The sequence below is a fragment of the Pseudomonas sp. P4795 genome (assembly GCF_048822895.1).
Classification (GTDB): domain Bacteria; phylum Pseudomonadota; class Gammaproteobacteria; order Pseudomonadales; family Pseudomonadaceae; genus Aquipseudomonas.
Map to the genome: position 1 here is coordinate 565,037 of NZ_JBMFBT010000004.1, position 57,671 is coordinate 622,707.

Sequence of the window (57,671 nt, forward strand, 5' to 3'; positions counted from 1 at the left end):
GCGCCAGCCGCAAGCGACAATCTGGGGTTTACCGAAGAATCAGGTCAATCACCGCATCTACGTCACCGACGCCAAGGGCCGCGTGGTGCTGGATTCCAGTGGCGTTGCGGTCGGTCAGGACTATTCGAAGTGGAACGACGTCTACCTGACTTTGCGTGGCGAGTACGGCGCACGTTCCAGTCGCAGCGATCCGGATGATCCGAACTCCTCGGTAATGCACGTCGGCGCGCCGATTCGTGACAACGGCCAGATCATCGGCGTGGTGACGGTGGCCAAACCCAACAGCTCGCTGCAACCCTACGTCGATCGCACCGAGCGGCGTTTGCTGGCGTATGGCGCCGGGCTGATCGGCCTCGGTTTGTTGTTCGGCGCGTTGCTCTCATGGTGGCTGAGCCGGGCGCTGCACCGGTTGACCGGTTATGCCCAAGCGGTCAGCGAAGGTCGCCGGGTTGAAGTGCCGCACTATCGCGGCGGGGAACTGGAGCAGCTCGCGACAGCAGTGCAGCACATGCGCACGCAGCTCGAAGGCAAGGCTTACGTCGAGCGCTACGTGCACACGCTGACCCACGAACTGAAAAGTCCGCTGGCGGCGATTCGCGGCGCGGCAGAGCTGTTGCACAGTGAAATGCCGCTTGCTCAGCGCCAGCGCTTTGTCGGCAACATCGACAGCGAAAGTGTGCGAATGCAGCTATTGATCGAACGGCTGCTGGATCTGGCGCACGTCGAGCAGCGTCAGGGTCTGGAAGAACGGGTCGCGGTGCCGTTGGGCGTTCTGGTTGATGAGCTGTTGCAGGCGCAGATGGCGCGGATTGCTGGCAAGCAGCTACGCATCGAACACGAGATTGCAGGTGATCTGCTGCTGATTGGCGAACCTTTTCTGTTGCGGCAGGCCTTGGGCAATCTGCTGGACAATGCGCTGGATTTCACCCCGCCACAGGGCTTGATGCGCTTCAGCGCCGAGCGGGTTGGGGAACAGGTCGAGTTTCGCTTGTTCAATGCAGCGGCGCCGATTCCTGAGTACGCATTGCCGCGTCTCAGCGAGCGCTTCTACTCGCTGCCGCGTCCCGACAGTGGGCGTAAAAGCACCGGCCTTGGGCTTAACTTCGTCGAAGAAGTGGTCAAGTTGCATGGCGGAGCGCTGCGGATCGAAAACGTGCAGGGCGGTGTGCAGGTGAGTTTGCGCTTGCCCTGATGCGCCTCAATCCGGCGCCGTCGCCACTTCGGTTTCGCGTTGCCTTTTGCGATGCGCCCATTGCAATGCCGGGCGTTCTACCCAGCGCCAAGAGGCAGTGGCCAGCACAATCACGATCAGCGCCGACGCGATCATCGACGGCCAGAATGCCAGCGCGGTCTTGTTGATCACCAGTTGCTGCACTGGAAATGCGTACAGATAAATGCCGTAGGAGATATCGAAGCGGCCGCGAATGGTGTGATCGACGTACAACAGACCGAGGGCCAACGTGGCCAGGCAGATTCCCAGCGTGACCATCACCGCCGCCAACGGAGTTCCTATCGCCGCCACGATCAAGCCACCTGATCCCGCCAGCATCAGCAGCAGCCGGCGCGCAGAGCCAAGATATTGCTTATGGAAAGCCAGTAGCGAGCCTGCGAAAAACGCGATGCCCGCGCAGCCATACACCGCCAGTTTCGGCGCGAGTGGATGGGTTACACCGTTGCCCAATACAAAGGTTGCCATACAAAACAGCGCAAGCAATGCGCTGGGCATCAGCGCTCGTCGGTAAATACCGATTGCGCCAGCCAACAGCAAGTAAAACGCGAACTCGATTTTCAGCGTCCAGAGACTGCCGTTGAAGGATTCGCTGAAGATGAAGTCGCTGGTGATCTGCGCAATGTCCGCTCGCCCGAATACCGATATACGCAGGAAATCGACCAGCGCGGCGGAGTACGTCAGGTAACCTTCTGCGAACAGTCCACCGGCGACGAAGGTCATGATGAAGGCGCAGGCAATCAACGCTGGGAATATCCGTGCAACGCGTTTGCTCAGATAGTCGGTGAAGCTGCTGGCATTGAGGAAGCTGCGTGTGATCAGCAGGCCGGAAATCGAGAAGAAGGCGATGACGGCGATGCCACCCAAGGAGTTGTAGCCGGCAATGCCCGGCTCTTCGAAGCCCGAGAGCACGAAGTGATGGCTGACCAGGACCATCAGCGCGGCCACATGCCTGATCAAGTCGAATGAGTTGTTTCGCAATCGGGTAGTCCTTGGTTCAAGTTTCGTCCACAGAGCAGCGGCGGTTCTGCCGATGCTTGCCGGAAAAAGCCTTTTACAGGTATTTCCACGCAAAGCCCACACAACCTCCATAACAAAACCATACAGCGCTCGCAGACTCGCCCCATTCCAACCAGGGAGCGTTCTGATGAACCGAAATCTGACAATAAAACTCGGGGCAATTGCCCTGCTGATCCTGCTGTTGCTGGTGCCGTTGCTGATGATCGACGGCGTGATCGATGATCGCCAGCAACTGCGCGACGGCGTGCTTGAAGACATTGCCCGCAGCTCCAGCTACAGCCAGCAACTCAGCGGGCCGGTGATGGTGGTGCCGTATCGCAAAGTGGTGCGTACCTGGAAAACCAAAGAGAAAAGCGACGAGCGTTATCAGGAAATCGGCGAAGAACGCGGGCGATTGTACTTCCTGCCGGAGCGCTTTGAACTCGACGGCAAGGTACAGACTGAACTGCGTGCTCGGGGTATTTATGAGGCGCGGCTGTTCCACGCCGACACTCGCATCAACGGGCATTTCTCGCTGCCGGCGCAACTGGGCATCAAGGAAGATTTTGCCGATTACCAGTTCGACGCGCCGTTTCTGGCGGTCAGCATCAGCGACATTCGCGGCATCGAAAATGCGCTGAAACTGGAAGTTGAAGGTCAGCGTCTGGACTTCGTGCCCGGCACGCAAGTGGCGTGGCTCGGCGAAGGTGTGCGGGTGATGCTGCCGGCGCTGGATACCAGCAAAGCAACCGAATTGCCGTTCGGTTTCGATCTGCGTCTGCAAGGCACCGGCTCGTTGCAGGTGTTGCCGGTGGGCAAGACCAGCAGCGTCAACCTTGAAGCCAATTGGCCGCACCCAAGTTTTGTCGGCAACTTCCTGCCGGCCAAGCGTGAGATTACCGATCAGGGTTTCAGCGCCAATTGGCAGACCTCGTTCTTCTCCACCAACCTGCAAGAAGCGATGAACCGCTGCGTGGCGGGGGACTGTGATGCGTTCAACGGCCGTAGCTTTGGTGTGAGCTTCATCGATCCGGTGGATCAGTATCTGAAGAGCGACCGCGCCATCAAGTACGCGTTGCTGTTCATCGTCCTGACGTTCGCCGGTTTCTTCCTCTTTGAGGTGCTGAAAAGCCTCGCGGTGCACCCGGTGCAATATGCGCTGGTGGGTGTGGCGCTGGCGTTCTTCTATCTGTTGCTGTTGTCGCTGTCGGAACACATCGGTTTCGGCCCGGCGTATGTGTTGTCGGCCAGTGGTTGCGTAATGTTGATCGGGTTTTATGTCTGCCACGTGCTGCACAGCGTGCGCCACGGCTTGAGTTTTTCCGCGGGGCTGGCGGCGTTGTATGGTCTGCTCTACGGCTTGTTGAGTGCCGAGGATTACGCGCTGTTGATGGGCTCGCTGCTGCTGTTTGGTCTGCTCGGTGTGTTCATGGTGCTGACACGCAAACTTGACTGGTACGGGATCGGGCAGAAGCCGGGCGAGCAGTTGGAGTTTGATATTGGAGCGGTGCAATGAGCCGGGTAGGGCTGCGCGAGGATCGGCGGGAGATTGAGGTGTTGGTGACGCTGATGTTTTCAGTGTTACCAGCGCAACCGAGTTGGTGCCATCGCCAGCAGGCTGGCTCCCACAGGGAGACGCGTTCCAATGTGGGAGCCGGCTTGCCAGCGATGCGGCCCGAACAGCCGACCTAGACCTTGGGCATTGTCGCAATCATCGAAGGCCGCTGGCTCACTTCAAAGAACCAGTTGGCCAGATTCGGGTTGGCTTCGCGCCAGCCCAGATCCGGAAAGCGCAGATCGAGGTAACCCAGCGCACAGGCAACGCTGATTGCCGCCACATCGAAATGGCTGGTCAGTTCGGCAATCGCATCGCGCTCAAGCAGCGCGAGGCCGCGGCGGATCTTCTCGCGCTGGGCTTCCAGCCATTCGTCCCAGTGCTTTTCCGGGGCGCGCAGGACTTGTTCATAACGCACCATGACGGAGGCGTCCATGATCCCGTCGGCCATTGAGGCCAGGGTCAGACGCCGCCAGCGCGCCGAGCCTTCGCGCGGTATCAGCGGATTGCCGACATGCTGGTGGTCGAGGTAATCGAGGATGACCCGGCTGTCATGGATGACATTGCCGTCGGCCAGGCGCAGGGCCGGGATCTTGCCCAGCGGATTGTCCTGATTCAGCGCCGCATCCGGGCTGACCGGGCTGAGCATGCAGTCTTGCAGGGCAACGCGATCCTGCTGGCCGGTCTCGTGCAACATCACCACGACTTTGCGCACGAATGGCGAGAGAGTGTTGTGAAACAGGGTCATGCTGGGGGCGGACATCGGCATTCCTCGGCAGTCATCAAAGTGCTGGGGCTTAGCCTAGTCAGAAGCTGCATGGCTGGCGAGGGATTTGATGCTGTGCCAAACACTGTAGGAGCTGCGGCACGCTGCGATCTTCAAGATCAAGATCAAAAGATCGCAGCGTGCCGCAGCTCCTACACGTTCATCTGCGTGGCAGGAAACCGCGTATTGCCAGGAAGGCCGGAACGCCGAGACCGACCCAACTCAAACCATCCCAGATCCCGTCGCCCAACAGCGCCGCAAACAACCCGGCTGCACTCAACAGCGCAATCACCAGTGGCGTACTGAAAACTTTCCAGAAATTCGACTGACGCGGCTTCATGCACGCGCCTCCGCTGTTTCCACAATCGTTTTCGCGGCTCTGCGCCGCACCACCCACAAATACACACCACTGCCCAGAACAATGATCGTCAGCACATCCAGCGTGGCCCAGAGGATTTTCATCGGCATGCCGCCGTAGTCACCGAAATGCAGCGGTTGCGACATGCCCATCGCGTCCATGTACCACGGCCGCTCCGCCACCGCGGTGACCTTGAGCGTGCTGGCGTCGATCAGCACCGGCGTGAGCAAGTGCGAGGTCAGATGCGTGCCGCCCTTCATGAACACCGAGTAATGGTGCTCGCTGGAAAACCGTGTGCCGGGGAAGGCGATAAAGTCCGGCTTCATGCCGGGTGCGACTTCGCTGGCGATTTCCAACACACGAGTGGCCGGGGCCAGATGGGTCAATGGCGGTACATCGCGGTAGGGCGCAATCAAGGTATTCAACGCATCGTTGCGCCACGCTGCGATCAACAAATCGGCGCAGGCGCTGATCACCCCTGTCACGCCAACCACCAACGCCCAAGTCAACGTCACTACACCAATCAGGTTATGCAGGTCGAGCCAGCGCAGGCGGGTGGATTTGTCCTGGCGCACGGTACCGAATTTCAAGCGGCGCATGAACGGCAGGTACAGCACCGTCCCCGACACAATCGCGATCACAAACAGCAAACCCATGAACGCCAGCATCAACTTGCCCGGCAGCCCGGCGAACATGTCCACGTGCAGGCGCAGGATGAACAGCATCAGCCCGCCATTGGCCGAAGGCATTTCCAGCGCTTCACCGGTACGCGCATCGAGCATGAACGTGTGCGAGGAGTTCGGTTCGGTGCCGGCGGTTTTCGCCATGATCGTCAGGACGGCGTTCGGCTCATCGTCTTCGAAGCCGAAATACTGCACGACGTCGCCGGGGCGATATTTTTCCGCTGCCTCGACCAGTTGCGCCAGATTCAGATGCGGCGTATCGGCCGGCATCTCGCGCAACTCCGGCGCATCACCGAGCAGATGTTCGATCTCGTGATGGAAGATCAGCGGCAGACCGGTCAGTGCCAGCATCAGCAAAAACACGGTGCAGATCAGGCTGGTCCAGGTGTGGATGAACGACCAGCGACGGATTGTTTTACTTTTCATTTCATGACCTTCAAAAACACCAAAGCCGTCCACGAAGGACGGCCAGGTGACGGTGCGTATTTCAGCTCAGTCGCTTACCACTTGTAAGTGGCGCTGGCGACGACACTGCGCGTGTCGCCGTAGTAGCAGTAGAAGCTGTCGCAGGTGGAAATGTATTCCTTGTCCAGCAGGTTGGTGGCGTTGAGTGCCAGCGACGCGCCTTTGAGGCTGTTGTCCAGACGACCGAGGTCGTAATGCACGGCGGCGTCGAACACGGTGTAAGCGTCAGCCTTGCCCAGCCAGGTGTTGGCCTTGTCACCGTAGGTGTTGCCGGTGTAACGCGCGCCAGCGCCGATACCGAAGCCGTCGAGCACGCCGTTATGCCAGGTGTAATCGGCCCACAGCGAGGCTTGTTGATTGGGCATCAGTTGCAGGCGATTGCCTTTGTCGGTGCCTTTCTGCACTTCGGACTTGGCCAGGGTGTAGGCGGCAATGATCTTCAGGTTGTCGGTGACGTCGGACACCGCTTCCAGTTCCAGACCTTTGACTTTGACTTCGCCGGTCTGGCTGGTGATCGACACGCCGTTGACGAAGTTACTGACCGAGACGTTTTTCTGGGTCAGGTCATACACCGCAGCGCTCAGCAATGTTTTGCTGCCAGGTGGCTGGTACTTGATGCCCAATTCCCACTGCTTGCCTTCGGTTGGCTTGAGCGAGCCTGTGGAAGTGGCGTCAGCGCCGGTGGTTGGTTGGAACGACTCGGCGTACGACAGGTACGGCACGAAACCCGAGTCGAACACGTAGCTGAGCGCCGCGTTGCCGCTGAACGCCTTGTCGCGCTGGGTGTTGGTTGCATCGCCCTTGTTGATGAATTGAGTGCTGGTGTGCACCCAGTCTTCCCGCCCGCCGAGGGTCAGACGCCATTGGTCGAGAGCCATCTGGTCCTGCACATACAGGCCAGTCTGGAAGGTCTTCTGGTTGTAATCGTAGAACGCGGTCGAGCGCGCCGGGCGCACGATTGGCTGGCCGTAGATCGGGTTGATCACGTTGGTGGTCAGGCCGTCGCCGAAGATCGAGGTGTAGTTGGTGTTGCTGCGCTGGTGGTCCAGCCCCAGCAGCAAGGTGTGACGAATATCGCCGGTGGCGAAGTCGGCCTGGAAGTGGTTATCCACCGCGAACTGGCTGATGTCTTCGTCGACGCTGGTGCTGGTGCGACCGACGTTGCCCTGGTCATCCACCTGGGTGAATGGATAGGAGCCTGGCGTCAGCGACTGGAATGACAGATCCGACTTGGTGTAACGCAGGTTCTGCTTGAACTGCCACGTATCGTTTAAACGATGTTCGAACGCATAGCCCAGCGCGTAGTAAGTACGGTCGTAGTATTCCCAGTCCGGATCGCCGAGGTTTTTGTGGTGAGAAACCTTGCCGAACGGCATGTCGATCTTGGTGCCCTGCACCGGCAGAAACTGGCTGGTGATGCCGGTATCGTCGCGGGTGAACTGGCTGAGCAGGGTGAATTTGGTGTCTTCGTCAATGTTCCAGGTCAGGCTAGGCGCGATGTTGTAGCGCTTGTTGTCGACGTGGTCGACCTGAGTGCCGCTGTCGCGCACTACGCCGCTGATACCGTAGAGAAACTGCCCGGCATCGTCGATCTTGCCGGTGCTGGCGAAGTTGATCTGGCGGTGGTTGTCGCTGCCGTATTGCAGCTGGATTTCACTGCTCTGCGCATCACTTGGGCGACGGCTGACCATGTCCAGCAAGCCGCCCGGCGGGGTCTGGCCGTACACCGACGAGGCCGGGCCACGCAGCAGGGCGAGGCGGTCGAGGTTCCAGGTTTCCTGTTTCGGGTTGGCGTACACGCCTTTGGGCAGTGGCAAACCGTCGAGAAATTGAGTCGGTTCGAAGCCGCGCACGCGTAGCCAGTCGGCGCGAGTATCGCTGCCGTAGCTGCTGGCGGTGATGCCCGGCATGTAGCGCACGGCGTCATCGAGGCTGTGCACGCCACGGTCTTCCATTTGCTGGCGGGTGGCGACCGAAATCGAACGCGGTGCTTCGACCAGCGCGGTGTCAGTCTTGCTGCCGGCGGCAGTGCGCGTCGCGGTGTAGCCTTCGACCGGACTCCACGCGGTTTCAATGTTTTCTACGCCGATCACCGAGGTTTCCGGCAGCGCCATGACACCGTCCGGCACGGCGACCAGGGTGTAAGTCCCGGCACTGCTTTGTTCCAGTTGCAGACCCGTGCCACGCAGGGCCGCGCGCAGAGCACCGGCAGCATCGTATTGGCCGTTGACCGCCGCCGAAGTCTTGCCGGCGGCCAGCGCCGGGTTCAGCGACAGCGCGAGGCCGCCCTGACTGGCGATCTGGTTCAACGTGGTGGACAGGGGCGCCGCCGGCAGGTTGTAAGCGCGCACGCTCGACGCCTGTTCAGCGGCGATCAGTTGGCTGCTGACCAGCGGGGTGCTGAAGGCAATGGCGACCGCCAGCAAACTGGGGCGCAACAAGGTGTCTAGCGAACGGGACATACGGCGGCTCCTGAATGGAAATATTTCTCAATTGCCTGTGTGCCGAACGAGAATCAAAAAGTGATAGGGCTGGATGAAAATAATTTCTATTAACGTGCCGGGTCGGCTTTGGCCACGGTCACCCACCACGGCGTGTGCTGTTCGATCTGCACCGGCAGAGTCGGGAGCAGGGCGCTCAACGCTTTGTCGGTGTCGTGCAGCGGAAAGCTGCCGGTGATGCGCAGATCGGCCACTTCCGGGGCGATTCCCAGGTGCCCGCGACGGTAGCGGCCGAGTTCGTGCACCAAGTCTTCCAGTCGTGCGTTGTCCACCACGAGCATGCCGCGGGTCCAGGCATCGGCCCCGGGAGTGAGGGCGACGACAGATTCCAGACCGTTGCTGCGGATCAGTACTTGCTGGCCTTCGCGCAGGATTTGCTCGTGCGGATTGGCTTGCGGATGCGCGGCCACTGCCGACTGCAACACGCTCAGGCGCGTGCCGGCGTCTTCGCGTTTGACCAGGAATCGCGTACCCAGCGCGCGCATGCTGCCTTCGGCGGTTTCGACGATGAATGGCCGGGCATCGCCATGAGCGGTTTCGATGAGGATTTCACCTTCCTGCAACACGATCAGCCGTTGCTTGTCATCGAATCGCACGTCCACGGCGCTGTGGGTATTGAGGTTGAGTACGGTGCCGTCGGGCAGGCGTAGAGTGCGCTGCTCGCCAGTGGCGGTGCGCTGGTCGGCGAGCCAGTAATCCAGCGGCAGATAACGATCTCCGGCAAACAACGCCAGACCGATCACCGCGACCACACTGGCGACACCGTTGCCAATGGCCCGCACCCGCCGCCGAATACCTTCGCGCGATTGCAGCAATGCACTGCGCGCCGGGCCGTTGGCCACGCTGAAGCGTTGATCGAGCATGCCCAACTGACGCCAGGCGCGGGCATGTTCTTCATGCGCCGCGTGCCACTTGGCAAACTCCTCGCGCTCTAGCGGACTGCTCGAATCGAGGGTCAGCTGCCAGGCAATCGCTGCGTCCAGCACATGCGCCGGAACCGGTCTGGAGCTGGCCGGGGTCATGTCGGCTCGCCGTACAGGGCGATGTAGCACTGACGAATGCCTTGCGCCAGATACTGGCGCACGCGCGGCACTGACACGCCGAGCTTATCGGCGATCTCGGCATGGCTCAGGCCGTCGAGACGGTTATAAAGGAAAGCCGCGCGGGCCTTGGTCGACAGTTTGCCGAGCATACGGTCGATGGCTTTGAGGTCCTCGAGGATCAATTGCTGTTGTTCCACCGACGGCTGCTCGCCTTCGGGGATCAGCATCAGTTCGGTGAGATAAGCCTGTTCCAGCGCGGCGCGGCGGAAGTAATCGAACAGCAGACCTTTGGCGATCGCCACCAGAAAGGCCCGTGGTTCGCGCGGGGTGAGCAGTTGATCGCGGCCGAGCAGGCGCACGAAGGTGTCTTGGCTCAGGTCTTCGGCACGTTGCGGGCACGCCACGTTGCGCCGCAACCAACCCAGCAGCCAGCCGCGATGGTCGCGATAAAGCGCACCGACGAGCTCACTGTGGGGGCTTGGGACTGACGACACCAGACGCACCGATTGGGAAATGTTAACCAACGAGAATTGTTCGCGATTCTGGCAGAGGTGGGAATGGTTAGCAATTGGCCACTGGTCGGGTGGTGCCCGAAGGCGGACCCTCACCCCAGCCCTCTCCCTCCGGGAGAGGGGGCCGACCGAGGTGTCTTGCGCTATACATCGACCTGAAAGGCCGAGGCGATTATGGATTCGGTAAAGAACGTTCAGGTCGACGTATTTCTGAAGCATCCCCCAATCGGCTCCCTCTACCTCTGGGCGGTCCGACGTTTCGGGAGGGTTGGGGTGAGGGTTTCTTTTGACCTAAAACGAAGGTGCCTCCCGCCGGCGTTTCCACTGGCTCAACCGCTGCTGCAACGCCAGCGGACTGAAAATCTGCTGCTGCCGAGCCCGATTAAACAGAATCAAAGCCAGTTCAGCCGTCGCCAGCGCATCCGCACTCGCGTTATGCCGCTCGAACACCTCCAGCCTGAACCACTCAATCCACTCATCCAGCCCTGCCTCACGAATCTGCGCCTGCGGACAAACCAGTGGGGCAATATCCGCCACATCGAGAAACACCTGCTGCAACTTGTGTCCCAGATGCTCCTTCACCGCGCGCCCAAGCATGTGCTGATCAAACGGCGCATGAAACGCCAGCACCGGGCTGTCGCCAATAAACTCCAGCAACTCAACCAGCGCCTCTGCCGGTTCGCTCCCGGCAGCAATTGCATTCGGCCCCAACCCGTGGATCAACACGCTCGGGCTGAGCTTCAACTCATGACATTGCAAAGTCCGTTCAAACTGCTGACTGAAATCAATCGCACCGTCCTCGATCACCACCGCGCCAATCGACAGCACCCGATCCTTGTTCAGGTTCAACCCGGTGGTTTCCAGATCCAGCACCACCCAGCGCTGTTCGCGCAGACTGCAATCACTCAAGCCGCTGATCACTGGCAATTGCGTCAGTCGTTTTTGCAGGTCTTGCGCCACCACCGGGCCGGCCGGGCGCAGCCAGGAAAACAGGCTCACAGTTGATACCGCAAAGTAAGGCTGCTCTGCAGGCGTTGGGCCTGACGCAAAGATTCGCGCAGGATGCGTCGGTCCAGATGATTGAGGCTGTCGGGATCGACGCGGTTCGAGTACGGCAGGTTTTCCCGAGTCTGCAATTGATGTTGCTGCATACGCGTCTGCTGGATGAAGTGGTAAGCCTCTTCATACGCCGCGCCGTCGAGTTTTTCGATGACCTGTTTATCCACCAGTTGGCGGAAGCGTTCGAGGGTGTTGTTGGCGTCGATGCCGTTCGCCAGTGCGAGCAAGCGTGCGCCGTCGACAAACGGCGTCAGACCCTGCGTCTTCAGATCCATGGTGGCTTTATCGCCGTTCTTGCGCGTCAACACGAACTCGCGGAAACGCCCAACCGGCGGGCGATTGCGCAGCGCATTGTCGGCCATCATGCGTTGGAACAGGCGGTTGTCGCCGACCTGATCGAGAATGCCACGCCGCAGTTGCGCGCAGCCTTGCTCGTCACCCCAGACCACGCGCAGGTCGAAATAGATGCTCGAGGCCAGCAGGTTCTCCGGCGTCGCCTCGCGGATAAACGCCGAAAAACGTCGCGCCCATTCCGCGCGCGACAGACACAGCTCGGGGTTGCCGGCCATGACATTGCCCTTGCACAGGGTGAAGCCGCACTGCGCCAGGCTCTGGTTGATCTGCTGGGCAATCGGCAGCAGCTTGCCGCGTATCTCGGCCGCATGCGCCGCGTCCCGCGCTTCAAACAGAATACCGTTGTCCTGATCGGTGTGCAGCGTTTGCTCGCGCCGGCCTTCGCTGCCGAAAACCAACCAACTGAATGCCACGCCGGGGTCGCCTTTTTCCGCGAGGGTCAGTTCGATCACGCGGCACACGGTGTGGTCGTTGAGCAGGGTGATGATATGGGTGATCTGCGTCGAAGACGCGCCGTGCGCGAGCATGCGCTCGACCAGTTGGCCGATTTCACCGCGCAGGGCTACCAATTGTTCAAGCCGTTGCGCACTGCGAATGGTCCGTGCCAGATGCACCAGGTCAATCCGTTGCAGCGAGAACAGATCCCGCTCGGAGACCACACCGCACAGGCGTTGGTCCTTGACCAGACACACATGCGCGATGTGCCGCTCGGTCATGGCAATCGCCGCATCGAACGCGCTGTGATCCGGTGTCAGGTAGAACGGCGCATGGGTCATGTGGCGTTCAATCGGCTGGTTGAAATCGCCAACGCCTTCAGCCACCACATGCCGCAAATCGCGCAGAGTGAATATCCCCAGCGGCGCTTTATTTTCATCCACTGCGACAATGCTGCCGACCTGCTGCTCGTGCATCAGCTTCACCGCTTCACGCAGCGGCGTATCCGGGCTGCACGTCACGGGATGACGCATGGCCAATTCGCCGAGACGGGTGTTCAGCGAGTATTGAGTGCCGAGGGTTTCCACGGCTTTCTGCTGAACTTGCTGATTGACCTGATCGAGCAGGCTGCTGACCCCGCGCAAGGCGAAGTCGCGAAAGCTGTTGGACAGCGCGAACAGTTTGATGAACGCCAGTTTGTTCAGTTGCAGGCAGAAGGTGTCTTCACCGGCCAGATGCTCAGTCCGAGTCGCACGTTCGCCAAGCAATGCAGCGAGCGGAAAGCATTCGCCGGTGGTGATCTCGAAAGTGGTTTCGTTTCCGCCCTTGGCGGTGTGCGGACGTTCGCCGACCACCCGGCCCTGTTTGACGATATAGAAGTGCTCGACCGGGCCGTCGCCGGGTTTGATGATGCTCTCGCCCTGGCCGTAGAAGCGCATCTGGCATTGCTCCACCAGATAGGCGAGGTGGGCATGTTCCATCTGATTGAACGGCGGGAAGCGCTGAAGGAATTGCAAAGTGCCCTGAATGTTCTGCAATACCGCGGTTTTCCCTGCCTGGGTGAAGGCGTCCGCTTTACTCATAACCATTACCGCAGTCTTTTTCGAATTATTGTTGTCCGATCGTTGCAGCCATGGTCGGCCCCATCGAGCGGGGTGCCCATTGGACGTAAGTCTAGGTCGGGGGTACCGCCGAGTAGTTTTCGGAGATGCCCTACGCGCGCAGTCGGAAATTCTCCAGTTCAGCCCCTTGGAAAATTATCCGACGAAGTGCACATTGAAGCTCTGCTTAGCGATGTCTGACCACTGTGCTAGGGGATTGAATTGGTTATTTAGAGAACGCCATGTCCGACCACGATATTTTGAGCGACGCCGAGCGTGCTGCGCTCAGCGCCGTCATGCTGGAGCCCGACCTGCCGCCGCAGCGGGTCCTGATTGTCGATGATGACAAGGACGCTCGCGAGTTGCTGGCGGAGATTCTGGCGTTGGACGGTATTCGCTGCATGACGGCAGCCAGTGGCGAGACCGCGCTCAAGATGTTGGCCGAGAAGCCTTCAATCGGTTTGGTGATCACTGATTTGCGCATGGGCAATATTGGTGGGCTGGAGTTGGTTCGTGAAGTGCGTGAGTCGGTGCGAGCGGCGCTGCCGATCATCATTGTCTCGGGCGATGCGGATGTGAAGGATGCGATCGCGGCGATGCATTTGAGTGTGGTGGATTTTATGTTGAAGCCGATTGATACGGTGAAGTTGCTCGAGTTGGTCAAGCATGAGTTGGGCATCGAACCCTGAAATTGAAGATCAAAAGATCGCAGCCTTCGGCAGCTCCTACATGGGATCACCTGTAGGAGCTGCCGAAGGCTGCGATCTTTTGATTGTGCTTCTCCACAAAAAAGCCCTGATCCGCAAGGTCAGGGCTTTTTCGTGTCCGGCATCAGCGCAAGTTACAAGCCGTTGGCAGCCTTGAACTCACGACGCCGACGATGCAACACCGGCTCGGTATAACCGTTCGGTTGTTTGGTGCCTTCAACCACCAGTTCGACCGCCGCCTGGAAGGCAATGTTGCTGTCGAAGTTCGGTGCCAGCGGACGGTACAGCGGATCGTTGGCATTCTGCCTATCGACCACCGGCGCCATGCGCTTGAGGCTTTCCATCACTTGCGCTTCGGTCACAATGCCGTGGCGCAGCCAGTTGGCGATGTGCTGGCTGGAGATCCGCAGCGTCGCACGGTCTTCCATCAGGCCGATGTCATTGATGTCCGGCACTTTCGAGCAACCGACGCCCTGGTCGATCCAGCGCACCACGTAACCGAGAATGCCCTGGGCGTTGTTGTCCAGTTCGTGCTTGATCTGCTCTGGCGTCCAGTTCGGGTTGACCGCCAACGGGATGGTCAGGATGTCATCGACCGATGCGCGCGCACGTTTGGCCAGTTCGGCCTGACGCGCGAATACGTCAACCTTGTGGTAATGCAGCGCGTGCAGCGCGGCGGCGGTCGGCGATGGAACCCAGGCGGTGTTGGCGCCGGCCAATGGATGCGCGATTTTCTGTTCAAGCATCGCGGCCATCAGATCGGGCATGGCCCACATGCCTTTACCGATTTGTGCACGACCTTGCAGGCCGGTACTCAGACCGATATCGACGTTCCAGTTCTCATAGGCGCCGATCCATTTCTCAGCCTTCATGTCAGCCTTGCGCACCATCGGCCCGGCTTCCATGGAGGTGTGGATTTCGTCGCCGGTGCGGTCGAGGAAACCGGTGTTGATGAACACCACGCGCTCGCTGGCGGCCTGGATGCACGCCTTGAGGTTGACCGTGGTGCGGCGCTCCTCGTCCATGATCCCGACTTTCAGGGTGTTGCGCTTGAGGCCGAGCACGTCTTCGATGCGGCCGAACAACTCGTTGGTGAACGCCGCTTCTTCCGGGCCGTGCATTTTCGGTTTGACGATATAGACCGAGCCGGTACGGGTGTTCTTGCGCGAGGTGTTGCCGTTGAGGTTGTGCATGGCCGCGAGGCAAGTGATCAGACCGTCGAGGATGCCTTCCGGCACTTCGTTGCCGTGCTTGTCGAGGATCGCGTCGATGGTCATCAGATGGCCAACGTTGCGCACGAACAACAACGAACGGCCGTGCAGGGTCACTTCACTGCCATCGACGGCGGTATAAGTGCGGTCCGGGTTCATGGTGCGGGTGAAAGTCTGGCCGCCCTTGGAAACGGATTCCGCCAGATCGCCCTTCATCAGGCCGAGCCAGTTGCGGTAGATCACCACTTTGTCGTCGGCATCGACGGCGGCCACGGAGTCTTCGCAGTCCATGATGGTGGTCAGCGCCGCTTCCATCAGGATGTCTTTGACGCCGGCAGCGTCGGTCTGGCCGACCGGGGTGCTGGCGTCGATCTGGATTTCGAAATGCAGGCCGTTGTTTTTCAGCAGGATCGCAATCGGGGCATTTACGTCGCCCTGGAAACCGATCAACTGAGCGTCGTTGCGCAGGCCGCTGTTGCTGCCGCCCTTAAGGGTTACAACCAGTTTGCCGTCAGCGATTTTGTAAGCGGTGGAATCAACGTGCGAGCCGGCAGCCAATGGCGCGGCTTCGTCGAGGAAGGCACGGGCGAAAGCGATGACTTTGTCGCCGCGAACCTTGTTGTAGCCTTTGCCCTTTTCCGCGCCACCGTCTTCGCTGATCGCGTCGGTGCCGTAGAGCGCGTCGTACAACGAACCCCAGCGGGCATTCGAAGCATTCAGGGCGAAGCGTGCATTCATTACCGGTACGACCAGTTGCGGGCCGGCGGTGCGGGCGATTTCGTCATCGACGTTTTTCGTGGTTGCCTGGAAATCAGCCGCTTCTGGCAGCAGATAACCGATCTCTTGCAGGAAGGCTTTGTAGGCCGCGGCGTCGTGTGGCTGACCGGCACGGGATTGGTGCCAGCCGTCGACCCGTGCCTGGAAGTCATCGCGTTTGGCGAGTAGGGCTTTGTTCTTTGGCGCCAGGTCGTGAATGACCTTGTCGGCACCTTCCCAGAATTTCTCGGCGGTGAGGCCGGTACCGGGAATGGCTTCGTTGTTCACGAAGTCGAACAGGACTTTGGCGACCTGCAGGCCACCGACTTGAACGTGTTCAGTCATTGCTTGCCTCACTCTGCTCAGCTGTTGCGCTTTTCAGCTCTTCAATTTTGACAATGAAGCCTCTGGCCATTTAAACCACAAACCCCTCGACCAGTGCATGCCATTGCTGGCGGCTGGGCTAGGTCCAATCAACGGCTTGAGGGCCTTCTGACGGGGCTTTCAGGGTTGCGAATGTGCCTTGGGCAGACATCGATCCGGCGTTATGTAGTGCTTGCTGCGGCATACTACATGATGAGTTGCGGTTGTGAAAATCAGACTAATAACGTCGTTCTGCGACCCCATGACGCATTGCGGTCACGGCGCGGAACGGGATGTTCTCAAAAAACCAATGGATTGTTCCAGTTAAATATAAAAAGTTGTACACGATTCGTGATTTCACGCGTCTGCGGCCGCGCGCCGAACGCTTGCCTATACTCATCCTTCTATAACAAAAGTCATGACAAGAGGGCTGCGCCATGGATCATCTCGTACTCACGGTCTTCGCTCCGGACAAGCCGGGGCAGGTCGAGCGCATCGCCCAATGCATCGCCGAACATGGCGGCAACTGGCTGGAGAGTCGCATGTCGCGGATGGCCGGGCAGTTCGCCGGGATTCTTCGAGTCGGCGTACCGGCGGAGGCTTACGACGAATTAGTCGATGCCTTACAAGCGCTGTCGGCGCATGGCATCCGCGTGCTGATTGCCGAGAGCGGCATCGAACAATCCTGCACCTGGAAACCGATCGCCATGGAGTTGGTGGGCAATGACCGTCCGGGGATCGTGCGCGATATCACCCGGCTGCTGAGTGAGCAGGGCGTCAATCTCGAACGATTGGTCACCGAAGTGCGCCCTGCGCCGATGAGCAGCGAGCCGCTGTTCCACGCCGAGGCGATTCTGGCGGTGCCGCTGACGCTGTCGCTGGACGTGCTGCAAGCGCGCCTGGAAACCCTGGCTGATGATCTGATGGTGGAATTGGTGCTGCGCACCGAGGTTTAGCAAGGATCAGGTTATCCAGTTTTAACGTGCACCTGCCTGTGGATAACCTGTAGAGACCAGTCGCCAGGCCACGTCCGCCGTGGCCTGGCGAGGATTGATCAAAAAACCGCCAGCATTCAACGACTTGCGCACAATCGCCGGGGATCACGCTGTGGATAACCTTGGGGTGAAACGCTGCAGGCCAGGAATAACGTGGCCTACAATGGTTTGTGCGTTTTTTGATCAGCTGCGGCGGCGCAAACTTATCCACGCATCGACGCTGTACACCGCGAGACCGGCCCAGATAAAGATGAATGCGACCAGTGTGCTGGACGACAAATGCTCATCGAACAGCAGCACGGCTTGCAGCAGTACCAAAGTCGGTGCCAGGTATTGCAGGAAGCCGATGGTGGTGTAGGGCAAGTGCCGCGTTGCGGCGTTGAAGCACACCAGCGGCACGAGAGTCACCGGGCCAGCGGCGACCAGCCACCACGCTTCGGAGGTGGTCCAGAATTCAGCCTGCGCACTGGTGGCACTCGGGTTGAACAGTAACCACGCCACGGCAATCGGCACCAACATCCAGGTTTCGACGACTAACCCGGGCAACGCCTTGACCGGCGCCTGCTTGCGGATCAAACCGTAGAAACCAAACGTCAGCGCCAGCACCAGCGACACCCACGGCAGACTGCCGACCTGCCACACTTGCTGCGCCACGCCGACCGCCGCCAGGCCTACCGCGATCCACTGCATCCGGCGCAGGCGTTCGCCGAGGATCAACATCCCCAGCAACACGTTGACCAGCGGATTGATGTAGTAACCGAGGCTCGCTTCGAGCATGCGCCCGTTGTTCACCGACCAGACGTAAGTCAGCCAGTTGGCCGCAATCAAGGTGCCGCTCAGCGCAAGAACAGCCAGACGTTGCGGGTTCTCTCGCAGCTCTCTCCACCAGCCCGGATGCTTCCACACCATCAGCAACAGCGCGCCAAACAGTGCCGACCAGAGTACGCGGTGGATGATGATTTCTACCGCCGGCACTTCGGCGATGGCTTTGAAATAGAGCGGGAACAGGCCCCAGATGATGTAGGCACTCAGGCCCAGAATGTACCCGCGACGCGGGTTGGCGGCTTGCATGCAGAATCCTTGCTTAGGCAGCTAACAAAGCAGCGATTGTAAGGAGGTTGTATAGATGTGTCGTGTCAGAAAACAAAAAGATCGCAGCCTGCGGCAGCTCCTACGGTTTCAATGTAGGAGTTGCCGCAGGCTGCGATCTTTTGATCTTGAAAATTAAAACAGTTTCAGCGGTTCTTCATTGAGCGCCGAAAGCTGCTCACGCAACGCCAGCACCTGATCGCCCCAATAGCGTTCGGTCCCAAACCACGGAAAGCTGTGCGGGAACGCCGGGTCATCCCAACGGCGCGCCAGCCATGCGCTGTAGTGCATCAGCCGCAGCGCACGCAGCGGCTCGATCAACGCCAGTTCACGCGGATCGAAATCGTGAAATTCGTTGTAGCCGTCCATCAACTCCGACAGCTGCCCGAGGCATTCCTGACGGTCACCGGCGAGCATCATCCAGATGTCCTGCACGGCAGGGCCCATCCGGCAGTCGTCGAGGTCGACGATGTGGAACATCTCGTCGCGGCACATCATGTTGCCGGGGTGGCAATCGCCGTGCATGCGGATGTTCTGGTGCGGGGTGTTGGCGTAGACGTCTTCAACGCGCTTGAGCAGATCGCGGGCAACCGACTCGTAAGCCGGCAGCAGGCTCTTGGGGATGAAATTGCCTTCGAGCAACGTGTTCAGTGAGGCATGCCCGAAATTCTGCACGGCGAGCGCTTCGCGGTGTTCGAACGGGCGGGTCGCGCCGACCGCGTGAATGCGCCCGAGCAACTGGCCGAGGCGATACAACTGATCGAGATTGCCCGGCTCCGGCGCGCGGCCACCGCGACGCGGAAACAGGGTGAAACGAAAACCGGCGTGCTCGTGCAGGGTTTCACCGTTGTGAATCAGTGGCGCCACCACCGGAATGTCGACGTCGGCCAGTTCGAAGGTGAACTTGTGTTCTTCCAGAATGGCGTCGGTGGTCCAGCGCTGCGGACGATAGAACTTGGCGATCAGCGGTTCGGAGTCTTCGATGCCGACCTGGTAGACGCGGTTTTCGTAGCTGTTGAGCGCCAGAATGCGTGCGTCACTCAGGAAGCCGATGCTTTCAACGGCATCGAGCACGAGATCTGGGGTAAGGGTTTCAAACGGATGGGCCATGCTGACTCCTGCGCGCAGCAGGCTGCCGCGTCCGGCCCGGCATGGTAGCGCAGATGGCAGGCAGTTAGGGGGTTCGTGTCTGTGCTGACGCTATCGCTGGCAAGCCAGCTCCCACAGGTTTCTCCGCTAGTTTGAAATTAGCGCAAGACCTTGTGGGAGCTGGCTTGCCAGCGATGAGGACCGGTCAGGCGCCGACGATCCCGCCATCCTCACGGGAAATCGCCATCACCGAAGAGCGCGGCTTGCCATTCGGCAGATGCTCAGGAAAGGTCGATCCACCGTTTTCCCCCGGATGCTGAATCCCGACAAACAGCGTCTTGTAATCCGGCGAAAAGCTGATCCCGGTGACTTCACAACCCACCGGCCCGACCATGAACCGGCGAATCTCACCAGTCGCAGGATCCGCGCAAAGCATCTGATTGTTGCCCATTCCGGCAAAGTCCCCGGCATTGCTCGAATCGCCGTCAGTCAGAATCCACAAGCGCCCGGCCTTGTCGAAGCCCAAACCATCCGGGCTGTTGAACATATTCTGCGGGGTGATGTTCTTCGAGCCACCCTTCGGCGTTCCGGCATGCACGCCCGGGTTACCCGCGACCACGAACAGATCCCAGGCAAACGTCTTCGACGCGTGATCGTCGCGGTCAGTGCGCCAGCGCAGGATCTGCCCGTAGACGTTTTTCTCGCGCGGGTTCGGGCCACCGACCGGCTGGCCGTCTTCGCCGCGCTTGGCGTTGTTGGTCAGGGTGCAATAAACCTGGCCGTCCTTCGGGCTGACCACGATCCACTCCGGGCGGTCCATGCGCGTGGCGCCCACCACACTGGCGGCGAGGCGCGCATGGATCAGCACTTCGCCCTGATCGGCGAAACCGCTGCTGGCGTCGATGCCGTTCTTGCCGTGGGTCAGTTCGATCCACTGGCCCTGGCCTTTCGGGTGATCGGGGTTGCTGTCGCCATTGTCGAACTTGGCCACGTACAGCGTGCCATGGTCGAGCAGATCGCGATTGGCCTTGGCGTTGCGGTGGTTGATGCGGTCGCGGCTGATGAACTTGTAGATGAACTCGCCACGCTCGTCGTCGCCCATGTACACCACGGCGCGACCGTCATCGGTCTCGGCCAGTGCGGCGTTTTCATGTTTGAAGCGGCCCAGCGCGGTGCGTTTGACCGGGGTCGATTGCGGATCGAACGGGTCGATCTCGACCACCCAGCCGTGACGGTTGAGTTCGTTGGGGTTCTTGGCCATGTCGAAACGCGGATCGTGAGGGTGCCAGTTGATCTCGCGGCTGGCGACCGAGACGCCGTAGCGTTTCTGCGCCGCGTCGAATTGCTGCTGGGCGTTGCTGCTGCCGAAGCAATCGGTGAAATTCTCTTCGCACGTCAGATAAGTGCCCCACGGCGTCTTGCCGTTGGCGCAGTTCTGGAACGTGCCGAGGACTTTCTTGCCGTGTTTGTCGGCGCTGGTTTTCATCAGATCGTGGCCAGCGGCCGGGCCACTGATGCGCAGCGGCGAGTTACCGTGGATGCGGCGGTTGTAGCGCGAGCCCTGCACGAATTGCCACTGGCCATTCCTGCGCTGCACTTCGATCACCGACACGCCTTCACAGGCCAGTGCCTTGCGCACATCTTCGGCCGACTGCGGCATGCCGCCGTGCGGGTAGAGGTAGCGATAGTTGGTGTATTCGTTGTTGATCGCCATCAACGCGCGGTTTTTTTCGCCGGGGAATTCGAACAGGCTCATGCCGTCGTTGTTGTCGCCGAACTGCACTTCCTGTGCGGTCGCGGTGCCGTTGCCGCTCGGGTCGAACGCCGGGCCGTTCTTTTGCAGCGGTTGGCCCCAGCTGATCAGCACCGAAGATTTGTAGCCCTTGGGCAACGTGATGGTGTCAGTGGTGGCGGCGGCGATGCTGTCGAAACCCAGCAGACGGCTGTTGCCGGCGCTGACGCTGGCGGCCAGTACGCTACGGCTCAACAGGTTGCCACCAAGGAACATTGCGGCACCGCACAACGCGCCAGCGCTGATGAAACCGCGACGGCTGAGGCCGACCATTTTTTCCAGGTCAGTCGATTGGTTTTCTTCTAATAGGCTCACATCAGGCTCCCTGCATGGTTTTGGGTGCCACCTTAATGCGCGACGATGACGCTTTCGTTGCAGTGCGGTCAGAGCGGTGTGCCGAGCAGCACGTTGGAGGGTGAGAACTGCACCTGCACCGGTTGTTCGAGGGTCAGCCCGCGCGTACGCAAATCCTGTAGTTCGGCGAGTGCGCAGAGGGTCTGCCCGTTCGGTAGGGCGATACGCACTTCGCTGGGGCCGTCCTCGGCGTCGAGGATCGCTTCGATGCGCCCGATCAGCAGATTGTGGCCAGCCGTGGGCTCCTCAGATACAGCGAGCAACTCCAGCCAGCCAGCCTTGATCAGCGCGACCACTTCGATGCCCGCTTGCAGCTCCAGATGCACGGTGCTGTCGTGAGTGATCTGCGCATCAATGCACAGGCCCTCGGCCAGTTCCAGACGGATCAGATCGTTACGGCCCTGAGTTTCAATCGCCACGACTTTGCCGTGCAGTTGATTGCGTGCGCTGGTTCTGAGCATCAACCGTCCGAGCAAATCGAGGTCGCTGGCATCTTCAGCGGCTTCCAGCACCTGCGCCTGCAAGGCTTGCAGTTTCTGGTACAGGCGCAGCACGCGTTCGCCCTCAGCCGACAATCTGGCGCCACCGCCACCTTTGCCGCCGACCACCCGTTCCACCAACGGTTTTTGCGCGAGATTGTTCAGCTCATCAATGGCATCCCACGCAGCCTTGTAACTCAGACCGGCGCTTTTTGCGGCGCGAGTGATCGAGCCCTGTTCGGCGATGTGTTGCAGCAGGGCGATGCGCTGCGGGCGGCGGACGATGTGCTGGGACAATAAGGTGGGCAGGGACATGGTGGGTGCTTTGAACTCGGTTGATGGGGGAGGAAGTTGGCCGCTTGCGACGCTTGAGTCAAGTCAGGCCAATTCACCGGGTTTGGGCGTGCGCGCCAGGCAATAGACGTCGACCCGCGCGGCACCTGCAGCGCGCAACAGGCGCGCGAGTGCTTGCGCAGTGGCGCCGGTGGTCAGTACGTCGTCGACCAAGGCGAAATGTCGACCCTGCACATTGGCGTCGGGCGTCAGGGTGAAGGCATTGCGCAGATTGAATTTGCGCGCCTTGGCGTTGAGATCTTGTTGAGCGCTGGTGTCGTGAATGCGCCGCAGAATGGTTTCGTCGCAGGGCAGATCGAGCTGTTGCCCGAGCCAGCGCGCGAGCAACGCTGCTTGATTGAAACCACGTTGGCGCAGACGCTTGGTGGCCAATGGCACCGGCAGTAATGCATCCGGACGCGGTAAATCTTCTTCGAAGCGATGTTGCAGGAATTGCCCGAGAACGTCGGCGAGCAGGCGGCCAAACGGCCATTTTGCGTTGTGCTTGAAGCGCGTGATCAGACTGTCCACGGGAAAGCCATACATCCACGGCACAGCGACTTGCTCGAATGCTGGCGGATCTTTCAGGCAGCCGCCACAGGTCAGGCCGGACCCGGGCAGCGGCAGGGCGCAAGTGATGCATTGATCGCCAAGCCAGGGCAGGTCGGTTTCGCAGGCCATGCAGATTGGCGTATGCGCCTCTGCAGGTTCATCGCAAAGCAAACATTGTTGTGTGTTTTTTAAACAGATGTAAACCTGTCCTGTGTGGTGTGGTTGACAGCGCATGACTCTTCCTTAAATATGCCGAACATCCGTGTCGTGCTTGTGGTTATTCCTTATCCACCTGCACTTGCCAAGCATAACCAAGGAATCGCCCATGAGCGCCAGCACCTCTGCCACCCTGCGTCACGACTGGTCTTTGGCTGAAGTCAAAGCCCTTTTCGTACAGCCATTCAACGACTTGCTGTTCCAGGCCCAGACCGTGCACCGCGCGCACTTCGACGCCAACCGCGTGCAAGTCTCGACGCTGCTGTCGATCAAAACCGGCGCCTGCCCGGAAGATTGCAAATATTGTCCGCAGTCCGGTCACTACAACACCGGGCTGGAAAAAGAAAAACTGATGGAAGTGCAGAAAGTCCTCGAGGAGGCTGCGCGCGCCAAGGCCATCGGTTCGACGCGTTTCTGCATGGGCGCGGCGTGGAAACATCCTTCGGCCAAAGACATGCCGTACGTGCTGAAAATGGTCGAAGGCGTGAAAGCCCTGGGTCTGGAAACCTGCATGACCCTCGGCCGCCTCGATCAGGATCAGACCGAAGCGCTGGCCAAGGCCGGTCTTGATTACTACAACCACAACCTCGACACGTCGCCGGAGTTCTACGGCAGCATCATCACCACTCGTACTTACAGCGAGCGCCTGCAAACGCTGGCCTACGTACGTGAGTCGGGGATGAAAATCTGCTCCGGTGGCATTCTTGGCATGGGCGAGTCGCTGGATGACCGCGCCAATCTGCTGATCCAGTTGGCCAACCTGCCGGAGCATCCGGAATCGGTGCCGATCAACATGCTGGTGAAAGTTGCCGGCACGCCGTTGGAAAATGCCGAGGACGTCGATCCGTTTGACTTCATCCGCATGCTCGCCGTGGCCCGCATTCTCATGCCGCAGTCCCACGTGCGCCTGTCCGCTGGCCGCGAAGCGATGAACGAACAAATGCAGGCCTTGGCGTTCTTCGCCGGTGCCAACTCGATTTTCTACGGCGACAAACTGCTGACCACCGCCAACCCGCAGGCTGACAAGGACATGCAACTGTTTGCGCGTCTGGGCATCCAGCCGGAAGCGCGCGAAGAGCATGCGGACGAAGTGCATCAGGCCGCCATCGAGCAAGCGCTGGTGGAGCAGAAGAGCAGCGAGCAGTTCTATAACGCTGCGGTCTGAGGCCAGCATGTCTTTCGATCTCGCCGCACGCCTGGCTGCACGTCGTGCGGATAATCTTTATCGCCAGCGACCGCTGCTTGAAAGCCCGCAAGGGCCGGAAGTGGTGGTCGATAGTCAGCCTTTATTGGCGTTCTGCAACAACGATTACCTCGGCCTGGCCAATCACCCGCAAGTGATCGAAGCCTGGCGCGCCGGGGCTTCGAAGTGGGGCGTAGGTGGTGGCGCGTCGCATCTGGTGATCGGCCACAGTGGCCCGCATCACGAGCTGGAAGAAGCCTTGGCTGATCTCACCGGACGGCCGCGTGCGCTGCTGTTTACTACCGGATACATGGCCAACCTCGGCGCGGTCACGGCGCTGGTCGGGCAGGGCGATACGGTGCTGGAAGATCGCCTGAATCACGCTTCGTTGCTGGATGCCGGTTTGCTATCGGGAGCGCGTTTCAATCGTTATCTGCACAACGACGCCGAGAGTCTGGCCAAGCGTCTGGAGAAAGCTACTGGCAACACGCTGGTGGTCACCGACGGCGTGTTCAGCATGGACGGCGACCTTGCCGATTTGCCAGCGCTGGCCCGCGCAGCCAAGGCCAAAGGCGCGTGGTTGATGGTCGATGACGCGCATGGCTTCGGCCCGTTGGGGGCGAACGGCGGCGGTATCGTCGAGCATTTCGGCTTGAGTCAGGACGATGTGCCGGTGCTGGTCGGCACCCTCGGCAAAGCTTTTGGCACGGCCGGTGCGTTTGTCGCCGGCAGTGAAGAACTGATCGAAAGCCTGATCCAGTTCGCCCGCCCATACATCTACACCACCAGTCAGCCACCGGCACTGGCCTGTGCGACGCTGAAAAGCCTGGAGCTGCTGCGCACTGAACATTGGCGCCGTGAGCATTTGCAGGTTTTGATCCGCCAGTTCCGCCAGGGTGCCGAGCAGATCGGCCTGGAGTTGATGGACAGCTTCACGCCGATCCAGCCGATCATGATTGGCGATGCCGGGCGCGCCATGCGTCTGTCGCAGATGTTGCGTGAGCGTGGATTGATGGTCACGGCGATTCGTCCACCGACGGTTCCGGCTGGCAGCGCACGCCTGCGTGTGACCCTGACCGCTGCCCACAGCGAGGCGCAGGTGCAGCTATTGTTGAATGGACTGGCCGATTGTTTTGCCCTGCTCAAATCGGAGCTCGACCATGCGTGATCGTCTGATTCTGCTGCCCGGCTGGGGCCTCGGGGTTTCGCCGCTGGAACCGCTGGCGGCTGCGTTGCGCGGGCTCGACGAGCATCTGAATGTCGAGATCGAGCCGTTGCCGGAGCTCGAGCCCAGTGATCTGTCGGATTGGCTTGATGAACTCGACGAGCGCATCCCGCAGGACGTGTGGCTCGGTGGCTGGTCGTTGGGCGGCATGCTCGCATCCGAACTGGCGGCGCGTCGTGGCGAGCGCTGCTGCGGTGTGCTGACGCTGGCGAGCAATCCTTCGTTTGTCGCCCATGAGCAATGGCCGAGTGCGATGGCGGGGGAGACGTTTGACGCGTTTCTCGCCAGTTGCCAGGCCGATCCGAAGATGACTCTCAAGCGTTTTTCCCTGCTGTGCGCGCAAGGTGCTGCGGACTCGCGTGGGTTGTCGCGGCTGCTGCTCGGCGCGGCGCCGAATACCTCGTCGAGTGCGTTGATGGCCGGGCTGGAATTGCTCGCGCAAATCGACACGCGCGAAGCATTGCAGGGGTTTCGCGGGCCGCAACTGCATCTGTTCGGCGGGCTGGATGGACTGGTGCCGGCCGAGGCGGCGGGTAAGTTGTTCGCGTTTATTGCTGATATCGAGGTCGGTCTGATCGAACAGGCCAGCCATGCGTTTCTTCTGGAAGACCCGCATGGAGTGGCGGGTGCGATCCAGGCTTTTCTACATGAGAGTGGTAATGACTGATTTGTCTCTTGCTGCGCTGCCCGGCGCCTTGCCTGACAAGCGTCAGGTGGCGGCGTCGTTTTCCCGTGCGGCGGCCAGTTACGACAGCGTCGCCGAGTTGCAGCGGGATGTCGGTGGGCAATTGCTCAATCGCTTGCCGGTGGATTTTGTCCCGTCGCGTTGGCTGGATCTGGGCTGCGGCACCGGGTATTTCACTCGCGCTTTGGCCGAGCGTTTCTTCGGCGATCAAGGCCTGGCGCTGGACATCGCCGAAGGCATGCTCAATCACGCGCGGCCGTTGGGTGGCGCGACACATTTTATAGCCGGCGATGCCGAGCATTTGCCGTTGCAGGATGCGACCTGCGATCTGATCTTCTCCAGCCTCGCGGTGCAGTGGTGTGCGGACTTTGAATCGGTGCTCAGCGAAGCCTTTCGCGTGCTGAAGCCAGGGGGGATTTTCGCGTTTGCTAGTCTCTGTACAGGAACGCTGTACGAATTGCGCGATAGCTGGCGTCAGGTCGATGGCATGGTGCATGTAAACCGTTTCCGCGAGTTTGCCCGTTATGAGCAATTGTGCGCGGCCAGTGGCTTGCGCACAGTGAGTCTGGAGAATCAGCCGCATGTGCTGCATTACCCGGACGTGCGCAACCTGACGCATGAGTTGAAGGCGTTGGGCGCGCACAATCTCAATCCGGGGCGGCCGGGCGGGTTGACCGGGCGGGCGCGGATTCTCGGGCTGGTCGAGGCTTACGAGCAGTTCCGCCAGCCAGCTGGATTGCCGGCGACTTATCAAGTGGTCTACGCCGTGTTGGAGAAACCGTTATGAGCGCAGCCTATTTCATCACCGGGACTGACACCGACGTCGGCAAGACCACTGTCGCTGCCGGTCTGCTGCACGCTGCGCGCTCGGCCGGGTTGAGTACGGCGGCGGGTAAGCCGGTGGCGTCGGGTTGCGTCGTCACGCCGAAAGGGCTGCGCAACTCGGATGCGTTGGCCTTGCTGGCCGAGTGCTCGGTGCCGCTGACTTATCAACAGGTCAATCCGGTAGCGTTCGAACCGGCCATCGCCCCGCATCTGGCGGCGCGCGAGGCGGGTGTGGCGCTGACTGTGCAATCGTTGCTGGCGCCGATGCGCGAGATTCTGGCGCTGAATGCTGACTTCACGCTGATCGAAGGCGCGGGTGGTTGGCGGGTGCCGTTGGCCGACCAGGACAATCTGTCGGATCTGGCGATTGCGCTGCGATTGCCGGTGATTCTGGTGGTTGGCGTGCGGCTGGGGTGTATCAGCCATGCGTTGCTGACGGCCGAGGCGATCGCGCGTGACGGGCTGCAATTGGCCGGGTGGGTGGCGAATATCATCGATCCGAAGACTTCGCGGTTGGAGGAAAATCTGGCGACTCTGGCTGAGCGGATTCCTGCTCCGTGTCTGGGGCGGGTGCCGAAACTCAAGGCTGTCAGCGCAGAATCGGTTGCTGAGCATTTACAACTGGATCTGCTCGACTGATTTTGCCTATGGCAAGGCACTGTGCCATTAGTGTTTTTGACGGGTGTTTTTCTGGCGGCTCTGGTTCAATGGCCGTCATTGATCCTTCCCAAGGACGAGAGCTCTTATGGAAATCTCAGGTAACACAGCTTTTTATGCCGGTCTGAGCAGCATTCAGAGTGGGCAGAACCGCGTCGATCAGGCCGCCAGCCAGATCGCCAACAACACCATCGAGCGTTCGGTGACGAGTCAGTCTTCGGACGTGCAGATCGATCGCTTGCGTGGTGTGGATCGCGCGCAGCAATCGGACCTCGCCAGCAGCGTGGTCGATATGGCTCTGGGCAAGATTCAAGCGGAGCTGGGCGTTAAAGTCGCCAAGGCATCCGACGAAGTGCTGGGTACGTTGATCGATACCTACGCCTGATTTTTTGTATCCCCGCATTGCCAGACGCCGCGATTATTCGCGGCGTTTTTCGTTGTAAGTCCTTCTGCCTCAACTAATCTTTTGCTGATCCTGCATGACTCGCTCGGGTGCATGGCGCGCTGATGTGTGCGGCATTCAGGGCGTTCGATGACGAACGGCAAAAGATCGATGCTTGACAAGATTTCGGCGTAAACGTATGTTTCAAACAACTGTTTGACCGTCACAACAAATCAATGCGGTCGTTCATTCCCGGTTACATCAGCAGAGGTTTATCGCTATGCCTGACTACAAGGCCCCCTTGCGTGATATTCGCTTCGTACGTGACGAACTGCTCGGCTACGAAGCGCACTATCAGAGCCTTCCGGCTTGCGCGGACGCAACTCCGGACATGGTTGACGCCATTCTCGAAGAAGGCGCCAAGTTTTGTGAACAGGTATTGGCGCCGCTGAACCGCGTGGGCGACATCGAAGGCTGCACCTGGAGCGAGTCCGGCGTGAAAACCCCGACTGGCTTCAAAGAGGCGTACAAGCAATTCGTCGAAGGCGGCTGGCCGAGCCTGGCGCATGACGTCGAGCACGGTGGTCAGGGTCTGCCTGAGTCGCTGGGTCTGGCGGTCAGCGAAATGGTTGGCGAAGCCAACTGGTCGTGGGGCATGTACCCAGGCCTGTCGCACGGTGCGATGAACACCATCTCCGAGCACGGCACCCCTGAGCAGCAAGAAGCCTATCTGACCAAACTGGTCTCCGGCGAATGGACCGGCACCATGTGCCTGACCGAGCCGCACTGCGGCACCGACCTGGGCATGCTGCGCACCAAGGCCGAACCTCAGGCCGACGGTTCCTACAAAGTCTCCGGCACCAAGATCTTCATCTCGGCCGGTGAACACGACATGGCCGACAACATCGTCCACATCGTACTGGCCCGCCTGCCGGACGCACCTGCCGGCACCAAAGGTATCTCGCTGTTCATCGTGCCGAAGTTCATGCCGAACGAAGATGGCACCGTCGGCGCACGCAATGCCGTGACCTGTGGCTCGCTCGAACACAAAATGGGCATCCACGGCAACGCCACTTGCGTGATGAACTTCGACGGCGCTACCGGTTACCTGATCGGCCCGGCGAACAAAGGTCTGAACTGCATGTTCACCTTTATGAACACCGCTCGTCTGGGTACTGCGCTGCAGGGTCTGGCCCACGCCGAAATCGGCTTCCAGGGTGGCCTGAAATACGCTCGCGACCGTCTGCAAATGCGTTCGCTGACTGGCCCGAAAGCGCCGGAAAAAGCCGCTGACCCGATCATCGTGCACCCGGATGTACGCCGCATGCTGTTGACCATGAAGGCGTTCGCCGAAGGCAACCGTGCGATGGTGTACTTCACCGCCAAGCAGGTCGACATCGTCAAATACGGCGTGGACGAAGAAGAGAAGAAGAAAGCCGACGCACTGTTGGCCTTTATGACGCCAATCGCTAAAGCCTTCATGACTGAAGTCGGTTTCGAATCGGCTAACCACGGCGTGCAAATCTACGGCGGCCACGGCTTCATCGCCGAGTGGGGCATGGAGCAGAACGTTCGCGACAGCCGCATTTCGATGCTGTACGAAGGCACCACTGGCATCCAGGCACTCGACCTGCTGGGCCGTAAAGTGCTGATGACCCAAGGCGAGGCTCTGAAGAGCTTCACCAAGATCGTCCACAAGTTCTGCCAGACCAACGAAGGCAACGAAGCTGTTCAAGAGTTCGTCACGCCGCTGGCTGCACTGAACAAAGAGTGGGGCGAGCTGACCATGAAGGTCGGTATGGCCGCCATGAAAGACCGCGAAGAAGTCGGCGCGGCCTCTGTGGATTACCTGATGTACTCCGGTTATGCCTGCCTGGCTTACTTCTGGGCTGACATGGCACGTCTGGCAGCCGAGAAACTGGCAGCGGGCACCGGCGACGCAGCGTTCTACACTGCCAAGCTGCAAACCGCGCGCTTCTACTTCCAGCGCATCCTGCCGCGTACCCGTACGCACGTGGCTACCATGCTGTCGGGCGCCAACAACCTGATGGACATGAAAGAAGAAGACTTCGCACTGGGCTACTAAGCCCCAGCGCAGTCGCTGAAAAACCGCTGCTTCCGAAAGGGGCAGCGGTTTTTTTATGCGCCCTGGATAGCGATTGGCCTCCACGCCAAATATTCCCAGATGAAACGCTAAGAAAAGTCGAATTCCTGCCGTTAAAGAGGCTGCGATGTGACCTGCGTCACATCCGATGTGCTTAACTGCTCAAAATGCATGCACAATGCCATCTTTTGCCGGGTCGGAGCTTTACCCCTTGCCGCGTTCTTCCGCCGTACGTTTCAGCCATTTTTTACCCTCACTGCTGTTGTTGCTCGCGGGGCTGGCGGCTGCGTACGTCAAAGACCTCAGCGTGTTTTTCACATCGCTGTTCAACGTGTTGCCGACCTTGGTGCTGTTACTCGGCGGTGCGTACTGCGCCGTTTACCGACGCCAGCGCGAACTGTTTCTGATGGTCACGGTGTACATCGCCTACTTCCTGCTCGACACCCAGACCGACTATTACCGCGACAACGGCAAGGTTCGCGAGGACGCTGCCGTGGTGTTCCACCTCGTCTGTCTGCTGCTGCCGCTGTTGTTCGGTCTGTTCGCGGCGTGGCAGGAACGCACGCATCTGTTTCAGGACATGGTCGCGCGCTTCGCCGTGCTGCTGGCGTTCGGCAGCGTGGCGCTGGGGATTGAGCAAAGTTACCCACAGGCGCTGCTGATGTGGCTCTCGGAGATTCGCTGGCCGGCGCTGCACGGCGCGTGGATGAGCCTGATTCAGCTGTCGTATCCGGTGTTCATCTCGGCATTCCTGTTGCTGGCCTGGCAGTACTGGCGCAATCCGCGTCCACTGCATGCCGCTCAGTTGGTCGGGTTGCTCGGCGTGTTCTGGATGCTGCCGAAGACCTTCATCTTGCCGTTCACCCTGAACATCATGTGCAGCCAGGTGATGCTGATGATTGCCGCAGCCGTTGCCCACGAAGCCTATCAAATGGCCTTCCGCGATGAGCTGACCGGTCTGCCGGGCCGTCGCGCACTCAACGAGCGCATGCAGCGCCTTGGCCGCAACTACGTTCTGGCGATGAGCGACGTCGATCACTTCAAGAAATTCAACGACACCCACGGCCACGATGTCGGTGACCAGGTGCTGCGTCTGGTCGCCAGCAAACTGTCGAAAATCAGTGGTGGCGGTAGGGCTTATCGCTATGGCGGTGAGGAATTCGCCTTGGTGTTCGCAGGCAAAACCCTCGAGGAGTGCATGCCGCATCTTGAAGTCATCCGCGAGTCGATTGCCTCCTACAGCATTCAACTGCGAAATCAGGAAAACCGGCCGAATGATGACCAGCAGGGGCGCCAGCGCCGCGCCGGTTCCGGGGCATCGAGTGTGTCGGTGACGGTGAGCATCGGCGTCGCCGAACGGCTGGAGCAGCGCAACCCCGAGCAGGTCCTGAAATCTGCCGACGAAGCGCTCTACAGCGCCAAGGGTGCAGGGCGAAACTGCGTCGTCGCGTACGGTCAGAATCGCCGTGGCGCGGTGCGCATGGACAGCGCTGCGGGTTGAGTGATGACAGCGCATTCAGCGTCTGGAGAGTAATTGTGGGGCGTGGTGGCCGGCAGTAGGTTGAAGCAATCTGCTGACGGAGAAGCACCATGCCCGAGTACAAAGCCCCGCTGCGCGACATGCGTTTTCTGATCGACCACGTCTTCGACTTCCACGCCAACTACGCCGCCCTCGGCGCTCACGACGCCAGCCCGGACATGATCAACGCGATCCTCGACGAGGGCGCGAAGTTCTGTGAGAACGTTCTGGCCCCGCTCAATCGCAGCGGCGACGAAGAGGGCTGCCATTTCGACAATGGCGTGGTGACAACGCCTACAGGCTTCAAGCAGGCTTTCGCACAATATGTCGAAGGCGGCTGGCACGGTCTGGCGGCGGATCCGATGTATGGCGGCCAGGGGCTGCCGAGTTCGCTGGGATTGGTCATCAGCGAAATGATCGGCTCCAGTAATACCTCATGGGGCATGTATCCGGGCCTGACCCACGGCGCGATGTCGGCGATCCACGCCCACGGCACCGAGGAACAGAAAAACACTTACCTGAACAAGCTCACGGCCGGCGACTGGACCGGCACCATGTGCCTGACCGAAGCCCATTGCGGCACCGATCTGGGCATCATCAAAACCCGCGCCGTGCCGCAGGCTGACGGCAGTTACGTGATCTCCGGCAGCAAGATTTTCATCTCCGCCGGCGAACACGATCTGAGCGACAACATCATCCACTTGGTGTTGGCCAAACTGCCGGATGCGCCGGCGGGGACCAAAGGGATCTCGCTATTCATCGTGCCGAAATTCTTGCCCGACTCTGCGGGCGAAGCGGGTGAACGCAATGGCGTTTCCTGTGGCTCGATCGAACACAAAATGGGCATCAAGGCCTCGGCAACTTGCGTGCTGAACTTCGACGGCGCCAAGGGCTTTTTGATTGGCGAGCCGAACAAGGGCCTCAACTGCATGTTCACCATGATGAACCACGCGCGGCTCGGCACTGGCATGCAGGGTTTATGTCTGGGCGAGGCGAGCTTCCAGGGTGCGATCAAGTACGCCAACGACCGCTTGCAGATGCGCGCCCTGACCGGCGCCAAAGCCCCGGACAAACCGGCCGATCCGATCATCGTCCACCCCGACGTGCGGCGCATGCTGCTGACCATGAAAGCCTTCAACGAAGGCAATCGCGCACTGACCTACTTCACCGCGCAACTGCTGGATGTCGCGCACCTGAGCAGCGACGCCGAGGCGCGGCAGGACGCCGAAGACTTGTTGGCGTTCCTCACGCCAATCTGCAAAGCGTTCATGACCGACACCGGCCTCGAAGTGACCAACCACGGCATGCAGGTGTTTGGCGGCCACGGATTCATCCGCGAGTGGGGTATGGAGCAACTGGTGCGTGACTGCCGAATTGCGCCGATTTACGAAGGCACCAACGGCATTCAGGCGCTGGATCTGCTCGGGCGCAAGGTGCTCGGCAGTCAAGGGAAGTTGCTGCGCGGCTTTACCAAGATCGTGCACAAGTTCTGCGCGGCCAACGCCGGGCATCCACAGTTGGGTCAGTTTGTCGCGCAGCTCGATGGTCTGAATCAGCAGTGGGGCGAGCTGACCATGCAGATCGGTGTGGCGGCGATGAAGAATCCGGATGAGGTGGGCGCCGCGTCGGTGGATTACTTGATGTACAGCGGCTACATCATCCTCGGCTATCTGTGGCTGCGAATGGCATTGGTGGCGCAGGCGCAACTGGATGCTGGCGAGGGTGAGGGGGATTACCTGCGCGGGAAGTTGGCGACCTGCGAGTTCTACTTCAAGCGCTTGCTGCCGCGTACGGCGGCGCATCGAGCGGCGATTGAGGCGGGGAGTGATTGTTTGATGAAATTGCCTGCAGAACTGTTCGCGCTTTAGGAAAAATCAAAAGATCGCAGCCTGCGGCAGCTCCTACACGGGATCAAGTTTTACCTGTAGGAGCTGGCGCAGGCTGCGATCTTTTTGTGGTGACTAAAAATAACAAATCAGTCACCGGTTGACCCTATGTGTCGCAAAAGTTGTTGAGGTACACTCCGGCTCAACGAAAACACATTCCCACGAATCACCGTTTAGATCCTGCGAGGTTTGCCATGGCTGACTACAAAGCGCCGCTGCGCGATATGCGCTTCGTCCTCAATGAAGTATTCGAAGTCGCCAAACTCTGGGCCGAACTGCCGGCACTGGCCGACACCGTCGATGCCGAGACCGTCGAAGCAATTCTCGAAGAGGCCGGCAAGGTCACCAGCAAAAGCATCGCACCGCTGAGCCGCGCAGCCGACGAAGAAGGCTGCCACTGGGCGGACGGTGCCGTCACCACTCCGGCCGGTTTCCCACAGGCCTATCAGACATACGCTGAAGGTGGCTGGGTTGGCGTCGGTGGCGATCCTGAGTTCGGCGGTATGGGCATGCCCAAAGCTGTGTCGGCCCAGGTCGAAGAAATGGTCAACTCCGCGAGCCTGTCGTTCGGTCTGTACCCGATGCTGACTGCCGGCGCCTGCCTGTCGATCAACGCCCACGCCAGCGAAGAACTCAAAGCCGCGTACCTGCCGAACATGTACGCCGGGGTCTGGGCCGGTTCGATGTGCCTGACCGAGCCGCACGCCGGCACCGATCTGGGGATCATCCGCACCAAGGCCGAACCGCAGGCCGACGGTTCCTACAAGGTCAGCGGCACCAAGATCTTCATTACCGGTGGTGAACACGACCTGACCGAAAACATCATTCACCTGGTACTGGCCAAACTGCCGGACGCGCCGGCGGGGCCGAAAGGCATTTCGCTGTTCCTGGTGCCGAAGTTCATGGTCAACGCCGATGGCAGCCTGGGCGCGCGCAACCCGGCGAACTGTGGCTCGATCGAACACAAGATGGGCATCCAGGCCTCCGCAACCTGCGTAATGAACTTCGACGAAGCCGTGGGTTATCTGGTCGGCGAGCCGAACAAAGGCCTCAATGCCATGTTCACCATGATGAACTACGAGCGTCTGGGCGTCGGCATTCAAGGTCTGGCCACCGGCGAGCGCTCCTACCAGAACGCCGTTGAATACGCGCGTGACCGTCTGCAAAGCCGTTCGCCGACCGGCGCGCAGAACAAGGACAAAGTCGCAGACCCGATCATCGTCCACCCGGACGTGCGCCGCATGCTGCTGACCATGAAAGCCTCGAACGAAGGCGGCCGTGCGTTCTCCACTTACGTGGCGATGCAACTCGACACTGCCAAGTTCAGCGAAGACGCGACCACGCGCAAACGTGCTGAAGATCTGGTGGCATTGCTCACGCCAGTAGCCAAGGCGTTCCTGACTGATCTGGGTCTGGAAACCACCGTTCTCGGTCAACAGATTTTCGGCGGCCACGGCTACATTCGCGAATGGGGTCAGGAGCAGTTGGTGCGTGACGTGCGCATCACCCAGATCTACGAAGGCACCAACGGCATTCAGGCGCTGGACCTGGTCGGGCGCAAGATCGTCGGTAGCGGCGGGGCGTTCTACAAGCTGTTCGCCGATGAGATCCGCCACTTCACCGCGACAGCCAATGCTGATCTGGGCGAGTTCACCAAGCCGCTGAACGATGCGGTCGATACCCTCGACGAGCTGACTTCGTGGTTGCTGGATCGGGCGAAAAACAACCCGAACGAAATCGGCGCCGCCTCGGTCGAATATCTGCAAGCGTTCGGCTACGTTTCCTACGCCTACATGTGGGCACTGATGGCCAAAGCGTCGTTGGGCAAAGAAGCCCAGGACGACTTCTATGCCAGCAAACTTGGCACCGCGCGTTTCTACTTCGCCCGTTTGCTGCCGCGGATTCACTCGTTGAGCGCCTCGGTCAAGGCTGGCAGCGAGTCGCTGTTCCTGCTGGACGCTGCACAGTTCTGACAATGTAACGTCATGTAAGCAATCTCTTACATGACGTGCTGCTGTTCTCCCATATGCGCGGATTGGATCCACAGCTAATCTACATTTCATGGACGTCGCGCAGGAAGCGCAAAGCAACAACACGGACACGTAGGATTCTGCCAGGGTGGCGGAGTGAAAGGGATGTCAGGGAAACAGTCTGCAAAGCCCCGCTTCGGCGGGGTTTTCTTTTGCCTGCAGAAAAGTACTCAGCTCAGGGAATCCAGCGGCGGCGCGGCTTTCAACGGCTTATCTTCACGCTGCAATACTTCTTCCAGCAGCGTCCGCAGCAAGGCCAGCGGCGCCTGCTGACGCTGCACATCACGACACACCAGCCCGACTTTTAACGGCACGCGTGGTTCGCTCAGCGGCTTCCACAGCAGATCCTGATCGTCATATTCCATCTGCGAGCGCCCAGGCAGCACCGTCGCCAGTCGCATGTGCGGCAGGCTGTCGAGAATCCCCAGCATATTGTTCAGCTCGGCCTGCACCTGCGGACGTCGCCCGAGATTGGCCAGTTGCGCCTGCCAGATCTGCCGGATCTGAAATTCTTCCCCAAGCAACAGCATCGGTAACTCGGCGGCCTGCTTCATCGAGACCTTCTTGAATTCGCGCAACGGATGATCCGCCGGGATGACAAGCGCCAGTTCATCTTCGTACAGCAGCACGCCATGCAGCCCCGGCTGGCGCGGCGGCAGATAACTGATGCCGATATCCAGCGAGCCGTTGAGCAAGCGACGTTCAATCTCAATCCCGGTCAGCTCGTAGATCTGCACCACCAGATGCGGCTGCGCCTTGCGCACTCGTTCAAGCATTTGCGGCACCAGGCTGGTGTGCACCGTTTGCAGCACGCCAATCGCCAGCGTGCGCAGTGCCTGACCCTTGAAGTTGCCCAGCGCTTCTCGCGCCCGTTGCAACCCGTCGAGCAGCGGCACGGCGTGGTTGTACAAAGTGTGCGCTGCGAGCGTTGGCAGCAAGCGTTTGCTGCTGCGTTCGAACAGGGTGACGTCGAGGTTTTGCTCGAGCTGACGGATCTGCTGCGACAGCGCCGGTTGCGAGATCGACAGTCGTTCAGCGGCGCGGCCAACATGACCTTCTTCGTAGACCGCGACGAAATAACGCAGTTGTTTGAAATCCATAAGTAATACTTATCGAAAATGCTGGGAAATCGAAATGGCTCAGCGCCCTGTGTGGGCCTAGTCTAACCGCAATCACAGGGCTTACAGGGCCGGAAAGCGCGATGACCAGCGTTCGCTTCGACAGGGTTTACATAGGCAGTTCAAAAAACCTCAATCGAGGGTTTTTTCAATGAATCTGTTCAATTTAAGGCGCCCGGTGCCGAGCCTCGATGACTTGGCATTAGTGGCTTCGGACGACAGCGAGAATTCGCAGCGCCTGATGCCCAGTGTCGAGCGGCCGCCACAGGTCTTCGTACGTGGTCAGGGCTCTTGGCTGTGGGACAGCAATGACCGCGCTTATCTCGACTTCTCGCAGGCCGGTGGTGCCAACAGCCTCGGCCACAGTCCTTCGGCACTGGTCAAAGCCATCGCCAGTCAGGCGCAGGCGCTGATCAATCCCGGTTTCAATCTGCACAATCGCGGCATGCTCAGCCTCAGCGAACGTCTGTGCGCCAGCACCTCGAGCGATCAAGCCTATCTGCTCAACAGCGGCAGCGAAGCCTGCGAAGCGGCAATCAAACTGGCACGCAAGTGGGGGCAACTGCATCGCGGCGGCGCCTCGCGGATCATCGTCGCCAGACAAGGATGCCATGGTCGTAGTCTCGCCACGATTTCGGCGTCGGACAGTTCCAACCTGCACAACCGCTTTGCGCCGTTGCTGCCGGGTTTTGATCTGGTGCCGTTCAACGACTTGCCAGCGCTGCACGCTGCCGTTGACGCGCAGACCGTGGCGATCATGCTTGAGCCAATCCAGAGCGACGCCGGGGTGATTGTGGCGACTGATCGCTACCTCAAAGGAGTTGAACGGCTGTGCCGTGAGCTGGGGATTCTGCTGATCCTCGACGAAGTACAAACCGGCATCGGTCGTTGCGGGACCTTACTCGCGGAACAGTCCTACGGCGTGCGCGCCGATATCGTCGTGCTTGGTAAAGGCCTCGGCGGCGGTGTGCCTTTGGCCGCACTGCTGGCGCGCGGCAAGGCTTGCTGTTTCGACCCCGGCGAACTGGGTGGCACCCACCACGGCAACGCATTGATGACCGTTGCTGGGTTAGTGGTACTCGAAAGCGTGCAGGATCGCGCCTTCCTCGAACAAGTGCGAGACAACGGCCAACATCTGCGCGAAGGTCTCGCCCGGCTTGCCCACCGTTATGAACATGGCGAGTTGCGCGGGCAAGGACTGTTCTGGGGACTAAGCCTGTCGGAAGACTCCGCAGAGGCCGTAGTCAAAGCCGCGCTGCACGAAGGCCTGATCCTCAACGCCCCGCAAACTAACTGCCTGCGCTTCACCCCGGCACTCACCGTCAGCAAAGCCAACATCGACGAAATGCTCCTGCGCCTGGCCCGGGCCTTCTCCCGAGTACGCACTGCACAGCTGCAATGCCGCAAAGGGATTGCCGTCTGACCCGAGGTTTCCTGCCGATTTCAAGAACCGTCTCGCGGTAAAACGCACGCCCCATGCCTGATTATTTTGGTGTGGGGCGTTTTTTTGTGGCCGGGTTTTGCCAAAGCGTTTTAACGCTTGAGCGATTGCTGTGCCAATGCTCTTTTAAAAAGGAGTCGCAGGGAGTGCGGCTGCCAGCAAACCAATTTCGTTGAAAAACGGGTTTTGTAATCTGTACCACCAGGTGGTATGTTTTTGGAAGGGATACCGATGTCATTCAGGTTGTTCAAGACCAAGGGTTTCGCGATCAAGGCCGGCAGGGCATGGATTTCGGATGAGGAGCTGCTGGAGGCTTTTACTCAGATGCTCGATGGACAAGCAGACAACCTTGGTGGTGGTGTCTGGAAGAAACGCCTGAACTCCAATCGGCATCGTTCAATCGTTCTGGCAAAGGGCGGTCGCTACTGGATCTACCAAGTGCTGTTTGCCAAACAGATCAAAGCAATATCAGACCCGCGGAGTTAGCGGATCTGCGCAAGTTGGCGAAGGCGTATGCACAACTTACCGAAGGACAAATTGAGGGATTGCTGGCTATGAAGGAGTTTGTGGAGATATCTCATGAGTAAAAAATACAAAGGTGAAGTGTTTGAATCCGTACACGACTCAGCCAAGGCTCTGCTCGCGGTGGGTGCAATCAGCAAGGCGACGATGCGAGAGTTCGATGATTCATGTCTTGCAACGGTTCCTGACGCGATCCCGGCTGATCAGATCAAGGCGTTGCGAGAGCGCAATCACGTAAGTCAACCAGTGTTTGCGCGCTATCTGAATACCAGTGCCTCGACAGTCAAACAGTGGGAATCCGGGGACAAGCACCCCAGCGGCATGGCACTGAAACTGCTGAGCATTGTGCAAAAACACGGCCTGCAAATTCTCGCCTGAGCTGGCCGTGAGCTATTAAACCTGTAATTGGCACTGAACCCTGACCAACGGCGCGGGTCGATTAGCGTGTATGGCTCAAAGTGAGCCAACCCCCAATCAGGAGCTGCCCCATGGATTTTATCCGCATCATCATCGCCATTCTGTTGCCACCACTGGGTGTGTTTCTGCAAGTCGGGTTCGGCGGCGCGTTCTGGCTGAATATTCTGCTGACACTGTGCGGTTACATTCCGGGGATCGTGCACGCGGTTTACATCATCGCCAAACGCTGATTTCAGTCGGCCAGTCCCATTACTCGCCGATAGAACCGCCACTCATGTTCCAGCGCATGGGCTTGATTGGCGGCACGGCGGAAGCCGTGGCGTTCGTCGGGGTAGTAATGCGCTTCGACCGGGATGCCGTTGTATTCCAGGGCCGCGACCATGTCGCGGGTCTGTTGCGGGACGACCACGGCGTCCAACTCTCCCTGAAAGAACACCACTGGCACACGGATGTTGCTCGCATGCAGTAACGGCGTGCGTGCGGCATAGCGTTCGGCGTCGTGCTCCGGGTCGCCAATCAGCCAGTCCAGATAGTCGCCTTCGAATTTGTGCGTCGCACGGGCTAGCGCTACCGGGTCGCTCACACCGTACAGGCTAGCGCCTGCGCGGAACACTTGATGAAACGCCAGCGCACACAACGTGGTGTAACCGCCGGCACTGCCGCCGCGAATGAAGGCGCGTTCGCCATCGATCATCCCTTGATCAGCCAGATACGCCACAACCGCGCAGGCGTCTTCGACGTCCACTTCACCCCAACTCAAATACAAAGCCTGGCGGTATTCCCGGCCATAGCCACTGCTGCCGCGATAGTTGAGGTCGGCGACGGCGAAGCCGCGTTGCGTCCAGTACTGAATGCGCGGGTCGAGCATCGGGTAGCAAGCGGAAGTCGGACCGCCGTGGATGAATACCACCAATGGCGGTTTGGCTTCGCCGCTCATGGCTGGATAAAAAAAGCCGTGAGCCTCGCCCGAACCGCTGGGATAACACAGGGTTTGTGGGCGGCTGATGCGTCCGGCAGGCAGTGGCGCGACGCCGCCGGCCAGCACTTCCACGTCGTGTGTAGTGCGATCGATCGCAATGATTGCTGAAGGGCTGATCGGTGAAGCCGCGATGCAGTAGATGAATTGATCATCCGTGGCCAAGTGGCGGAAGCGGCTGTAATCGCCGGTGAAATCTTCGCCGCGCAAGGCCAGGCGACCGAAACCGCTTTCGCTCCAGGTCGCCAGATAACCGTCGCCCAATGGCAGCCAGGTGCAACCGCCCATTTGCCACGGCGCTGGCGCGTGATCCGCTTCGGCACTGGGTAATGCTGCGAAGCCATTTGCTGACTCGGCCCAGGGCTGCCAATAACCTGCGCGGTCGGTAAGGCAATACAGGCGTCCGTTTGCATCGAAGCGCGGTTGTTGAATCGACTCTTCACTTGTATCACCGGCCACGCAACGCGGTGCTGAGAAACCTTGCCCGCTACGCTCAGCGACCATCAATCGAGTCGACGTCCACGGCTGATGCGGCCGGCTCCACTCGATCCACGCCAGTCGCGTGCCATCTGGACTGATGATCGGCGAGCTATAAAAGTCCGCACCTTCGGCTAGCAGGTGACGTTTGCCATCAGCCAGATCAATCGCCACCAGCCGATGCTGATCGCCGTTTTCTTCGACCGCCAGAACCTGGCCATCAGCGCAATTCAGATCGCCATAACGGCAGTCGCCCGAGGTCAGCGCTTGCGGCGAACCCTCCAGCGTCTGCCGATAGATTTGCTGATCCGCCTCATTGACGAAAGCCACTCCGTCGGGCGTCAGACAAAACGCCCCACCGCCATATTCGTACACCCGACTGCGCGCACTGAAACCCGTTGGCGTCAGACAAACAGCCGCGCCATCGCGCCAATGCCAGATCCGGCACGCAGCATCCTCGGGCCGGTATTCATTCCAGAACAAACCGTGCGCGCCCAGCTGCAGTTCAGCAAAATCCACCCCGGCGGCAACCGCGGCAGTGGCGCTGAAAGGCTCAGCCTTTGGCGATGAGTCGTGAGTTTCGTTCATTACGAAAGGCCAGTTGTTCAATGGTCTGGGTAGCGTGCTCGGCTTCTTCGCGGGCCGCAAGGATCACTCCGTGATGTTCGGACTTGCTGCACACCGGGTCAGCATTGCTGGCGTCGCCGGTCAGCATGAAGGCCTGGCAGCGGCAGCCGCCGAAATCCTGTTCCTTTTCGTCGCATGAGCGGCATGGCTCGGGCATCCAGTCGTAACCGCGAAAGCGGTTGAAGCCGAACGAGTCGTACCAGATGTGCTGCATGCTGTGATCGCGCACGTTGGGAAATTGTACCGGCAGCTGTCGGGCGCCATGACAGGGCAGGGCGGTGCCATCCGGCGTGACCGTCAGAAAAATACTGCCCCAGCCGTTCATGCAGGCTTTCGGGCGTTCTTCGTAGTAATCCGGGGTGACGAATATCAGCTTGCACGGATGCCCTTCGGCTTCCAGTTTGGCGCGGTATTCGTTGGTGATGCGTTCGGCGCGCACCAGTTGTTCCTTGGTCGGCAACAGGCCGACACGATTGAGCTGCGCCCAGCCGTAGAACTGGCACGTCGCGAGTTCGACAAAGTCGGCCTCCAGCGCAATGCACAGCTCGATAATGCGGTCGATCTTGTCGATGTTGTGCCGATGGGTGACGAAGTTCAGCACCATCGGATAGCCGTGGGCTTTCACCGCGCGGGCCATTTCCAGCTTCTGCGCGAAGGCTTTTTTCGAGCCGGCGAGCAGGTTGTTCACTTGTTCATCGCTGGCCTGAAAGCTGATCTGGATGTGATCCAGCCCAGCCTTCTTGAAATCGCTGATTTTCTGCTCGGTCAGACCGATGCCGGAAGTGATCAGGTTGGTATAGAAACCCAGTTTTCGTGCTTCGAAAATCAGTTCGGCCAGATCCTGGCGCACCAGCGGTTCGCCCCCGGAGAAACCCAGTTGCGCCGCGCCCATTTCCCGCGCTTCAGTGAATACCTTGATCCACTGCTCGGTGCTCAGCTCTTTGCCCTGCTCGGCGAAATCCAGCGGATTGGAACAGTACGGGCATTGCAGCGGGCAGCGATACGTCAGCTCGGCGAGCAGCCAAAGCGGCAAGCCGATTTCTGGTTTGGGCGGTACTTGCACCGATGACTCAGGCAAGTTCGATCCAGTGCTGCGCACGGGCAACCTCCATGAATTGCTCGATGTCGTCACCGAGTTCTGGCACGCCGGGGAACTGCCGATCGAGTTCGCCGATGATCGCCGCGACATTACGCTCGCCGTCGATCAGACCGCCGATCAGCGCGGCGCTGTCATTGAGTTTGATCATGCCTTCCGGGTAGAGCAGCACGTGGCCTTTTTGCGCCGGTTCGTACTGGAAACGGTAGCCGGGACGCCAGGTCGGGATCTTGCTGCGATCGAAACTCATAAGATGATTCCTTTATGCCAGACCCGTTGCTCGGTGACGCTGTGATACGGCGGGCGTTTCAGTTCGTAGGCCATGCTCATGGCATCGAGCATGCTCCAAAGGATGTCGAGTTTGAACTGGAGAATTTCCAGCATGCGCTCCTGACCTTCTCGAGTTTTGTAATGTTCGAGCGTGATCGCCAGACCATGCTCGACATCGCGCCGCGCCTGACCGAGACGGGTGCGGAAATATTCATAACCGGTCGGGTCAATCCACGGGTAATGCTGCGGCCAACTGTCGAGGCGCGACTGGTGGATCTGCGGCGCGAACAGTTCGGTCAGCGAGCTGCTGGCAGCCTCTTGCCAACTGGCGCGGCGTGCGAAGTTAACGTAGGCATCTACCGCGAAACGCACGCCGGGCAGCACCAATTCCTGCGAGCGCAGTTGATCTGGATCGAGACCGACCGCCTGGCCGAGACGCAGCCAGGCTTCGATGCCGCCGTCTTCACCGGGGGCGCCATCGTGGTCGAGCAGGCGCTGAATCCACTCGCGGCGGATCTCGCGATCCGGGCAGTTGGCGAGAATCGCCGCGTCTTTCAGCGGGATATTCACTTGATAGTAGAAGCGGTTGGCGACCCAGCCCTGAATCTGCTCGCGGCTGGCCCGGCCCTCATACATTGCCACGTGATACGGGTGATGGATGTGGTAGAAGGCGCCCTTGGCGCGCAGGGCCGCTTCGAATTCGGCGGGGGACAGCGGGGTGTCGGTCATTGCGGTTCTCCGGGGAACAACCGTTGGATTCTGTGGTGTCTGGTCGGACGCCATCGCTGGCAAGCCAGCTCCCACAAGGATTGTTGGTGTTCACAAAACCTGTGGTCAGCTACAACACAATACTCATGCCGTCATACGCCACTTCAACATTGCGCTTCACCAGCTCCGCACGCTCTGGCGAATCTTCGTCGAGGATCGGGTTGGTGTTGTTGATGTGGATAAGCACTTTGCGTTGCTCGGGAAGCTGTTCCAGCACTTCGAGCATGCCGCCGGGGCCGTTCTGCGCCAGATGGCCCATCTCACGACCGGTGCGCGTACCGACACCACGCCGTTGCATTTCATCGTCATCCCACATCGTGCCGTCCACCAGCAGACAGTCGCTGGCGGCCATGATTTCCAGCAGCGGCGCGTCGACCTTGCCTAACCCAGGGGCATAGAACAGTTTGCCGCCGGTTTTCAGGTCTTCGACGATCAGGCCGATGTTGTCGCCCGGATGCGGGTCGAAGCGGTGCGGCGAATACGGCGGCGCAGCGCTGCGCAACGGCAGCGGGGTGAAGCGCAGGTTCGGGCACGCGGCGACGCTGAAGCTCTGGTCGAGCTCGATGCGGTTCCAGTCCAGCCCGCCGTTCCAGTGCTTGAGCATGTTGAACAGCGGGAAACCGGTACTCAGGTCTTCGTGAACCATGTCCGTGCACCAGACCTGATGCGGGCAGCCTTCGCGCAGGCTGAGCAGGCCGGTGGTGTGGTCGATCTGGCTGTCCATCAGGATGATCGCGCTGATGCCGGTGTCGCGCAGTGCCCGGCCCGGTTGCATCGGGGCGAAGCTCTGTAGCTGCGCGCGGATGTCCGGCGAGGCGTTGCACAACACCCAGTTCACGCCGTCATCGGAAATCGCGATGGACGATTGGGTGCGGGCCTGGGCATTCAGGCTGCCGTCGCGAAAACCGGCGCAGTTGACGCAGTTGCAGTTCCACTGCGGAAAACCACCGCCGGCGGCCGAACCCAGAATCTGGACGAACATGTGCGCTCCATCATTTCAACGCTGAAAATAAAACGCCCCGGCGAGCCGAGGCGTTGCACTGCAATTCTGCAAAGCAGAAATCAGCGGCTGGCGAAGTACATGGTGACTTCGAAGCCGATACGCAGGTCGGTGTAAGCAGGTTTGGTCCAAGCCATCAGGTGACTCCTTCTTCAAGGTGGGTGGGATAGCGCTATCCATAGGTATAGTCCACGGCAGCGCAGGGATGTTCAAAATGGTTAGGTGGCTATGTTACTCAAAATTTCAGTGGCTTTGCCCATGAATCTTTGAGAAAGCTCGTTGCAGGCGCGGTAATGATCATTTTGGCGCTTGCCATGGTGTGCCTGGCGAAGAGCTGGTGGCGAGGCAGAGCCAGCCGCCATCGGCGCGGATCAGGCGTTGTACAGCGCTGAGCAATGCAGGAGGTTCCAGTTGCTTTATCGCTGTGACCAGCGAAGGCAGGTAATCCGACGAGTGGCCGGCAAGTTTGGCCTGCCAGTGCAATTCGGCGGCGTCTTTATTGGACAGGGCGCCGTCGTCGAATTGGGTGGTCAGCGCCTGGCGGTGTTGGTTGAAGCTGAGGTCGTCGAGGTTGTCGATCAGCGATGGCAGCTCGTTGATGAATTTGTCCATGTGTCCGAGCAACTCCGCAGGTGTGGTGCTCGGCGACTGCACACCGAATATCAGTCCCGTCTGGCCGTAAATCTGCCGCAATCCGCTGAACACCGCGTAGCCCAATTGCAACTCAACGCGCAGGCGCTGGTAGAACGGTGTCTGAAATAGATGAGCAAGCAGGCGCCATGCGGCTTCGTCCGTGATCTCGCGGCTGGCGGTTGGGCAGAACAGCAGTAGCGCGTGTTCGCTGGAGGAGGCCGTCTCAATGTGGCGCCACAGGTGCGGCCCGTTGATCGCGGGCAGCGGTGGCAACAGGTTGTCTGGTACGCCGGGAATGCGACTCAGCGCCAGCCCCATCGCTGACTGGGTTTGCGGGCTGAGGCCGAGGGCGAGGCCATCCCAGCGGGAAGTTGTCCACAGGTGTGTGGCGTCGTCGGAGCATTCGCTGGCTGGTAAGCATTGATCCGGCAATGCCTTGAGCAGTTGTCGGATCGGCATCAGCGGGATTTCTGGCTCGGCGTGCACAGAATCGGCATCAGCATGCGTCAGACTTTTCAGCGCATGCTCGAGGACGCTGGGCATCGGCTCTTGCAAACCGCTCAGCTTCAGCAGCCATTGATTGCCCGTGAGGCTGAGAGACAATTCGACCCCGGCCTGACGCGCATCCTCACTGACCTCACGCAGATTGCGTTGCAGAGTCGCTTGCAGCTCAGTCGTAGCCGCCGACTCGAGCTGCCAGCGCAGATACACCGCGCCTTCAACGCCATTATCCGGCAACGCCTGGCTGAACTGCATTGGCGAACGTTCACGACGGTTGCGCGATCGATCCTGAGCAAAGGTGCGCAGGCCTCGGTGGACGCTGGTTTGCCCACGAATCAGCCCGGCGTTAGCCAGCGGTTCGTCGGAGCGCAGGAACGGGTTGGCGGCGGGCAGACGCCAATGGGCGCTGAAGTTATCCACAGTGCCGAAGTCGCGGAGGATGTGCTTCATGGCTGCAACGCCTGTTTCGGTCAGAGCGCTTGCGCATTGTTCGAACCGCGCCAATGGCAGCGCGCCGCTGACTTGCTGCTGACAGGCGAGCAGAGCTGCATGTTCTTTACGCAGCGGCGTCCAGTCTTGCTGAGCGGCGAAGAAGCTCAGCCAATCGAGCAGATGTTCACGCAGGGCCTCGGCTGCCTCGGGTGCCGAAGTGAACTCCAGATGCACCAACGCCTGCCCGTCAAACTGATACAACGGCGTGGCTTTCAAACCGTCAGCCAGCTTCCGTTGCCGCAAGTGCGCCATCAGGCCACCAGGTTTTGCGCTGTTCAACCAGTGACAAAGAAACCCCAGCGCCTCGGCAGACGACTCCGGCAACGCTTCGAAGGCAAACAGCCAGTCAACCCGACGCTCGGCGACCTGTTGATAACTTTTCGCCGCTGCGTCCATCAACGGCAGCGCAGGCTGTTGCGCCAACTTATCCCCAACCGGCAGCGCAGCGGCAAACTGCTCCGCCAAGTCGCGCAGTTCTTCCAGACTCTGCGGCCCCGCCAGACTCAACGTCATTTGCCCGGTGCGATAAAACTGCTGATGAAAATCCTTCAGCGCCTGCTGAAATTCCGCGTCCTGCACCGCCAGGCTGTCTCGATTCCCCGCATGAAAACCGCGCAACGGATGCGCCGCGCTCAAACCGTCATACAACGCAAACTGTTGCTGCGCCGCCATATCCTGCGACCACGCGACGAACTCCGCGTGCAGCACTTCACGTTCACGCAACTGATCGTCGAGATTCATACGTGGATGCGCGAGCATGTCTGACAGACGCTGCAACCCGCCGCTGAAGGACGCTGGCGGCAGTTCGAAAAAGAAATCAGTGGTGCGCTCGCGAGTGCTGGCATTCACCTGCCCGCCGTGACCTTGCACGTAGGCCATCAGCGCCTCATCTGCAGGAAAACGCTCAGTGCCGAGAAACAGCAAATGCTCAAGGAAATGCGCCAGCCCCGGCCACGCCAACGGCACGTCATGGCTACCGGCAGCCACCCGTAATGCAGCCGCGCTGCGCTTCAGACTCGGGACATGACGCAGGGTCACGCGCAAGCCGTTGGCCAGGGTTTCAGTGTGGGGGCGAGAGGGGGTCGGCGCAGGCATGGGCACTTCCAGAACAGTGAAGTGCCAATGCTAGCGGATTAGCGCTGGTTGAGCGCGGCGTAAAGTTCGGGGCGACGGTCGTGCAGGTAGCGATTGGCCGCGCGCGAGTCGAGCATCAACTGGCGATCCAGTTCACCTACGATCAACGCTTCATCAAGTCCAGCCTGAGCGATGCGGCTGCCATCCGGCGCAGCGATGCTGCTTTGTCCGCAGTACTGAATATCGCCTTCGTGTCCGCAGTAGTTGGCGTAGGCCACGTAGCACTGGTTTTCGAAAGCGCGCGAACGCACGGTGACATCGGCGACGAAATCGAACGGAATCATGTTCGCCGTCGGCACCAGAATCAGCTCGGCGCCGGCCAGTGCCAGACGCCGGGTGTTCTCCGGGAACTCCATGTCGTAGCAAATCAGAAAGCCGATTTTCCAGCTGTTGAGTTCAACGATGGGCAAATCGTTTTCACCGGCGCTGAACATCGAACGGTCAAGATCGCCGAACAGGTGCGTCTTGCGGTAGTTGCACAGCCGTTCGCCGTGGGCGTCGATCAACTGCACGGCGTTGTAGATCTGTCCGTCGGCGGTCCTTTCCGGATAACCGTAAGCGATCGCCAGACCGGCAGCCTTGGCGATCCGGCCGATTTGCTGCGCCCATTCACCGTTGTAGACCTCGGCCAAAGTACCGACCGCTTCTGTGCCGATGTTGTAGCCGGTAAGGAACATTTCCGGCAGCACCAACAGATCGGCGCCCTTGGCCTCCATCGCCAATTGGTGCAAGCGTTGCAGGTTGGCGGCGGGCTCCAGTGGCAGCGGAGGACATTGGTAAAGGGCTACACGCATCGGGGATTCCTCTTACTCAGGCAGGGCGATAGGGCCGATGTCTTTGAACACATCGCCCGGGCCCGGGTTCGCTTTATGTGTCGACCCGCCGAAATGCTTCATGATCCCCCACACCGCGTTGAGCGAAGTCTGCACCGCGCCTTCGACCCATGCCGGTGTCCACGAAACGTCGTCGCCGGCGATGAAAATCCCGCGCTGCTCGGCTGGCATCTCGTCCTGCATGAAGTGCGCGTACATGCGCTGGTTGTAGCGATAGTGGCCGGGCAGGGCGCCTTTGAAGGCACCGAGGAAGTGCGGATCGGCCTCCCACGAGACGGTGATCGGGTCGCCGATGATCCGTGCCGCGATGTCGACTTTCGGATAGATCTTCTTCAGCGCGTTCAACGCCAGCTCCACGCGTTTTTCCACCGGATGCGGAAGCATTTTCAGCGCATCGCTCATCCACGAGTAAGACAGGCAGATCACGCCCGGTTTGTCGTCGCCATTGTCGAACAGGTAAGTGCCGCGGGTCAGGCGATCAGTGAGGGTCATGCTCATCAGGTCGCGGCCGGTTTCCGGATCCTTGTCCTTCCAGAACGGCCGGTCGACCATCACGAAGGTCTTCGACGACTGCATATAACGGGTGCGGTCGAGGGCCATCCACATCTTTTGCGAGAACAGGGTTTCGTCGCATTCGATCTGGGTGGTCAGCAGCCAGCTCTGGCACGTGGTCAGCACGGCGGCGTATTCACGGGTGTCACCATTGTTGTCGGTAACGGCGAAACGTCCGTCGGGCGCGTGGGCGATTTTCTTTACCCCGGAACGCGGCGCGCCACGGTGCAGCGACTTGAGGCTGGTGCCTTCTGGCCAATGTACGCAGCGCTCCGGCACGTGACGCCAGATGCCTTGCGGGACTTGTTCGACGCCGCCGACCACCAAGTGCTGGTGATCGTCGCAGTTGGTCATCACCACGCGGAAGATTTCCAGCATCGAGTTGGGGAAGTCCGAATCCCAGCCGCCGGTACCGAAACCGACCTGGCCAAACACTTCGCGATGATGGAACGACAGCTTGGCGAAGGCTTCGGAGGTCGCAACGAAGTCGTAGAAAGTGCGGTCGTCCCACAGCGGAACGAGGGTGTTCCACAGCTCTTTCAGGCGTGGCACATCGCGGTCGCGGATCGCTTGCTGGATGTCGGCAAATTGCGATCCGGCTTCCAGTGCGTCGGCCCAGGCGTCAGCCACTTCCTGGAACAGTGCAGGAAGATCCGCCAGTTTCTGTGCGTAATGGGTTTTGCCTTCCAGATCGATCACGGTGCTACCCGACGCCGGCGTCAACGGGTTGGGGAAGGGCTTGGTCTCGAGACCGAGCTTGTCGACGTAGTGATAGAACGCGGTAGAGGACACCGGAAAGCGCATGCCGCCGAGCTCAGCGACAATGCCATCGGTGCCGTTGAAGGCTTGGGAGCGCAGGCGACCGCCAAGCTTCGATGCTTCGTAAACCACAGGCTTCAAGCCAAGTTTCATCAGCTCATAAGCTGCCACCAGACCGGCAATGCCCGCGCCGACAATCGCCACTTCGGCGCCATGGTTGTGCTCAGGAATGCTGCCGAGACCGGCCGGGTGTTCAATCCAGTCGTCAAACCCGAAAGGGAAATCCGGTCCGAAAATGGTGACCGGTTTTTTACCGTCTGCAGGATGGCGATTATTCTTGTTCATGGCTGACCTTGCTGGCGACCCGACGCGGAATGCGCGTCTGAGTACAGGAAAAGATGCCAGCCATTCTAGGGAGCGTAGAACACGTTAATAAGACGCAATGTGTCGTCTATTTGTCGGTTTGCGCTGCAATTTGACGATCGATCTGGTCAGACTGGCTGTCCGCGATCAATTTTGCTGCTGAGGATGATCGAGGTAGTGGTCTTCTCCACCCCATCAACGGTGCCGATCTGATCCAGCAGTTGATCCAGTTGCTCCGGCGAATCGGTGCGCAACCACGCCACATAATCAAACTCGCCACTCACCGCACACAGCTGCTGCACCTGCGCCATCGCACTGAGCCGGCGCAGCACTTCCTTGCCGGAGCGCGGCTGCACCTTGATCCCGACGTACGCCTGCAACCCGCCATCGACCACCCGCTGACCGAGACGCACGCCATAACCAGTGATGACTTTGGCTTTTTCCAGACGTGCCAGCCGCGAGGTGACAGTGGTGCGAGCGATCCCCAACTGCCGCGCCAGCATCGCCACGCTCTCGCGGGCATTGATCTGCAAAGCTGCGATCAACTGGCGGTCGATTTCATCAAGCGCGGGTGGACGGATGTCGGGCAAGGGAGCGGCTCCATGGGGGCGGATCAATGGAGCTGCATGTTACAGGCTCAATCGCAATGCCAGAACGGGTCTTGGAGCCAATCCTTCGGAAACCCCATTGCACGCTGATCTACCTCGGGAAACTCGCGTGTCAATTCATGCAATCGGAAATCCCAACGGGTGTGCCGGCTTACTTGGCGCGTCAAATGATTGAGTATGCAAAGCACGGGGAAAATCCTCGGATGATGGCCATCCTGAACCAGTGCTGCTGGCCATGCGAATGAGGGCTTCCTGGGTAGCTCCGGCCGGATCCCCAGTTCGCGATTCCACAATCTTGCGTGGTGAGCGCATATGTTTCGGATGGTGGTCAGTGTATGCATCCATGACAGCAGCAGTGGCGCAGGCAATCCTAGACGTCGAGCGATAGCTTTTTTATCAGCATCTCGGGAAAGCCCTTTGAAGAGATGTGATAAATCCCCCAAGGTAAGTTCTTCGAGCATGGCCCATCCGGGCATCAGAGAGGGTTTGTCGTAGTTGACTGGATAGTGACGCGCATAGCTTTCTCTGGCGCGCTGACGCTTTAGTTGGCTCTTGCGCTGCTCGCCGGTTTGTAATCGGTCGATTCGTTGACAATCCTTTTCATAATCGCGCTTGGCCGCAAGCTGTTTGGCATTGATGGTTTCCAACAGTCGGGCGTGATCATAGGTGTGCTGAAAGAGTTGAGCATTCACATACCAGTGCCCCCATGGAGAGGCCCCATATGATTGCTGATCAAGGAGCGAACGGCCACTTCGACACGTTCGATTGCATCCATGACAAGCAATCGTAATCGACGGTCAAAATCGTAGAGTCTCGTTAGATCTCTGAAACCGGCACCTTGGCGAAAAGGGTGATCGTGATCCTCCGTCTGCTGGAAAGTGCGCATATAGGGAGTGAGACGAAAGTAGCTCACGACCTGTAGAAAGCAGTGGGCTCTAGCTTCGTCCTGTATCCGCAATCCTCGTTGCTTGAGCAATACGATTTGCGCAGGGATGTCGATGACCGGCTTCTGAAAAACTCTCATGCCCTAAAATCTCCGGGCAAAAAAAACCCGCTCAATTTGTGCTTAGCTGCTGACGCAACCATAGGCATGGCGGGTATGTTGCGGGCAAGACTAGGTACAACCGCCCTGTTTTTCAAGTTTTTTGCTAAGCGGTGGATAGGCGGAAATACCTGACTTCTCATGGAGGGTTTGCGGTCTGGTTTATTCGAGTGGCTGGAAAGCGGAAACCAGGATCCGGCGCGTTCGAAAGCGTTCTACGCGCAGCCGCCATAACAAGATTGCAACCGCTGCGGGTCTCCGGGCTCACTGGTTTCCAAGGCTGACCGCTGATATGCAGCGACCTATGGAGAATATCCCGCTAAAGAAAACGCCAACAAGACGCTAAAGCCTTCCAACACACAGCTTCAGAATTTGCCTACAGCCATCGCAGCAATCTTCCGAACATTGCGCTCGCCAACACCGGAACGGACAAACAATCAGGCAAAAAAAACCGCGCATGTGCGCGGTTTTTTCATTGTTTGGTGGGCCCACACGGATTTGAACCGTGGACCAAAGGATTATGAGTCCTCTGCTCTAACCAACTGAGCTATAGGCCCTCAGTAGGCCGCGGATTATAGCGATGGTTTCTCGGCTGTGCTATCCGAATAATCCGATACTGTAATGCGCAGAAACGTTGCGGCGAATTCTTCGGGGGGCAGGGGCAGGCTGACGATGTAGCCCTGGATCTGTTCGCAGCCTTCGGCGGCGAGGAATTGTTGCTGTGCCTGAGTCTCCACACCCTCGGCAATCACGGTGAATTGCATGCTCCGGCCCAAGGCGATGATGGCGCGCACAATTGCCGCGTCGTGTGGGTCGTCCGGTAATCCGCGGACGAAAGACTGGTCGATCTTGAGGATGTCCAGCGGCAGGCGTTTGAGGTAACTGAGTGAAGAATAGCCAGTGCCAAAGTCGTCGATCGCCAGTTGCACACCGAGGTGTTTGAGCTGATGCAGCACCGCCAGCGCCTCTTCGGCCTGGCTCATGATGAAGTTTTCGGTAATTTCCAGTTGCAGTAAATCCGGCCGCAGGCGGTTGTCCTTGAGCAGTTGCTCGATGCGCCCGAGCAGATTCGGCTGGCGCAGTTGCGCACCGGCGAGGTTTACCGAGAGCGGGCCGAGGGGTTCGTAGACCTGGCCCCACTCGAACATTTGCCGACACGCAGTTTCGAGCACCCAATCGCCGATCTGCAGGATCATGCCGTTCTCTTCGGCGAGCGGGATAAAGTGCTCCGGCGGTACATCGCCGAAGGTCGGGTGACGCCAGCGAATCAACGCTTCGGCACCGACCAGGCTGTGGTCATCGAGACTGATTTTCGGTTGGTAATAGAGAAATAGCTCGTCGCGTTCGATGGCCCGGCGCAGTTCGTGCTCCAGCGCCACGCGTTCGCTGGCCTGGGCGGTGAGGTCGCGGGTGTAGCTCTCGACCCGGTTGCGGCCTTTGGCTTTGGAGCGGTACATCGCCGCGTCGGCATTTTTCACCAGCGTGGCGACGTCACAGCCGTCGCGCGGATACAGGCTGGTGCCGATACTCGCGCTGATAAAGAACTCGTGCTCACCCGCCTGGAACGGCGCGCCGAAGCAGTTCAGCAGTTTGGTGGCGATGTTGTCAGCGTCGCTGGCCTGCTGCAAACCGGGCAGCAGGATGATGAACTCGTCGCCGCCCAATCGTGCGACGGTATCGATGTCGCGCAACTGCTCTTTGAGGCGTACGGCGATGCCTTTGAGCAGCAGGTCGCCGACCGGGTGGCCGAGGCTGTCATTGATGTGTTTGAAACGGTCGAGATCAAGGAACAACACGGCGCCCTGACCACCATTTTCCTGCTGGCTGTTCAGCGCCATCTGCAAACGGCTTTCGAACAACGTGCGGTTCGGCAGGCCAGTCAGTGGGTCGTGATGGGCCTGATAGTCGAGTTTGGCCTGCGCATGTTTGAGGCTGGAGATATCGGCAAATACCGCGACGAAGTGGGTGATGAATTTGTCGCGGTTGCGCACCGCGCTGATGGTCAGCCAGCTCGGGTACAGCTCGCCGTTCTTGCGCCGGTTGGAAATCTCGCCTTGCCAGTGACCTTCGTCGGTCAGTTGATGCCACATCGCTGCGTAGAAGGCGCTGTCGTGCAGTCCAGAGGCGAGCAAGCGCGGGGTGTGGCCGAGTGCTTCGCTTTCGCTGTAGCCGGTGATTTCAGTGAACGCGCGATTGACCGCGCTGATGTGTTGTTGCGTGTCGGTGATCAACACGCCCTCGGCAGTGCTTTCAAAAACGGTTGCGGCCTGTTGCAGTTTTTCCTGCATCAAGTGCCGTTCGGTGATGTCGCGGGCGATGGTCAGCATGCAGTCTTCATCGCCGATCGGCAGCGGCCGCGCAGACACCTCGCACAGGCGAATCTGCCCGTCGCTGCGGCGAATGTGGCAGGTGAAGTCGCGCACGAAACCGTCGCGGTGCAGCAGGTCGAGCATCTGTTTGCGCTCATTGAGATTTACCCAGATCCCTAGGTCCAGCGCCGAGCGATCCACCGACATGGCGCTGTTGAAGCCGGTAATGCGGCTAAACCCTTCATTGACCTCCAGCAGCAGCCCATCGCGCTGGCGCGACAGCAGCAAACCGTCGGGCGAGGCGTGGAACGCCTTGGCGAACTTCTCCTCGGAGGTTTGCAACTGCTGCTGGGTTTCCTTGAGCGGCGTGATGTCGCGCACCACCACTACTAGCGCCGGCGTAGTGTCGAGGTCGAACGGCTCGGCGGAGATCAGCCCGGTGAACAACTGGCCATTGTTGCGGCGAAAGGGCATCTCCAGATTGCGGATGCTGCCAGCCTGCAAGCGCTGCAACAGCCCTGGACCGACGCCGGGAATGCCCCAGATATTCAGATTGGTGGCGGTCTCGCCGATTACATCCTCGGCTTTGAGGCCGATCTGTTCTTCGAAGGCCTTGTTGACCTCCAGCAGACAACCGTCGGACAGCCGCGCGATCACCAGAATGTCCGGGCACTGCTGGAACACCGAGGCGAACTTCTGTTCGGACAAGCGCAGGGCTTCCTCGGTGCGCTTGGTTTCGCTGATGTCGATCATCAGGCCGCGCATCACCGGCTCGTGACCATGCTCGATCAGGCTGACGATGTCGCGCACCCACAGGCAGCGGCCATCGGCGGTGATCACGCGGTAATCGAGGCTGTGGTCGCGCCCGGCCAAGACTTCGTGATCGCAGAAACTCTGGGCGCGTGTCAGATCCGCCGGGTGAATGATGTTGCGCCAGAAGCCCGGGATCAGCCAATGCGACAGTGGATATCCGAGCAGCTCTTCGGCATGCGGCGACACATAGCTGTAGGTGAAATCGCTGATGCGCGCTTCCCAGGCAATGGCCGATAGGCTCTCCACCAGCCCGCGATAGTGGTATTCGCTGCTGCGCAGTTCCTGTTCGAGGTCGATGCGCCGGGCGATTTCCGAACTCAGGCGCCGGTTGATGCGGATTACCACCGCCAGGATGATCATCAGCAGCAACAGTCCTGGCAAGCCGTATACCAACAGATCCGACCAGAAAGTTCGATGATCGAGGACGTTGCCCACCCAGTGTTCCTGAATGCTGCTGATTTCCTCCGGCGACATGTCGGCCAGAACTTTGTCGAGAATCCCCACCAACATCTTGTTCTCGCGTGGCACGCCCATCGCCAGTTGATAGCGATATGGGGTTTCGCCGCTGACATACAGCCCATCGAGCTTGAGCTGGCGCAGGCTCCAGACGCTGGAGGCCAGATCGCCGACCACTGCATCGACTTCGTCGGTGGCCAGCGCCTGCAACGCCGAGCTGACATTGGGCATGGCCACCAGATTCAGGTCGGGATGGTGGGTGTGCAGCAGTTCATGTGGCGCGTAGTTCTCGACCACGGCGATCTTCAGGCCGTAGAGGTCTTCGATCTTGCGCGGTTGCGGTCCACCGACATGGGCGAGGATGACAATCGGGAAATCCAGATAAGGGCGAGTAAAGGACAAGTAGTTCTGGCGTTCAGGCGTGGACATGATTCCCGGAAGCAGGTCGATCTGGCCCTTCTTGACCTGTTCCAGCACCACCGTCCAGCTTACCGGTTCTATTGGCGTGAGCTTGATCGCCAGGCGCTGGCGAATCACGTCGATATAGTCCGCCGCCAAACCCTGATAGCGGTTCTGGTCGTCGCGAAACTCGAAGGGCGGCCACGATGCGTCGACACCCAGGCGCAAGTCCGGGTGGGCCGTCAGCCAGCTACGTTCTTCGTCGGTCAGAGTCAGCGCGCCAGCCGTTGCGGTCCAGGTCATCAGCGACAGCAAAAAAAGCACGGTCGGCAGTCTGGGCATAACGGTCTCGTTATGGCTCGGGGGAATGTTTCGAGTGTAGACGGGGTATGCGCGGGGAGGGGGTTGCGAGGGATTTAATCTGCCACATAAACAAAACCCCCGGCCTGGGCCGGGGGTTCTGGTATCACTCGTCGAGGAAGGAGCGCAGATGCTCGCTTCGCGTCGGGTGGCGCAGCTTGCGCAGCGCCTTGGCTTCGATCTGACGGATCCGCTCACGCGTTACGTCAAACTGTTTGCCCACTTCTTCGAGTGTGTGGTCGGTGTTCATGTCGATACCGAAGCGCATGCGCAGTACCTTGGCTTCACGGGCAGTGAGGCCGGACAGTACGTCGCGAGTCGCTTCTTTGAGGCTCTCGACAGTGGCGACATCGATTGGCGACTGCATGGTCGAGTCTTCGATGAAGTCACCCAGATGGGAGTCTTCGTCATCACCGATTGGCGTTTCCATGGAGATCGGTTCTTTAGCGATCTTCAATACCTTGCGGATCTTGTCCTCAGGCATTTCCATGCGTTCGCCCAGCTCTTCCGGGGTCGGTTCGCGACCCATTTCCTGCAGCATCTGCCGGGAAATGCGGTTGAGCTTGTTGATCGTCTCGATCATGTGCACCGGAATACGGATGGTGCGGGCCTGGTCGGCGATCGAGCGAGTGATCGCCTGACGGATCCACCAGGTGGCATAAGTCGAGAACTTGTAACCACGACGGTATTCGAACTTGTCTACCGCTTTCATCAAGCCAATGTTGCCTTCCTGGATCAGATCGAGGAATTGCAGGCCACGGTTGGTGTACTTCTTGGCGATCGAGATCACCAGACGCAAGTTGGCTTCAACCATCTCTTTCTTCGCGCGGCGGGCCTTGGCCTCGCCGATCGACATGCGACGGTTGATGTCCTTGATTTCAGCGATGGTCAAACCGGTTTCGGTTTGCAGCGCGATCAGCTTTTGCTGGCAACGAACGATGTCCGGTTGCACACGACCAATGGCTTCGGCGTATTTGCTCTTGCCTTTGGCCAGGCCGTCGGACCAGCTTTCGTCGACTTCGTTGCCCGGGAACTGGCGCAGGAAATCAGTACGCGGCATACGTGCATCACGTACACACAGCTGCATGATCGCGCGCTCTTGCTGACGCAGACGATCCAAGGCACTGCGAACACGCTCGACCAGGCCTTCGAATTGCTTCGGCACCAGTTTGATCGGCATGAACAGTTCGGCCAGCAGCGCCAACTCGGCAGTCGTTGCCTTGTTGTTGCGACCGTTCTTCTTCAGCGCCTTGCGGGCAACTTCCATCTGATCGGCGACAGCGCCAAAGCGCTGTGCAGCGATAACCGGGTCCGGACCGCTTTCGGCTTCTTCTTCGTCATCGGAAGATTCGGCGTCGTCCTCTTCGGTGTCGTCGTCGGCCTTCGCGGCTTTCGCCTCGACTGGCGGCGGCACTTCAGCAGGCGGCGCAATACCGTCGTCCGGGTCGATATAACCGCTCAGGACGTCAGAGAGGCGGCCACCTTCGGTGGTTACGCGGGTGTACTCGGAGAGTATGTGGTCAACCGTGCCTGGGAAGTGCGCAATTGCGCCCATCACTTCACGGATGCCCTCTTCGATACGCTTGGCGATTTCGATTTCGCCTTCGCGTGTCAGAAGCTCGACCGTACCCATTTCACGCATATACATGCGCACAGGGTCAGTGGTACGACCGATATCGGTCTCCACTGCTGCCAACGCGGCTGCTGCTTCTTCCGCAGCGGCCTCGTCGGTGTCGGCGTCGGCCAGCATAAGGGAATCCTTATCTGGCGCAGCCTCGAATACGTTGATCCCCATGTCGTTAATCATGCGGATGATGTCTTCCACCTGTTCCGGATCTGAAATATCCTCCGGCAGGTGGTCATTGACCTCTGCGTAAGTCAGGTAACCCTGCTCACGACCTAATGTGATCAACTCTTTGATACGAGACTGCTGTTGCGCTTTTCCGGACATAACACCCTATCCACTGAAGGTCTTGGCGGGCAAAAAACAAGCCGAGGATTATACCTGAGCTATGACCTCACGCGCCAGTTGAGGTCGGGTTTGATGCGGAAACACTATTTTTTAAAAGGTCGCGCATCTGATTTGCTATCTGCATTTTTTGTTCCGCGGTCAATCCTGGGTCGTTCGCCTTTCTGATGAGATCGTCCAGGGTTTGTGTGTGTTGGCCAGCAGATAACCTAGTAATGGTGTCTAAAAACTGTTGTTCAAGGTTAT

Annotated in this window: 48 protein-coding genes, 1 tRNA gene and 1 pseudogene (2 of these 50 running past the window's edge); 18 read left to right on the forward strand and 32 right to left on the reverse strand. The window is 59.6% G+C overall.

All coding sequences use genetic code 11. The features are described 5' to 3' along the window. Window positions 1–1,192 carry the 3' portion of a two-component system sensor histidine kinase CreC gene (creC, locus tag ACOI8A_RS14675; protein WP_420647259.1) on the forward strand. It extends 227 nt beyond the left edge of the window, so 1,192 of the gene's 1,419 nt are visible here — the last part of the coding sequence; its start codon lies beyond the left edge, outside the window; the stop codon is at window positions 1,190–1,192. A gap of 6 nt (window positions 1,193–1,198) precedes the next feature. Here the strand turns inward: creC and ACOI8A_RS14680 are convergent, their stop codons facing one another. After that, window positions 1,199–2,209 carry an acyltransferase family protein gene (locus ACOI8A_RS14680; RefSeq protein ID WP_420647258.1) on the reverse strand — a complete coding sequence of 337 codons (1,011 nt, stop codon included), beginning with the start codon at window positions 2,207–2,209 and terminating at the stop codon, window positions 1,199–1,201. 166 nt (window positions 2,210–2,375) lie between these two features. On the opposite strand from ACOI8A_RS14680, the gene creD reads away from it, so the two are divergent. Further along, window positions 2,376–3,743, forward strand: a complete 1,368-nt coding sequence (gene creD, locus ACOI8A_RS14685; protein ID WP_420647257.1) for a cell envelope integrity protein CreD — start codon at window positions 2,376–2,378, stop codon at window positions 3,741–3,743. A 172-nt stretch (window positions 3,744–3,915) separates the two neighbouring features. On the opposite strand, the gene ACOI8A_RS14690 is transcribed toward creD, so the two are convergent. From ACOI8A_RS14690 to ACOI8A_RS14725, 8 genes are all read right to left on the reverse strand, one after another. Further along, window positions 3,916–4,545 carry a glutathione S-transferase gene (locus ACOI8A_RS14690; RefSeq protein WP_420647256.1) on the reverse strand — a complete coding sequence of 210 codons (630 nt, stop codon included), beginning with the start codon at window positions 4,543–4,545 and terminating at the stop codon, window positions 3,916–3,918. A 163-nt stretch (window positions 4,546–4,708) separates the two neighbouring features. Next, the gene (locus ACOI8A_RS14695; protein ID WP_420647255.1) at window positions 4,709–4,888 is read right to left on the reverse strand and encodes a hypothetical protein; all 180 of its coding nucleotides are present in this window, start codon (window positions 4,886–4,888) and stop codon (window positions 4,709–4,711) included. Next, window positions 4,885–6,015 carry a PepSY-associated TM helix domain-containing protein gene (locus ACOI8A_RS14700; RefSeq protein ID WP_420647254.1) on the reverse strand — a complete coding sequence of 377 codons (1,131 nt, stop codon included), beginning with the start codon at window positions 6,013–6,015 and terminating at the stop codon, window positions 4,885–4,887. Before ACOI8A_RS14700 ends, ACOI8A_RS14695 begins: the two co-directional genes overlap by 4 nt. Before the next feature lie 74 nt (window positions 6,016–6,089). Beyond that, window positions 6,090–8,516, reverse strand: coding sequence for a TonB-dependent siderophore receptor (locus ACOI8A_RS14705; RefSeq protein WP_420647253.1), 2,427 nt, complete (start codon window positions 8,514–8,516; stop codon window positions 6,090–6,092). A gap of 89 nt (window positions 8,517–8,605) precedes the next feature. Then, complete coding sequence (locus ACOI8A_RS14710) at window positions 8,606–9,577, reverse strand: FecR family protein (protein ID WP_420647252.1); 972 nt, start codon at window positions 9,575–9,577, stop codon at window positions 8,606–8,608. Continuing rightward, entirely contained in the window at window positions 9,574–10,092 is a 519-nt protein-coding gene (locus tag ACOI8A_RS14715; protein WP_420647522.1) for an RNA polymerase sigma factor, read from the reverse strand. Before ACOI8A_RS14715 ends, ACOI8A_RS14710 begins: the two co-directional genes overlap by 4 nt. Before the next feature lie 309 nt (window positions 10,093–10,401). After that, entirely contained in the window at window positions 10,402–11,109 is a 708-nt protein-coding gene (locus ACOI8A_RS14720) for a PolC-type DNA polymerase III (RefSeq protein WP_420647251.1), read from the reverse strand. Beyond that, a complete protein-coding gene (locus tag ACOI8A_RS14725; RefSeq protein ID WP_420647250.1) occupies window positions 11,106–13,046 on the reverse strand; it encodes a putative nucleotidyltransferase substrate binding domain-containing protein in 1,941 nt (646 codons plus the stop codon). The genes ACOI8A_RS14720 and ACOI8A_RS14725 overlap by 4 nt, the downstream gene beginning before the upstream one ends. A 254-nt stretch (window positions 13,047–13,300) precedes the next feature. On the opposite strand from ACOI8A_RS14725, the gene ACOI8A_RS14730 reads away from it, so the two are divergent. Next, window positions 13,301–13,747, forward strand: a complete 447-nt coding sequence (locus ACOI8A_RS14730; protein ID WP_420647249.1) for a response regulator — start codon at window positions 13,301–13,303, stop codon at window positions 13,745–13,747. 152 nt (window positions 13,748–13,899) lie between these two features. On the opposite strand, the gene ACOI8A_RS14735 is transcribed toward ACOI8A_RS14730, so the two are convergent. Beyond that, window positions 13,900–16,077 (reverse strand): malate synthase G, encoded by a 2,178-nt coding sequence (locus tag ACOI8A_RS14735; protein WP_420651470.1) that lies wholly within the window; start codon window positions 16,075–16,077, stop codon window positions 13,900–13,902. Window positions 16,078–16,532: 455 nt separating this feature from the next. Here ACOI8A_RS14735 and ACOI8A_RS14740 point away from each other — a divergent pair, with 455 nt between their 5' ends. Further along, window positions 16,533–17,051 (forward strand): glycine cleavage system protein R, encoded by a 519-nt coding sequence (locus tag ACOI8A_RS14740; RefSeq protein WP_420647247.1) that lies wholly within the window; start codon window positions 16,533–16,535, stop codon window positions 17,049–17,051. Between the two features lie 222 nt (window positions 17,052–17,273). On the opposite strand, the gene rarD is transcribed toward ACOI8A_RS14740, so the two are convergent. From rarD to ACOI8A_RS14765, 5 genes are all read right to left on the reverse strand, one after another. Beyond that, window positions 17,274–18,161, reverse strand: coding sequence for an EamA family transporter RarD (rarD, locus tag ACOI8A_RS14745; RefSeq protein ID WP_420647246.1), 888 nt, complete (start codon window positions 18,159–18,161; stop codon window positions 17,274–17,276). A gap of 153 nt (window positions 18,162–18,314) precedes the next feature. Then, the gene (locus ACOI8A_RS14750; RefSeq protein WP_420647245.1) at window positions 18,315–19,289 is read right to left on the reverse strand and encodes a serine/threonine protein kinase; all 975 of its coding nucleotides are present in this window, start codon (window positions 19,287–19,289) and stop codon (window positions 18,315–18,317) included. Between the two features lie 184 nt (window positions 19,290–19,473). After that, window positions 19,474–21,375: a PhoX family protein gene (locus tag ACOI8A_RS14755; RefSeq protein WP_420647244.1), complete on the reverse strand. Its 1,902-nt coding sequence runs from the start codon at window positions 21,373–21,375 to the stop codon at window positions 19,474–19,476. A 68-nt stretch (window positions 21,376–21,443) separates the two neighbouring features. After that, window positions 21,444–22,208, reverse strand: coding sequence for a TOBE domain-containing protein (locus ACOI8A_RS14760; RefSeq protein ID WP_420647243.1), 765 nt, complete (start codon window positions 22,206–22,208; stop codon window positions 21,444–21,446). Window positions 22,209–22,271: 63 nt separating this feature from the next. Further along, window positions 22,272–23,012 carry a ComF family protein gene (locus ACOI8A_RS14765; protein ID WP_420647242.1) on the reverse strand — a complete coding sequence of 247 codons (741 nt, stop codon included), beginning with the start codon at window positions 23,010–23,012 and terminating at the stop codon, window positions 22,272–22,274. A 91-nt stretch (window positions 23,013–23,103) separates the two neighbouring features. Here ACOI8A_RS14765 and bioB point away from each other — a divergent pair, with 91 nt between their 5' ends. The 10 genes from bioB (at window position 23,104) to ACOI8A_RS14815 (ending at window position 35,433) form a co-directional block, all read left to right on the forward strand. Continuing rightward, on the forward strand, window positions 23,104–24,159 hold the full coding sequence (gene bioB, locus ACOI8A_RS14770) for a biotin synthase BioB (RefSeq protein WP_420647241.1): 1,056 nt from the start codon (window positions 23,104–23,106) through the stop codon (window positions 24,157–24,159). Window positions 24,160–24,166: 7 nt separating this feature from the next. Continuing rightward, window positions 24,167–25,345: an 8-amino-7-oxononanoate synthase gene (gene bioF / locus ACOI8A_RS14775; protein WP_420647240.1), complete on the forward strand. Its 1,179-nt coding sequence runs from the start codon at window positions 24,167–24,169 to the stop codon at window positions 25,343–25,345. Beyond that, complete coding sequence (locus ACOI8A_RS14780) at window positions 25,338–26,069, forward strand: alpha/beta fold hydrolase (RefSeq protein WP_420647239.1); 732 nt, start codon at window positions 25,338–25,340, stop codon at window positions 26,067–26,069. The genes bioF and ACOI8A_RS14780 overlap by 8 nt, the downstream gene beginning before the upstream one ends. Then, entirely contained in the window at window positions 26,062–26,874 is an 813-nt protein-coding gene (gene bioC / locus ACOI8A_RS14785) for a malonyl-ACP O-methyltransferase BioC (protein ID WP_420647238.1), read from the forward strand. Before ACOI8A_RS14780 ends, bioC begins: the two co-directional genes overlap by 8 nt. Next, window positions 26,871–27,551, forward strand: coding sequence for a dethiobiotin synthase (bioD, locus tag ACOI8A_RS14790; RefSeq protein WP_420647237.1), 681 nt, complete (start codon window positions 26,871–26,873; stop codon window positions 27,549–27,551). Before bioC ends, bioD begins: the two co-directional genes overlap by 4 nt. Window positions 27,552–27,657: 106 nt before the next feature. After that, entirely contained in the window at window positions 27,658–27,954 is a 297-nt protein-coding gene (locus tag ACOI8A_RS14795) for a pyrroloquinoline quinone biosynthesis protein PqqE (protein ID WP_420647236.1), read from the forward strand. Window positions 27,955–28,231: 277 nt separating this feature from the next. Continuing rightward, window positions 28,232–30,037 (forward strand): phenylacyl-CoA dehydrogenase, encoded by a 1,806-nt coding sequence (locus tag ACOI8A_RS14800; RefSeq protein ID WP_420647235.1) that lies wholly within the window; start codon window positions 28,232–28,234, stop codon window positions 30,035–30,037. Window positions 30,038–30,266: 229 nt separating this feature from the next. Then, on the forward strand, window positions 30,267–31,556 hold the full coding sequence (locus tag ACOI8A_RS14805) for a GGDEF domain-containing protein (RefSeq protein ID WP_420647234.1): 1,290 nt from the start codon (window positions 30,267–30,269) through the stop codon (window positions 31,554–31,556). An 89-nt stretch (window positions 31,557–31,645) separates the two neighbouring features. Next, window positions 31,646–33,442: an acyl-CoA dehydrogenase C-terminal domain-containing protein gene (locus tag ACOI8A_RS14810; protein WP_420647233.1), complete on the forward strand. Its 1,797-nt coding sequence runs from the start codon at window positions 31,646–31,648 to the stop codon at window positions 33,440–33,442. Between the two features lie 212 nt (window positions 33,443–33,654). Beyond that, window positions 33,655–35,433 (forward strand): acyl-CoA dehydrogenase C-terminal domain-containing protein, encoded by a 1,779-nt coding sequence (locus ACOI8A_RS14815; RefSeq protein WP_420647232.1) that lies wholly within the window; start codon window positions 33,655–33,657, stop codon window positions 35,431–35,433. A gap of 227 nt (window positions 35,434–35,660) precedes the next feature. Here ACOI8A_RS14815 and ACOI8A_RS14820 read toward each other — a convergent pair whose 3' ends face one another. Next, a complete protein-coding gene (locus tag ACOI8A_RS14820; protein WP_420647231.1) occupies window positions 35,661–36,590 on the reverse strand; it encodes a LysR family transcriptional regulator in 930 nt (309 codons plus the stop codon). A 169-nt stretch (window positions 36,591–36,759) separates the two neighbouring features. Here ACOI8A_RS14820 and ACOI8A_RS14825 point away from each other — a divergent pair, with 169 nt between their 5' ends. From ACOI8A_RS14825 to ACOI8A_RS14840, 4 genes and pseudogenes are all read left to right on the forward strand, one after another. Next, a complete protein-coding gene (locus tag ACOI8A_RS14825; RefSeq protein ID WP_420647230.1) occupies window positions 36,760–38,031 on the forward strand; it encodes an aspartate aminotransferase family protein in 1,272 nt (423 codons plus the stop codon). Between the two features lie 249 nt (window positions 38,032–38,280). Next, window positions 38,281–38,636 (forward strand): annotated as a pseudogene (locus ACOI8A_RS14830) (type II toxin-antitoxin system RelE/ParE family toxin). Next, complete coding sequence (locus tag ACOI8A_RS14835) at window positions 38,629–38,949, forward strand: helix-turn-helix domain-containing protein (RefSeq protein ID WP_420647229.1); 321 nt, start codon at window positions 38,629–38,631, stop codon at window positions 38,947–38,949. Before ACOI8A_RS14830 ends, ACOI8A_RS14835 begins: the two are co-directional and overlap by 8 nt. Before the next feature lie 110 nt (window positions 38,950–39,059). Beyond that, window positions 39,060–39,218 (forward strand): YqaE/Pmp3 family membrane protein, encoded by a 159-nt coding sequence (locus ACOI8A_RS14840; RefSeq protein WP_003228885.1) that lies wholly within the window; start codon window positions 39,060–39,062, stop codon window positions 39,216–39,218. 2 nt (window positions 39,219–39,220) lie between these two features. Here ACOI8A_RS14840 and ACOI8A_RS14845 read toward each other — a convergent pair whose 3' ends face one another. From ACOI8A_RS14845 to dnaG, 16 genes are all read right to left on the reverse strand, one after another. Continuing rightward, window positions 39,221–41,029 (reverse strand): S9 family peptidase, encoded by a 1,809-nt coding sequence (locus ACOI8A_RS14845; RefSeq protein ID WP_420647228.1) that lies wholly within the window; start codon window positions 41,027–41,029, stop codon window positions 39,221–39,223. Continuing rightward, window positions 40,995–42,131: a pyrroloquinoline quinone biosynthesis protein PqqE gene (gene pqqE / locus ACOI8A_RS14850; RefSeq protein WP_420647521.1), complete on the reverse strand. Its 1,137-nt coding sequence runs from the start codon at window positions 42,129–42,131 to the stop codon at window positions 40,995–40,997. Before pqqE ends, ACOI8A_RS14845 begins: the two co-directional genes overlap by 35 nt. 7 nt (window positions 42,132–42,138) lie before the next feature. Further along, window positions 42,139–42,414 carry a pyrroloquinoline quinone biosynthesis peptide chaperone PqqD gene (gene pqqD / locus ACOI8A_RS14855; RefSeq protein WP_420647227.1) on the reverse strand — a complete coding sequence of 92 codons (276 nt, stop codon included), beginning with the start codon at window positions 42,412–42,414 and terminating at the stop codon, window positions 42,139–42,141. Next, a complete protein-coding gene (pqqC, locus tag ACOI8A_RS14860; RefSeq protein ID WP_420647226.1) occupies window positions 42,411–43,163 on the reverse strand; it encodes a pyrroloquinoline-quinone synthase PqqC in 753 nt (250 codons plus the stop codon). Before pqqC ends, pqqD begins: the two co-directional genes overlap by 4 nt. A gap of 109 nt (window positions 43,164–43,272) precedes the next feature. After that, window positions 43,273–44,184, reverse strand: a complete 912-nt coding sequence (gene pqqB, locus ACOI8A_RS14865) for a pyrroloquinoline quinone biosynthesis protein PqqB (protein ID WP_420647225.1) — start codon at window positions 44,182–44,184, stop codon at window positions 43,273–43,275. Between the two features lie 80 nt (window positions 44,185–44,264). Then, the gene (pqqA, locus tag ACOI8A_RS14870) at window positions 44,265–44,339 is read right to left on the reverse strand and encodes a pyrroloquinoline quinone precursor peptide PqqA (RefSeq protein ID WP_003444522.1); all 75 of its coding nucleotides are present in this window, start codon (window positions 44,337–44,339) and stop codon (window positions 44,265–44,267) included. A 160-nt stretch (window positions 44,340–44,499) separates the two neighbouring features. Continuing rightward, window positions 44,500–46,923, reverse strand: a complete 2,424-nt coding sequence (pqqF, locus tag ACOI8A_RS14875; protein ID WP_420647224.1) for a pyrroloquinoline quinone biosynthesis protein PqqF — start codon at window positions 46,921–46,923, stop codon at window positions 44,500–44,502. A 38-nt stretch (window positions 46,924–46,961) separates the two neighbouring features. Further along, window positions 46,962–47,756: a carbon-nitrogen hydrolase family protein gene (locus ACOI8A_RS14880; RefSeq protein ID WP_420647223.1), complete on the reverse strand. Its 795-nt coding sequence runs from the start codon at window positions 47,754–47,756 to the stop codon at window positions 46,962–46,964. A 12-nt stretch (window positions 47,757–47,768) separates the two neighbouring features. Then, window positions 47,769–49,451 carry a flavin monoamine oxidase family protein gene (locus ACOI8A_RS14885; protein WP_420647222.1) on the reverse strand — a complete coding sequence of 561 codons (1,683 nt, stop codon included), beginning with the start codon at window positions 49,449–49,451 and terminating at the stop codon, window positions 47,769–47,771. 146 nt (window positions 49,452–49,597) lie between these two features. Then, window positions 49,598–50,059, reverse strand: a complete 462-nt coding sequence (locus ACOI8A_RS14890) for an Lrp/AsnC family transcriptional regulator (protein ID WP_420647221.1) — start codon at window positions 50,057–50,059, stop codon at window positions 49,598–49,600. 47 nt (window positions 50,060–50,106) lie between these two features. Next, window positions 50,107–50,769, reverse strand: a complete 663-nt coding sequence (locus ACOI8A_RS14895) for an Abi family protein (RefSeq protein WP_420647220.1) — start codon at window positions 50,767–50,769, stop codon at window positions 50,107–50,109. After that, window positions 50,766–51,101: an Abi family protein gene (locus ACOI8A_RS14900; RefSeq protein WP_420657776.1), complete on the reverse strand. Its 336-nt coding sequence runs from the start codon at window positions 51,099–51,101 to the stop codon at window positions 50,766–50,768. The genes ACOI8A_RS14895 and ACOI8A_RS14900 overlap by 4 nt, the downstream gene beginning before the upstream one ends. A gap of 498 nt (window positions 51,102–51,599) precedes the next feature. Then, window positions 51,600–51,676: transfer RNA gene (locus tag ACOI8A_RS14905), tRNA-Ile, on the reverse strand. 15 nt (window positions 51,677–51,691) lie between these two features. Further along, entirely contained in the window at window positions 51,692–55,438 is a 3,747-nt protein-coding gene (locus ACOI8A_RS14910; RefSeq protein WP_420647219.1) for a bifunctional diguanylate cyclase/phosphodiesterase, read from the reverse strand. A 124-nt stretch (window positions 55,439–55,562) separates the two neighbouring features. Beyond that, on the reverse strand, window positions 55,563–57,407 hold the full coding sequence (gene rpoD, locus ACOI8A_RS14915) for an RNA polymerase sigma factor RpoD (protein ID WP_420647218.1): 1,845 nt from the start codon (window positions 57,405–57,407) through the stop codon (window positions 55,563–55,565). A gap of 67 nt (window positions 57,408–57,474) precedes the next feature. After that, a protein-coding gene (gene dnaG, locus ACOI8A_RS14920) for a DNA primase (RefSeq protein ID WP_420647217.1) crosses the window boundary here: on the reverse strand, window positions 57,475–57,671 show its 3' end. The gene runs 1,777 nt beyond the window's last position; only the last 197 of its 1,974 coding nucleotides appear in the window; its start codon lies beyond the right edge, outside the window — the gene reads right to left on this strand; the stop codon is at window positions 57,475–57,477.

Bases quoted from the DNA above. Each gene is read 5' to 3' on its own strand.
- creD (WP_420647257.1), top strand. From the start codon at position 2,376: ATGAACCGAAATCTGACAATAAAACTCGGGGCAATTGCCCTGCTGATC.
- ACOI8A_RS14690 (WP_420647256.1), bottom strand. From the start codon at position 4,545: ATGTCCGCCCCCAGCATGACCCTGTTTCACAACACTCTCTCGCCATTC.
- ACOI8A_RS14695 (WP_420647255.1), bottom strand. From the start codon at position 4,888: ATGAAGCCGCGTCAGTCGAATTTCTGGAAAGTTTTCAGTACGCCACTG.
- ACOI8A_RS14700 (WP_420647254.1), bottom strand. From the start codon at position 6,015: ATGAAAAGTAAAACAATCCGTCGCTGGTCGTTCATCCACACCTGGACC.
- ACOI8A_RS14705 (WP_420647253.1), bottom strand. From the start codon at position 8,516: ATGTCCCGTTCGCTAGACACCTTGTTGCGCCCCAGTTTGCTGGCGGTC.
- ACOI8A_RS14710 (WP_420647252.1), bottom strand. From the start codon at position 9,577: ATGACCCCGGCCAGCTCCAGACCGGTTCCGGCGCATGTGCTGGACGCA.
- ACOI8A_RS14725 (WP_420647250.1), bottom strand. From the start codon at position 13,046: ATGGTTATGAGTAAAGCGGACGCCTTCACCCAGGCAGGGAAAACCGCG.
- ACOI8A_RS14730 (WP_420647249.1), top strand. From the start codon at position 13,301: ATGTCCGACCACGATATTTTGAGCGACGCCGAGCGTGCTGCGCTCAGC.
- ACOI8A_RS14735 (WP_420651470.1), bottom strand. From the start codon at position 16,077: ATGACTGAACACGTTCAAGTCGGTGGCCTGCAGGTCGCCAAAGTCCTG.
- ACOI8A_RS14740 (WP_420647247.1), top strand. From the start codon at position 16,533: ATGGATCATCTCGTACTCACGGTCTTCGCTCCGGACAAGCCGGGGCAG.
- rarD (WP_420647246.1), bottom strand. From the start codon at position 18,161: ATGCAAGCCGCCAACCCGCGTCGCGGGTACATTCTGGGCCTGAGTGCC.
- ACOI8A_RS14750 (WP_420647245.1), bottom strand. From the start codon at position 19,289: ATGGCCCATCCGTTTGAAACCCTTACCCCAGATCTCGTGCTCGATGCC.
- ACOI8A_RS14760 (WP_420647243.1), bottom strand. From the start codon at position 22,208: ATGTCCCTGCCCACCTTATTGTCCCAGCACATCGTCCGCCGCCCGCAG.
- ACOI8A_RS14765 (WP_420647242.1), bottom strand. From the start codon at position 23,012: ATGCGCTGTCAACCACACCACACAGGACAGGTTTACATCTGTTTAAAA.
- bioB (WP_420647241.1), top strand. From the start codon at position 23,104: ATGAGCGCCAGCACCTCTGCCACCCTGCGTCACGACTGGTCTTTGGCT.
- bioF (WP_420647240.1), top strand. From the start codon at position 24,167: ATGTCTTTCGATCTCGCCGCACGCCTGGCTGCACGTCGTGCGGATAAT.
- ACOI8A_RS14780 (WP_420647239.1), top strand. From the start codon at position 25,338: ATGCGTGATCGTCTGATTCTGCTGCCCGGCTGGGGCCTCGGGGTTTCG.
- bioC (WP_420647238.1), top strand. From the start codon at position 26,062: ATGACTGATTTGTCTCTTGCTGCGCTGCCCGGCGCCTTGCCTGACAAG.
- bioD (WP_420647237.1), top strand. From the start codon at position 26,871: ATGAGCGCAGCCTATTTCATCACCGGGACTGACACCGACGTCGGCAAG.
- ACOI8A_RS14795 (WP_420647236.1), top strand. From the start codon at position 27,658: ATGGAAATCTCAGGTAACACAGCTTTTTATGCCGGTCTGAGCAGCATT.
- ACOI8A_RS14800 (WP_420647235.1), top strand. From the start codon at position 28,232: ATGCCTGACTACAAGGCCCCCTTGCGTGATATTCGCTTCGTACGTGAC.
- ACOI8A_RS14810 (WP_420647233.1), top strand. From the start codon at position 31,646: ATGCCCGAGTACAAAGCCCCGCTGCGCGACATGCGTTTTCTGATCGAC.
- ACOI8A_RS14815 (WP_420647232.1), top strand. From the start codon at position 33,655: ATGGCTGACTACAAAGCGCCGCTGCGCGATATGCGCTTCGTCCTCAAT.
- ACOI8A_RS14820 (WP_420647231.1), bottom strand. From the start codon at position 36,590: ATGGATTTCAAACAACTGCGTTATTTCGTCGCGGTCTACGAAGAAGGT.
- ACOI8A_RS14825 (WP_420647230.1), top strand. From the start codon at position 36,760: ATGAATCTGTTCAATTTAAGGCGCCCGGTGCCGAGCCTCGATGACTTG.
- ACOI8A_RS14835 (WP_420647229.1), top strand. From the start codon at position 38,629: ATGAGTAAAAAATACAAAGGTGAAGTGTTTGAATCCGTACACGACTCA.
- ACOI8A_RS14840 (WP_003228885.1), top strand. From the start codon at position 39,060: ATGGATTTTATCCGCATCATCATCGCCATTCTGTTGCCACCACTGGGT.
- ACOI8A_RS14845 (WP_420647228.1), bottom strand. From the start codon at position 41,029: ATGAACGAAACTCACGACTCATCGCCAAAGGCTGAGCCTTTCAGCGCC.
- pqqD (WP_420647227.1), bottom strand. From the start codon at position 42,414: ATGAGTTTCGATCGCAGCAAGATCCCGACCTGGCGTCCCGGCTACCGT.
- pqqC (WP_420647226.1), bottom strand. From the start codon at position 43,163: ATGACCGACACCCCGCTGTCCCCCGCCGAATTCGAAGCGGCCCTGCGC.
- pqqB (WP_420647225.1), bottom strand. From the start codon at position 44,184: ATGTTCGTCCAGATTCTGGGTTCGGCCGCCGGCGGTGGTTTTCCGCAG.
- pqqF (WP_420647224.1), bottom strand. From the start codon at position 46,923: ATGCCTGCGCCGACCCCCTCTCGCCCCCACACTGAAACCCTGGCCAAC.
- ACOI8A_RS14880 (WP_420647223.1), bottom strand. From the start codon at position 47,756: ATGCGTGTAGCCCTTTACCAATGTCCTCCGCTGCCACTGGAGCCCGCC.
- ACOI8A_RS14885 (WP_420647222.1), bottom strand. From the start codon at position 49,451: ATGAACAAGAATAATCGCCATCCTGCAGACGGTAAAAAACCGGTCACC.
- ACOI8A_RS14900 (WP_420657776.1), bottom strand. From the start codon at position 51,101: ATGAGAGTTTTTCAGAAGCCGGTCATCGACATCCCTGCGCAAATCGTA.
- ACOI8A_RS14910 (WP_420647219.1), bottom strand. From the start codon at position 55,438: ATGCCCAGACTGCCGACCGTGCTTTTTTTGCTGTCGCTGATGACCTGG.
- rpoD (WP_420647218.1), bottom strand. From the start codon at position 57,407: ATGTCCGGAAAAGCGCAACAGCAGTCTCGTATCAAAGAGTTGATCACA.